This is a genomic window from Absiella sp. AM29-15 (genome assembly GCF_003434225.1).
Taxonomy (GTDB): Bacteria; Bacillota_I; Bacilli_A; order Erysipelotrichales; family Erysipelotrichaceae; genus Hoskinsella; species Hoskinsella hominis.
In genome coordinates this window covers 4,934-62,604 of the sequence record NZ_QVFL01000009.1, presented here as the reverse complement: position 1 = coordinate 62,604, position 57,671 = coordinate 4,934, and the positions used below count along the sequence as shown (strand labels likewise).

At 36.0% G+C, this 57,671-nt stretch carries 61 protein-coding genes, 1 tRNA gene, 2 pseudogenes and 1 riboswitch (1 of these 65 cut by a window edge); of the genes and pseudogenes, 39 read left to right on the top strand and 25 right to left on the bottom strand.

Annotated features, from left to right (window positions below; genetic code table 11):
* Positions 1 to 901: the 3' portion of a hypothetical protein gene (locus DW761_RS10520; protein WP_117518073.1), read on the top strand. Its footprint begins 470 nt before the window's first position; the window shows 901 of its 1,371 coding nt (coding positions 471–1,371); its start codon lies beyond the left edge, outside the window; its stop codon occupies positions 899 to 901.
* Between the two features lie 32 nt (positions 902 to 933).
* Here the strand turns inward: DW761_RS10520 and DW761_RS10515 are convergent, their stop codons facing one another.
* From DW761_RS10515 to DW761_RS10485, 7 genes are all read right to left on the bottom strand, one after another.
* A complete protein-coding gene (locus tag DW761_RS10515) occupies positions 934 to 2,304 on the bottom strand; it encodes a DUF2812 domain-containing protein (protein ID WP_158553788.1) in 1,371 nt (456 codons plus the stop codon).
* 2 nt (positions 2,305 to 2,306) lie between these two features.
* Positions 2,307 to 2,609 carry a PadR family transcriptional regulator gene (locus DW761_RS10510; RefSeq protein ID WP_117518069.1) on the bottom strand — a complete coding sequence of 101 codons (303 nt, stop codon included), beginning with the start codon at positions 2,607 to 2,609 and terminating at the stop codon, positions 2,307 to 2,309.
* 93 nt (positions 2,610 to 2,702) lie between these two features.
* Positions 2,703 to 3,164 carry an AraC family transcriptional regulator gene (locus DW761_RS10505; RefSeq protein WP_117518067.1) on the bottom strand — a complete coding sequence of 154 codons (462 nt, stop codon included), beginning with the start codon at positions 3,162 to 3,164 and terminating at the stop codon, positions 2,703 to 2,705.
* 11 nt (positions 3,165 to 3,175) lie between these two features.
* Positions 3,176 to 4,546 (bottom strand): radical SAM protein, encoded by a 1,371-nt coding sequence (locus DW761_RS10500; protein WP_117518065.1) that lies wholly within the window; start codon positions 4,544 to 4,546, stop codon positions 3,176 to 3,178.
* Entirely contained in the window at positions 4,521 to 5,282 is a 762-nt protein-coding gene (locus DW761_RS10495) for a YoaP domain-containing protein (protein WP_117518063.1), read from the bottom strand. The genes DW761_RS10500 and DW761_RS10495 overlap by 26 nt, the downstream gene beginning before the upstream one ends.
* 1 nt (position 5,283) lies before the next feature.
* The gene (locus DW761_RS10490; RefSeq protein ID WP_117518061.1) at positions 5,284 to 5,940 is read right to left on the bottom strand and encodes a GyrI-like domain-containing protein; all 657 of its coding nucleotides are present in this window, start codon (positions 5,938 to 5,940) and stop codon (positions 5,284 to 5,286) included.
* 59 nt (positions 5,941 to 5,999) lie between these two features.
* Positions 6,000 to 6,893 (bottom strand): helix-turn-helix transcriptional regulator, encoded by an 894-nt coding sequence (locus tag DW761_RS10485; RefSeq protein ID WP_117518059.1) that lies wholly within the window; start codon positions 6,891 to 6,893, stop codon positions 6,000 to 6,002.
* A 132-nt stretch (positions 6,894 to 7,025) separates the two neighbouring features.
* On the opposite strand from DW761_RS10485, the gene DW761_RS10480 reads away from it, so the two are divergent.
* Positions 7,026 to 7,328 (top strand): hypothetical protein, encoded by a 303-nt coding sequence (locus tag DW761_RS10480; RefSeq protein WP_117453813.1) that lies wholly within the window; start codon positions 7,026 to 7,028, stop codon positions 7,326 to 7,328.
* Between the two features lie 118 nt (positions 7,329 to 7,446).
* Positions 7,447 to 8,292, top strand: coding sequence for a DegV family protein (locus tag DW761_RS10475; RefSeq protein ID WP_117453814.1), 846 nt, complete (start codon positions 7,447 to 7,449; stop codon positions 8,290 to 8,292).
* A 138-nt stretch (positions 8,293 to 8,430) separates the two neighbouring features.
* Here the strand turns inward: DW761_RS10475 and DW761_RS10470 are convergent, their stop codons facing one another.
* The gene (locus DW761_RS10470) at positions 8,431 to 10,098 is read right to left on the bottom strand and encodes a plasmid pRiA4b ORF-3 family protein (protein WP_117518057.1); all 1,668 of its coding nucleotides are present in this window, start codon (positions 10,096 to 10,098) and stop codon (positions 8,431 to 8,433) included.
* Between the two features lie 120 nt (positions 10,099 to 10,218).
* Between DW761_RS10470 and DW761_RS10465 the strand changes: the two genes are divergently transcribed.
* Complete coding sequence (locus DW761_RS10465; protein ID WP_117453816.1) at positions 10,219 to 10,662, top strand: nucleoside 2-deoxyribosyltransferase; 444 nt, start codon at positions 10,219 to 10,221, stop codon at positions 10,660 to 10,662.
* A gap of 22 nt (positions 10,663 to 10,684) precedes the next feature.
* On the opposite strand, the gene DW761_RS10460 is transcribed toward DW761_RS10465, so the two are convergent.
* Positions 10,685 to 12,418 (bottom strand): GNAT family N-acetyltransferase, encoded by a 1,734-nt coding sequence (locus tag DW761_RS10460; protein ID WP_117518055.1) that lies wholly within the window; start codon positions 12,416 to 12,418, stop codon positions 10,685 to 10,687.
* Positions 12,419 to 12,714: 296 nt separating this feature from the next.
* Here DW761_RS10460 and DW761_RS10455 point away from each other — a divergent pair, with 296 nt between their 5' ends.
* The 3 genes from DW761_RS10455 (at position 12,715) to DW761_RS21420 (ending at position 14,575) form a co-directional block, all read left to right on the top strand.
* Entirely contained in the window at positions 12,715 to 13,131 is a 417-nt protein-coding gene (locus tag DW761_RS10455; protein WP_117518053.1) for a GNAT family N-acetyltransferase, read from the top strand.
* A 146-nt stretch (positions 13,132 to 13,277) separates the two neighbouring features.
* Complete coding sequence (locus DW761_RS21425; protein ID WP_233512027.1) at positions 13,278 to 14,027, top strand: ATP-binding protein; 750 nt, start codon at positions 13,278 to 13,280, stop codon at positions 14,025 to 14,027.
* Positions 13,991 to 14,575 carry a DUF4143 domain-containing protein gene (locus DW761_RS21420; RefSeq protein WP_394336555.1) on the top strand — a complete coding sequence of 195 codons (585 nt, stop codon included), beginning with the start codon at positions 13,991 to 13,993 and terminating at the stop codon, positions 14,573 to 14,575. The genes DW761_RS21425 and DW761_RS21420 overlap by 37 nt, the downstream gene beginning before the upstream one ends.
* A 35-nt stretch (positions 14,576 to 14,610) precedes the next feature.
* Here DW761_RS21420 and DW761_RS10445 read toward each other — a convergent pair whose 3' ends face one another.
* The 3 genes and pseudogenes from DW761_RS10445 to DW761_RS10435 all read right to left on the bottom strand — a co-directional run bounded on the left by DW761_RS10445 (position 14,611) and on the right by DW761_RS10435 (position 17,312).
* On the bottom strand, positions 14,611 to 14,976 hold the full coding sequence (locus tag DW761_RS10445; RefSeq protein ID WP_117518051.1) for a VOC family protein: 366 nt from the start codon (positions 14,974 to 14,976) through the stop codon (positions 14,611 to 14,613).
* A gap of 38 nt (positions 14,977 to 15,014) precedes the next feature.
* Positions 15,015 to 16,346: a hypothetical protein gene (locus tag DW761_RS10440; protein WP_158553787.1), complete on the bottom strand. Its 1,332-nt coding sequence runs from the start codon at positions 16,344 to 16,346 to the stop codon at positions 15,015 to 15,017.
* A gap of 259 nt (positions 16,347 to 16,605) precedes the next feature.
* A pseudogene (locus tag DW761_RS10435) lies at positions 16,606 to 17,312 on the bottom strand (ATP-binding cassette domain-containing protein).
* A 146-nt stretch (positions 17,313 to 17,458) separates the two neighbouring features.
* Here DW761_RS10435 and DW761_RS10430 point away from each other — a divergent pair.
* The 7 genes from DW761_RS10430 (at position 17,459) to DW761_RS10400 (ending at position 26,164) form a co-directional block, all read left to right on the top strand.
* The gene (locus tag DW761_RS10430; RefSeq protein ID WP_117518047.1) at positions 17,459 to 18,142 is read left to right on the top strand and encodes a response regulator transcription factor; all 684 of its coding nucleotides are present in this window, start codon (positions 17,459 to 17,461) and stop codon (positions 18,140 to 18,142) included.
* Positions 18,139 to 19,386 (top strand): HAMP domain-containing sensor histidine kinase, encoded by a 1,248-nt coding sequence (locus tag DW761_RS10425; protein ID WP_117518045.1) that lies wholly within the window; start codon positions 18,139 to 18,141, stop codon positions 19,384 to 19,386. The genes DW761_RS10430 and DW761_RS10425 overlap by 4 nt, the downstream gene beginning before the upstream one ends.
* 78 nt (positions 19,387 to 19,464) lie before the next feature.
* Positions 19,465 to 20,226 (top strand): ABC transporter ATP-binding protein, encoded by a 762-nt coding sequence (locus tag DW761_RS10420; RefSeq protein WP_117518043.1) that lies wholly within the window; start codon positions 19,465 to 19,467, stop codon positions 20,224 to 20,226.
* Between the two features lie 2 nt (positions 20,227 to 20,228).
* On the top strand, positions 20,229 to 22,592 hold the full coding sequence (locus DW761_RS10415) for an FtsX-like permease family protein (protein WP_158553786.1): 2,364 nt from the start codon (positions 20,229 to 20,231) through the stop codon (positions 22,590 to 22,592).
* A gap of 65 nt (positions 22,593 to 22,657) precedes the next feature.
* A riboswitch (Lysine riboswitch) is annotated at positions 22,658 to 22,829 on the top strand.
* Positions 22,830 to 22,899: 70 nt separating this feature from the next.
* A complete protein-coding gene (locus tag DW761_RS10410) occupies positions 22,900 to 24,288 on the top strand; it encodes a YfcC family protein (RefSeq protein WP_117453826.1) in 1,389 nt (462 codons plus the stop codon).
* Positions 24,289 to 24,300: 12 nt separating this feature from the next.
* Positions 24,301 to 25,461 carry a M20 family metallopeptidase gene (locus DW761_RS10405; protein ID WP_117453827.1) on the top strand — a complete coding sequence of 387 codons (1,161 nt, stop codon included), beginning with the start codon at positions 24,301 to 24,303 and terminating at the stop codon, positions 25,459 to 25,461.
* A 121-nt stretch (positions 25,462 to 25,582) separates the two neighbouring features.
* Positions 25,583 to 26,164, top strand: coding sequence for a hypothetical protein (locus tag DW761_RS10400; RefSeq protein ID WP_117518039.1), 582 nt, complete (start codon positions 25,583 to 25,585; stop codon positions 26,162 to 26,164).
* A gap of 36 nt (positions 26,165 to 26,200) precedes the next feature.
* Here DW761_RS10400 and DW761_RS10395 read toward each other — a convergent pair whose 3' ends face one another.
* Complete coding sequence (locus DW761_RS10395) at positions 26,201 to 28,159, bottom strand: penicillin-binding transpeptidase domain-containing protein (RefSeq protein ID WP_117518037.1); 1,959 nt, start codon at positions 28,157 to 28,159, stop codon at positions 26,201 to 26,203.
* A 310-nt stretch (positions 28,160 to 28,469) separates the two neighbouring features.
* Between DW761_RS10395 and DW761_RS10390 the strand changes: the two genes are divergently transcribed.
* From DW761_RS10390 to DW761_RS20925, 10 genes are all read left to right on the top strand, one after another.
* Entirely contained in the window at positions 28,470 to 29,174 is a 705-nt protein-coding gene (locus DW761_RS10390) for an ABC transporter ATP-binding protein (RefSeq protein WP_117453843.1), read from the top strand.
* The gene (locus tag DW761_RS10385) at positions 29,175 to 32,423 is read left to right on the top strand and encodes an FtsX-like permease family protein (protein WP_117518035.1); all 3,249 of its coding nucleotides are present in this window, start codon (positions 29,175 to 29,177) and stop codon (positions 32,421 to 32,423) included.
* Positions 32,424 to 32,513: 90 nt separating this feature from the next.
* Positions 32,514 to 33,062: an RNA polymerase sigma factor gene (locus DW761_RS10380; protein WP_117518033.1), complete on the top strand. Its 549-nt coding sequence runs from the start codon at positions 32,514 to 32,516 to the stop codon at positions 33,060 to 33,062.
* On the top strand, positions 33,049 to 33,747 hold the full coding sequence (locus tag DW761_RS10375; protein WP_117518031.1) for a hypothetical protein: 699 nt from the start codon (positions 33,049 to 33,051) through the stop codon (positions 33,745 to 33,747). The genes DW761_RS10380 and DW761_RS10375 overlap by 14 nt, the downstream gene beginning before the upstream one ends.
* Positions 33,738 to 34,610, top strand: a complete 873-nt coding sequence (locus DW761_RS10370; RefSeq protein WP_117518029.1) for an ATP-binding cassette domain-containing protein — start codon at positions 33,738 to 33,740, stop codon at positions 34,608 to 34,610. The genes DW761_RS10375 and DW761_RS10370 overlap by 10 nt, the downstream gene beginning before the upstream one ends.
* Positions 34,607 to 36,046 carry a hypothetical protein gene (locus DW761_RS10365; protein WP_117518027.1) on the top strand — a complete coding sequence of 480 codons (1,440 nt, stop codon included), beginning with the start codon at positions 34,607 to 34,609 and terminating at the stop codon, positions 36,044 to 36,046. The genes DW761_RS10370 and DW761_RS10365 overlap by 4 nt, the downstream gene beginning before the upstream one ends.
* Before the next feature lie 124 nt (positions 36,047 to 36,170).
* A complete protein-coding gene (locus DW761_RS10360) occupies positions 36,171 to 36,620 on the top strand; it encodes a GNAT family N-acetyltransferase (protein ID WP_233512128.1) in 450 nt (149 codons plus the stop codon).
* A 29-nt stretch (positions 36,621 to 36,649) separates the two neighbouring features.
* A complete protein-coding gene (locus DW761_RS10355) occupies positions 36,650 to 37,084 on the top strand; it encodes a hypothetical protein (protein WP_117518023.1) in 435 nt (144 codons plus the stop codon).
* A 387-nt stretch (positions 37,085 to 37,471) separates the two neighbouring features.
* Positions 37,472 to 38,119, top strand: a complete 648-nt coding sequence (locus tag DW761_RS10345) for a flavin reductase family protein (RefSeq protein WP_117518021.1) — start codon at positions 37,472 to 37,474, stop codon at positions 38,117 to 38,119.
* A gap of 184 nt (positions 38,120 to 38,303) precedes the next feature.
* Complete coding sequence (locus DW761_RS20925; RefSeq protein ID WP_147323322.1) at positions 38,304 to 38,504, top strand: hypothetical protein; 201 nt, start codon at positions 38,304 to 38,306, stop codon at positions 38,502 to 38,504.
* Positions 38,505 to 38,532: 28 nt separating this feature from the next.
* Here the strand turns inward: DW761_RS20925 and DW761_RS10335 are convergent, their stop codons facing one another.
* The 6 genes from DW761_RS10335 to DW761_RS10305 form a co-directional block, all read right to left on the bottom strand.
* Positions 38,533 to 39,993 (bottom strand): recombinase family protein, encoded by a 1,461-nt coding sequence (locus DW761_RS10335; protein WP_117518017.1) that lies wholly within the window; start codon positions 39,991 to 39,993, stop codon positions 38,533 to 38,535.
* The gene (locus DW761_RS10330; protein WP_117469794.1) at positions 39,990 to 40,346 is read right to left on the bottom strand and encodes a helix-turn-helix domain-containing protein; all 357 of its coding nucleotides are present in this window, start codon (positions 40,344 to 40,346) and stop codon (positions 39,990 to 39,992) included. The genes DW761_RS10335 and DW761_RS10330 overlap by 4 nt, the downstream gene beginning before the upstream one ends.
* 678 nt (positions 40,347 to 41,024) lie before the next feature.
* Positions 41,025 to 41,567 (bottom strand): hypothetical protein, encoded by a 543-nt coding sequence (locus DW761_RS10320; protein ID WP_199485629.1) that lies wholly within the window; start codon positions 41,565 to 41,567, stop codon positions 41,025 to 41,027.
* Between the two features lie 223 nt (positions 41,568 to 41,790).
* Complete coding sequence (locus DW761_RS10315) at positions 41,791 to 42,384, bottom strand: hypothetical protein (protein WP_117469795.1); 594 nt, start codon at positions 42,382 to 42,384, stop codon at positions 41,791 to 41,793.
* Positions 42,385 to 42,415: 31 nt separating this feature from the next.
* Positions 42,416 to 43,216 (bottom strand): helix-turn-helix domain-containing protein, encoded by an 801-nt coding sequence (locus tag DW761_RS10310; protein ID WP_117469796.1) that lies wholly within the window; start codon positions 43,214 to 43,216, stop codon positions 42,416 to 42,418.
* A gap of 34 nt (positions 43,217 to 43,250) precedes the next feature.
* A complete protein-coding gene (locus tag DW761_RS10305; RefSeq protein ID WP_025486815.1) occupies positions 43,251 to 43,538 on the bottom strand; it encodes a hypothetical protein in 288 nt (95 codons plus the stop codon).
* A 340-nt stretch (positions 43,539 to 43,878) separates the two neighbouring features.
* Here DW761_RS10305 and DW761_RS10295 point away from each other — a divergent pair.
* From DW761_RS10295 to DW761_RS21190, 4 genes and pseudogenes are all read left to right on the top strand, one after another.
* Positions 43,879 to 44,292 (top strand): annotated as a pseudogene (locus DW761_RS10295) (cysteine-rich VLP domain-containing protein).
* Between the two features lie 111 nt (positions 44,293 to 44,403).
* Positions 44,404 to 44,799, top strand: a complete 396-nt coding sequence (locus DW761_RS10290) for a replication initiator protein A (RefSeq protein ID WP_007889413.1) — start codon at positions 44,404 to 44,406, stop codon at positions 44,797 to 44,799.
* A gap of 183 nt (positions 44,800 to 44,982) precedes the next feature.
* Positions 44,983 to 45,924, top strand: a complete 942-nt coding sequence (gene mobV, locus DW761_RS10285; RefSeq protein WP_117469797.1) for a MobV family relaxase — start codon at positions 44,983 to 44,985, stop codon at positions 45,922 to 45,924.
* A 73-nt stretch (positions 45,925 to 45,997) separates the two neighbouring features.
* The gene (locus DW761_RS21190; protein WP_181968497.1) at positions 45,998 to 46,168 is read left to right on the top strand and encodes a hypothetical protein; all 171 of its coding nucleotides are present in this window, start codon (positions 45,998 to 46,000) and stop codon (positions 46,166 to 46,168) included.
* 109 nt (positions 46,169 to 46,277) lie between these two features.
* Here the strand turns inward: DW761_RS21190 and DW761_RS10280 are convergent.
* From DW761_RS10280 to DW761_RS10270, 3 genes are all read right to left on the bottom strand, one after another.
* Positions 46,278 to 46,354: transfer RNA gene (locus DW761_RS10280), tRNA-Arg, on the bottom strand.
* 41 nt (positions 46,355 to 46,395) lie between these two features.
* Complete coding sequence (locus DW761_RS10275; protein WP_117518016.1) at positions 46,396 to 47,583, bottom strand: EAL domain-containing protein; 1,188 nt, start codon at positions 47,581 to 47,583, stop codon at positions 46,396 to 46,398.
* Positions 47,584 to 47,634: 51 nt separating this feature from the next.
* A complete protein-coding gene (locus DW761_RS10270) occupies positions 47,635 to 48,411 on the bottom strand; it encodes a Cof-type HAD-IIB family hydrolase (protein ID WP_117518014.1) in 777 nt (258 codons plus the stop codon).
* Between the two features lie 117 nt (positions 48,412 to 48,528).
* On the opposite strand from DW761_RS10270, the gene DW761_RS10265 reads away from it, so the two are divergent.
* The 10 genes from DW761_RS10265 to DW761_RS10220 all read left to right on the top strand — a co-directional run bounded on the left by DW761_RS10265 (position 48,529) and on the right by DW761_RS10220 (position 55,860).
* Complete coding sequence (locus DW761_RS10265) at positions 48,529 to 48,936, top strand: rhodanese-like domain-containing protein (RefSeq protein WP_117518012.1); 408 nt, start codon at positions 48,529 to 48,531, stop codon at positions 48,934 to 48,936.
* Positions 48,929 to 49,366, top strand: coding sequence for an RrF2 family transcriptional regulator (locus DW761_RS10260; RefSeq protein WP_117518010.1), 438 nt, complete (start codon positions 48,929 to 48,931; stop codon positions 49,364 to 49,366). The genes DW761_RS10265 and DW761_RS10260 overlap by 8 nt, the downstream gene beginning before the upstream one ends.
* A 3-nt stretch (positions 49,367 to 49,369) precedes the next feature.
* The gene (locus DW761_RS10255) at positions 49,370 to 49,690 is read left to right on the top strand and encodes a thioredoxin family protein (protein ID WP_117455721.1); all 321 of its coding nucleotides are present in this window, start codon (positions 49,370 to 49,372) and stop codon (positions 49,688 to 49,690) included.
* A gap of 4 nt (positions 49,691 to 49,694) precedes the next feature.
* Positions 49,695 to 50,615: a thioredoxin-disulfide reductase gene (gene trxB / locus DW761_RS10250; RefSeq protein ID WP_117518008.1), complete on the top strand. Its 921-nt coding sequence runs from the start codon at positions 49,695 to 49,697 to the stop codon at positions 50,613 to 50,615.
* Between the two features lie 109 nt (positions 50,616 to 50,724).
* Complete coding sequence (locus DW761_RS10245) at positions 50,725 to 51,531, top strand: Cof-type HAD-IIB family hydrolase (protein WP_117518007.1); 807 nt, start codon at positions 50,725 to 50,727, stop codon at positions 51,529 to 51,531.
* Positions 51,532 to 51,614: 83 nt separating this feature from the next.
* Complete coding sequence (locus DW761_RS10240; RefSeq protein WP_117455727.1) at positions 51,615 to 52,250, top strand: ABC transporter ATP-binding protein; 636 nt, start codon at positions 51,615 to 51,617, stop codon at positions 52,248 to 52,250.
* A complete protein-coding gene (locus DW761_RS10235; RefSeq protein ID WP_117518005.1) occupies positions 52,243 to 53,025 on the top strand; it encodes an ABC transporter permease in 783 nt (260 codons plus the stop codon). The genes DW761_RS10240 and DW761_RS10235 overlap by 8 nt, the downstream gene beginning before the upstream one ends.
* A gap of 283 nt (positions 53,026 to 53,308) precedes the next feature.
* Positions 53,309 to 54,520: a helix-turn-helix transcriptional regulator gene (locus DW761_RS10230; protein ID WP_117518003.1), complete on the top strand. Its 1,212-nt coding sequence runs from the start codon at positions 53,309 to 53,311 to the stop codon at positions 54,518 to 54,520.
* 117 nt (positions 54,521 to 54,637) lie between these two features.
* Positions 54,638 to 55,072, top strand: coding sequence for a thioredoxin fold domain-containing protein (locus DW761_RS10225; RefSeq protein WP_117455733.1), 435 nt, complete (start codon positions 54,638 to 54,640; stop codon positions 55,070 to 55,072).
* A complete protein-coding gene (locus DW761_RS10220) occupies positions 55,045 to 55,860 on the top strand; it encodes an aminoglycoside N(3)-acetyltransferase (protein ID WP_117455735.1) in 816 nt (271 codons plus the stop codon). Before DW761_RS10225 ends, DW761_RS10220 begins: the two co-directional genes overlap by 28 nt.
* Here DW761_RS10220 and DW761_RS10215 read toward each other — a convergent pair.
* The 3 genes from DW761_RS10215 to DW761_RS10205 are packed head-to-tail and all read right to left on the bottom strand — an operon-like array spanning position 55,826 to position 56,832.
* Positions 55,826 to 56,296, bottom strand: coding sequence for a GAF domain-containing protein (locus tag DW761_RS10215; protein WP_117518001.1), 471 nt, complete (start codon positions 56,294 to 56,296; stop codon positions 55,826 to 55,828). The two genes, DW761_RS10220 and DW761_RS10215, sit on opposite strands and share 35 nt — an antisense overlap.
* Before the next feature lie 60 nt (positions 56,297 to 56,356).
* Positions 56,357 to 56,638, bottom strand: a complete 282-nt coding sequence (locus tag DW761_RS10210; RefSeq protein WP_117517999.1) for a spore coat protein — start codon at positions 56,636 to 56,638, stop codon at positions 56,357 to 56,359.
* Positions 56,635 to 56,832: an oxidoreductase gene (locus tag DW761_RS10205; protein WP_117455740.1), complete on the bottom strand. Its 198-nt coding sequence runs from the start codon at positions 56,830 to 56,832 to the stop codon at positions 56,635 to 56,637. The genes DW761_RS10210 and DW761_RS10205 overlap by 4 nt, the downstream gene beginning before the upstream one ends.
* A 105-nt stretch (positions 56,833 to 56,937) precedes the next feature.
* Here DW761_RS10205 and DW761_RS10200 point away from each other — a divergent pair, with 105 nt between their 5' ends.
* Positions 56,938 to 57,495: a DUF402 domain-containing protein gene (locus tag DW761_RS10200; protein WP_117455742.1), complete on the top strand. Its 558-nt coding sequence runs from the start codon at positions 56,938 to 56,940 to the stop codon at positions 57,493 to 57,495.
* Positions 57,496 to 57,671: the final 176 nt, after the last annotated feature.

The window sequence follows — 57,671 nt, the reverse complement described above, 5'->3', positions numbered from 1 at the left end:
ATGGAGTGAAGGGGAAAAGCCTAATCCACCAGTAATTAAAACAGAGGCATATAAACCAGAAGAAAGACACATATCCTATAAGAATAATGATACGGGAGAGATATCTTCAACGCCTCCAAAAGTAGCAGGATCATATTCAGTTATTGTTGATTTTTATGAAAATGATATCTATCGTGGATTAGTAATTAAAAAGAATTTTATGGTGGAAAAAGAAAAACAAAAAGAAGAAGAGCTTATTAAAATGATTATAAATTTAGGGGATAGTAGCTATTTTAAATTAAGCGATGTTAATATTGACAGCCTGACTTCAGAAAATGAAAAAGAAATCAAAGAATCCTTAAAAGGAGCAACTTATGAAAATGGGAAGTTTATATATATTAATGGAAATGTAGTTACATTCCATTATACATTGGGTAATACTATTTGTAATTATAATCTAGAGATTGTAAGAAATAGTAATCAACCAGTCATCGTAATGATGGATATTAAGGCAGAAACAGATAAAGATGGAAATATATATCTGAAAGACTTAAATTTAAAAAATTATAAAGATGAATATGCATCAAATATTAAGTCCTCTTGTGTAGGTGCGAAATTTGATAATGGAAGGTTCTATGATTTTGAGAATAATAAATTTGAATTTGCTTATAATGTTAATGATAAATTAGTATATCAGTATAGAGTTACCATCACAAAGGATAATACTGTGATAGCACCTGATGTGAAACCAGAGGAACCTGCAAAACCAGCTGATAACAAAGGCGATAAAGATAAACCTAAAGATGCAGTCGTAAAAGATACTTCAGCAACCACACAAGATCATACAGCAGGATTATTAATGGGATTCGTTACATTAGCAGGTGCAGTGATAATCACAAATAAAAAACACGAAAAAGAATAGTAAAGAAAAGAAGCTATGAATTTAGCTTCTTTTTAAATGGTTAGGAAATCTTCAAATATTTGAAGATATTGCTTTGTTAATTTTTCATCATATACAGACATTCTGATACTATATATATAATTGCCTTTTTGTACAATGAAAGCTGGATAATTATCTGATGTTAAATCGTATCCTTGATCAATATCAGTATGTTTATATTCTGGATATGCTTGATACAATGTTTGATCATCAGGAACATCCCCATAGATATATTTCATTGATCTTGTGTTAAAATGACCATGTTCAAAGGTGTAGTCATCAATTAATTTTTCTTTTAGGAAATAGGCAGTTTCGCTTTGATCTTCTATTTCCATCATCTTAATATTGAATTGATAATCATTGTCTATGGAATAATTTGCCTCAAATTGTAGTGGAACATGAGAGGAGCTATTGATATTGATGACTTCCCATGTGCCTTGATCTGGCAGATGATTGTGGAAATAATCGAAGTATACTGTTTGCTTGATACAGGAAAGTTTTTGACTTTGTAAATCAGTTGCATAGGTGATACCTGTGGCTAATGGAATGATAATTAAGAAAACAAATAGTGTGATCATTTGATTGATCTCTGTTTTGATAGAAAAGTGATTACGTAAAAACAGAAGTAAAGAACCAAGAAACATTCCAATTGCAGGATATAAGAAAGGTTGTAGATGATTATATAGGAATGCATCTTTATAAGGCGCAATCATAAGTGGAAACAGATAAACAAAAAGCAGCATTAGATAAATAGATGTTTCAAGATAGCGAGACAACATTGCATTTTGATAAGAGGTATTATGTGTGGATAGTCCGTTTTTTATACGATGCTTATTCAATAGAAGCAGATAAAAATAACGGAATAGTTCTATCGCTATGATAATAATACTATAAAGTATTACTGGTATTCCTAAACGGATAAAGTCATCATCTAAGGTTGCAAAGTGAGGATGATAGGAAAAAACATCATAAATACAGTATAAAATATAAGCAAATGCAAGAATCAATGCAATGAGGGTAGGCATGATGGATTTTTTCACAATCTTATATTGTATCATATCTTCTGTTTGAATTGGTATTAAATGATCACTTCGTTTGGCACAGAATATTTGCATTTTGTCATAACCACAGACAAATTTCCAGCCGCTTTCTTCACAAAAGGAACGATAATCTTTTGCTTCTTCGATATTTTGAGAAGAAAATAAAGTGATTTTTGGGAAGAAATCCACGCAATAAACTAAATCCTGCGGTTCTTCTTTTTGAAATTTGAAGAAATATCCTATTTTCTTTAAGATATATCCTTTTTGCGCCTTGTGTTCTAAGTATTGTTGTATTGCCTGATAGTCCATTGGATGAAAAGCATTGATTGTATATAATGTTTTCATAATCATACCTCCCCGCTATCAATTAACATTTGTTTTAAGCGTTGTTTTTCTTTTTCAAATAATTTATTTCCTTCTTTCGTGATCCGATAGATTTTCTTGCGTTGATCTTCTCCTACTTTTTTGATGAAGCCTTCTTCTTCAAAACGAGAAAGCAGAGTATACAAAGTGCCGGCACCTACTTTGATACGGCCATGGGTGATTTCATCAATCTGTTGCATGATTTCATAGCCATGATGAGGCTGTCTTAAAACAAGTAAAATATAAAACATTTGTTCTGTCAGTGTCTGAAATTCTTTTCGTGCCATGTGATCACCTCACTATATTGAATATCGATATATCTATTATCAATATAATGTATAAATAAGTGTTTGTCAATAGAAAAGCAGTAATTATAGAAATTACTGCTGGATTGCGATATATACATAACAATGAGCCTTGTTGTCTTTTGAGAATGCTTTGGGAATGCTAGCTTCATAATCTTTTGTAAAGCTGCGTTTGATAAGCTGTTTGTTTTGATCATTCCAGATTCTAATCCATGCTTGTTTTGTACAAGCTTCAATATTTCCCTCATCATTTGTTTCCTCATACAGAAGGTAAGTGCCTTGTGCAATTTTTTCTTCCATTCTTGTGAAAAAATCCAATGTTTCTGCCATAATGGTTAAATCATAGGTGCCTTTTTCATCTGATGTATAATTGCTGTAACAGGAAATGGGTGTTACATTTTCAATAGGATGATGTTCATTATCACATAACAGGGGAAGATTTCCTGTTGTGATATCGTTCCAGAGTGCCTGGATTTTTTCCATGCCTTCTATTGTGTTGTCGGTTGTTAGTGTAACGTTTGTTAGATGATAATTCATATTGTTCTCCTTTATAATAGTGACATCTGTTTGATGCCGGTTTCTTTTTTATATGCATGAATGATATCGTTCATGCGATAGAGGATACCGTATTTCTGGCATTCTTTTTGAAATAGTTTCCATAATGCTTGATGATGAAGAGATTCACAGGAATAGGTATTGTGATAATATTTTTCATATAGCTGTCGTTTTCCTGGGAAAAAGCGATCCAGTTGATAGTAAAAATAACTGCGTTGATTTAATCGCAAGGTTACACCAAAACCTGGATAGATGAATTTGGCATGATGCAAGTGTGCCTGTTCAATGATTGTTTTGATATTTTCTTCACTGTCATTGATGAAGGGAAGTATGGGCATCATTAAAATACCAGCGAAAATATTAGCCTGATGCAGCTTTTCTAATATTATAAAGCGCTTGGAACTGACACAGACATGTGGTTCAATGATACGGCATAATGTATCATCTGCGGTTGTAATGGTAATTTTTACAATGCTGGGATATTGTTTTGATATCGCTGAAATTAAATCAATATCTTTCAGGATCAAATCACTTTTGGTATCAATGCCAACACCGAATCCATAACGATAGATCAGCTCTAATGCACCATGTGTGATTTTCTCTGTTTTCTCAAATGGATGATAGGTATCAGACATGGAACCAATTCCTATAACACCTTTTCGTTTCTTGCGTTTTAGTTCCATTTCAAGAATAGATAATTCATTTTCTTTCTTACGAACGATATCAAAGTTATCTACCTGATAACACGAACTGCGGGAATCACAATAAATACAACCATGAGGACAGCCTTTGTATAAATTCATATTATAATCCATGCCAAACCAGGTATATGGCTCTGTGGGTTTACCATTGCCCTGAAGTAAAGATTTTGCGCTGATGCTGGGCATATGATCTGGTGTATCCTGTAAGATGGGAATACCGATTTCTATAACAGAATGTTCATCCTGATAAGCAAAACCTGGTCGATAGGCTTCATAATAAACAAGATCTATTTGTTTTGGTGTAAGATGTGCAGCTGGTAAATGCTGTTTCATCAGGTATTGTATGGTATCTGGTAGTTTTCGCATAGGACCAACATGTTCATAAAGAAAATAGTGGGAACGGGGCAATAGAAAGATTTCAAAGTCATCGGGATAGGTAATATCCGCAGGCAAACAACAAGCATAATACAACTTTGATTGTTCACGAAAGGTGATGCCATATTTTTCAAAGGGCTTTTTTTGTTGAAGATGATAACGCTTGATATCCTGTTGAAAACTTTGCCAAAATGATGTGATCAAAGACATGTTTTTAGAAAAAGAAGCAGTTAGAGGAATACGTTTTCCAATCAGGAAACGATTATCCTTTTGTTTTATCTTTTCCATAAGCCGCAATTATTTTATCTAGTTTCTTTTCAGATTGGATTTCATGTGTTATGAATTTTCCATCTATAAACAATGCATGAACACACCATGGGGCAGGGACTTTCATGACTTCTTCTTTACTTTGAAGTAGGTGCAGATGTACAGGAATACCAGCAGCTTCTACGCGCTGTTTTAAGATTTCCGCATATTTTAAAGCAAAAGGACATTGTGGTGTATAGTATAATACAAAACCATCTTCTTTTGTTTTCATTGTTTTAGCGGTATCGGTAAAATGTGGCATAGCTTTGTTATCGGTAAGAGGCAGATATAGTAATTGATAGACACCTGCTTCATCAACAAGTGTAAAGCCCTTATACTTTAAATAATCGCCATCACTTAGAAAGCCTAGTTTCTTTTCACTGGATATTACCGCTATGCCATCCATATTCGCATCTTTGGCATCTTGAATACATTGAGATAATAATGCATTGCTGTAGCCTTTTCCTTTATATTGTCCACTGACCCAAAAACAGTCGATCATCATCATATTCTTGCCTTCCACAGGTGCCCATGCGCAAGTAATTGGCGCATATTCAATAAATACTTTGCCTTTTGCCTGTAGACGATAAAACTGCAAGCCTTCTTTCATGCGTTGTGTTAACCATATCTTTTTCATCTGAACCTGTGCTTTATCACTTAAAGCACAACAGATATGCTCCTTTTCTATATTTTCTGGTGTAAGTTTTATAAATACCATATCATTTTCTCCTTATTGGGTGACGAATCACCGTTTTTAAATTTTCTGGTTTTGATTTATTTGGATTACTTAAATATATTTCATGATGCATTCTGGGCTGCCCTGTGCTATAGATGCCTGTAAAATCCAGTTCATAGCCTTCAGCTTCCATAAAGGCATGCATCTTTTCAATAGATGCTGGTTCATCATCGTAACAGCCTTTGTGCATGATTTGTACACATAAACCTTCTTCAAGTGTCACAAACTTTGCAAGTGATACATCAAGCTGTGGTTTTTTCTTTTGTGTCTGTGCACATGCCCATTCAAATATTTCCTGATTGACAAACTCAGGTAAGCGAATGAAAGCATACCAGTGAAAGCTGTTCTTTCGTGTAACATCAATTCCCTGTATTTCATCCATCCACCAAAAACCTTCCAGTGGTGGTACAACATAATCAAAATATCCTTTGATTTGCATAGAACTTTTTTTACTCATTTTTATGGTATAACTGATGCCATATAGAATCTGTAAAGCATTGGCATATGCGCCATCTGGCTCATTTGGATCGCCATTTCCTTTGACCATCACAAAATTCATGGATGGAACCTGAATCATCATTGGTTTTGTTTTCGGTATATATAAATCTTTATATGTTTTTTTATAATCAAATGTTTCCATACAAGTATCCCTTCTTTCATCTCTACTATATCATTGTATATATGACACCTCATGTCATGTTAAAGATAATTGTTTAATATCTTTTGTATACGTAGAATGACGCCTTCTTTGATATGGGCAGGGGATTGTACAGTTAATGCTTCGCCATAAGAAATCAAGATACCATAAGTCATTTCACAATCTGGCATTCTGCATTTAATCAGATAATGATCTTCTTTTACTTCAATGCTATCACGGGGAAATTCTTCAAATACACGATATCCCATGGATAAATCAATGCGTAAAACAACATCTATACATGTTTGCTGGTATTGTTGGTATGGATGATTTACTTCTATCAAATCACGAGTGAAATGCTGTGGCAATATTTCCAGATGCTGCATACGTTTGATTTTAAAAGTACGCTGGGCTTTTCTTTCCCTGCAATAAGCGACAAGATACCAGGCCTGTCCTTTGAATAAAAGCTGTAATGGTTCTACAGTGCGCTGTTTACTGTTGCCTTTTGCATCATGGTAGAGAAAGGTAACTACCTGATGTTTTAGAATTGCGGATTTTAAGCTAAGAAATAAATCATCATGATCTTCTTCCTGCCAATTGCGAAAATCTACCTGAATCCATGGGATTTCCGGTTTTTGAAAGATGGCACTTAGTTTAGATAATAAAGTATCAGATGCTTCTGGATCTACAATTTGTTGACTACGTAAGGCAGCTAATAATTTTGCTTGTTCATCATCACTGAAAAAGCTTCGATTCAAGATATAATCCTCATTTAAAAAGATACCGCCGTTTTTTCCTTTGTTGGTATATATAGGGATACCGGCAAGCGTCAATACATCTAAATCACGATAAATTGTACGGACACTGACTTCAAAATGTTGTGCCAGATATTTCGCAGTTGTCTTTTTGTTTTGCAGAAGGATATATAGTATTTCAAATAAACGTAATGTTTGCATTATGATCACCTGATACTATCGTAACATAAATATATGACATCGTGTGTCATATTCAAAAAAATAAATGAAAGACTTTATTAAAATAACAAATGGTGTTATGATTGCACGTGTAAAAAGTTGGGAGGAAATAAAATGTTGGAAGCTATCAGAAAAGAAACGATTTTATCTTACGTATCAGAAGCTTTTTCACAGCAGGATGTAGAAGATGCTTCTTTTATAGAAACTATTGGCGATGATCCACAAGCGGATATCTGGTTAGTGGAAATGGATACTGGAGAAGAATACTGGGTCGTAGATGATCAAAGTTCACTTCATTTATTTCATAAAAGCGGTATCTTACAAAATGCACAACGTGCATATGATACTTATCTGGAAACATTAGAAGAACAAAACAAAGAAGTGGAAGTACCTGATCGTTATCAATATCTAAAATAAATATATTAAAAATAAAAAAATTGATTTTTACTGGATAAAATTACCTTTTTGTCTAAAAAAAGAGTAAAATATCCTTGTAGGAAGCCATGTGTTAACACATGAGAAAAGAGGTACTGTTATGAAGATAGCTGTATTAACAGATACAGGAAGTGCATTAAATGTGATAGATGCACAAAAATATGGACTGTATCTTCTGCCACTTCAGGTCATTGATGAAGAAGTATCCTATCAGGATGGCGTAGACATCACGACGATGGAGTTATATGAAAGATTAAAGAAGAATCATACACCAAAAACAAGTATGCCAATCTTATCTGTGATTGAAAATCAGATTGCGCAAATCAAAGCAGATGGATATGATGCGATTCTTTCCCTTCCATTAAGCAGTGGATTATCATCAACATATAATGCAATTGAAGTATGTGGCAAAGATTTAGGCATACCGGTTGTGACAATTGAGAATTACACAACCTGTGATTTGCAGGGTTATGGCGCAATACTGGCAAAACATTATGTGGATGAAGGAAAAAGTATAGAAGAAGTAAAGGCGCTGGTAGAAGAAAAAGTAAAGACAAGTGGTACATTGATTCTGCCAAATGATTTACAGCACTTAAAACGAGGTGGGCGATTAACGCCACTTGCGGCAGCTGCGGCAGGTTTATTGAAAATCAAACCCATCTTACGTATTGATCCACAAACCAATGGAAAGATCGATGTATTTGAAAAAGTACGTACAGAGAAAAAAGCAATATCCTTTGCAGTGGATTATATCATTGATCATTTACATGGAAAACCGGGGAAAATCTTCGTTATTCACTCAGATTGTTTAGATCGTGCGCAAGAGGTTAAACATATGTTGTTGGAGAAAGATCCTACCTTAGATATAGAAACAAACTATATCAGTGCTGTGATCAGTGCACATACAGGACTTGATTGTATTGCTATTCAATACATTGAAAAATAACATTTCTGAATAAGGATCTTTACTTACAATTGGATATCTAAAATAAAAAAGAGATTTCTAAAATGACTATACATATAATCATTTAGAAATCTTTTTTCGTATATACCCTAAAGCAATAAAGAATCTGAATAAGAAATATTATGCGTCAAATTTTTTCTTTCCATGATCATCTTTCTTCAGTGCAAGACTGTCTTCAAAGATATCATTTAAATCATCTGAATCTAAATATTTTGTGATGAACTCCTGAAATGCCATCAATTCATTTTCATCCATACTTTCCATGAAATCATAAAATTCTTCACCACTTAAATGAGCCAGTGTATCTAATATTTCTATATCTTTTTCATCGATATCTGGAAGCAGCATTGTTTCAAACTGGGTACGGAAAGGTTCCATCAATAACATGATACCTAAATCTTCACAAAAAGCACTTAACATAAAACGCATATTTTCACTATTCACTTTTAATGTATCTGGAATACCGTTTTCTTTGAAAAATTGTGCAAGTGCCTGTAGTATCTGGATATTGATCTGTACCATATCACCTAATAGTTCATGCGGCAAGGTGACTTTCGCATTGACTGTATCTGATTCAATCAATAATAAAACATCATAAGCTTTGTTCATCATCATTGGACTTGGAGCACTTAAAACATCGCATAAAACCGTACCTGCATGATGTACGCCTTCACGTTCAATCTGTTCAATTTCCTTTTCATCCAAATGTACAAGATCACGTGTCGCATGTAATCGAATCTGCTGTTTAGAAATTATCCAATCTTGATGATTATGTGTCACATGCAGGCATTCATTTGTTTCATAAGAAGGCAAAGGTTTTTTCCATTGAGATAAAATCTCTTCAATACCTTGTAGAATATCTATGACCAATAAAGCATCATCATTATTTAAATCAACAGGAAAATAACCAGTACGCAGTATTTTTATCGTTGATTTTCCATCAGAGCAGTTCCACCCAAGATTTGGCAATTCCTCTTCATTGAATATCACACAAATGGTATTGGCAAAGATATTACAGGAAGCCTGAGGGGATACATAATCAACGCCTTGTAAATACGCTGTTTCATCATCATAAATCTGTAAGACGATATCATTATCCATACGATTAAAACCAATGTAATAAGTCATATCACTTTTTTCCATCTCAATTAAAGAAAGTTCGCCTATATCTTTTTTCATCAGTGTTTTACGCAAGGCAAGCATGCTTTGATCTAATTGTTTTTCTATCTCTTTATCTAAATCTTCATGAGCTTTTATGATTTCACTTAATTGTTCTTTTACATAATATTCATCAAAAGGAATATGTTGCATTTTTAACCATTGCATCAGTTCTTTCTGATCTGCATCTTTTTTATCCTTAGAACGTTTTACAATTTCTTCATAACCCTCAACATTACCAGAATCTTCCGCAAAATTGTCACCTTTCCATTTGATCAACACAGGATAATTTTCTTCCATTTCAATTTCTTTTTCGACAAGGATCGCATGATCCCACCAGTCACCGAAATCATAAATATATTGAAATCTTGTGCCTTCATTTAAAAATTCATACAGATAATGATCTTCCGCAAATATATCATCCAGATAGTTCGTTTCTACACCTGGTCCTAATATTTCTAACATTTGTGAAGCAATCCTAAACTTATATAAATGTTCATCCATCCACCCAAATAAACGTTGAATTGTTTCGTGCAATTCGTTAAAAGTTAAATCTTTTGGGACGTTGACTCTTCTCCAAACAGGGGGCTTCGCACCCTTCATTGATATTTTTAATTGGTAAGCATTCATATGATCACCTCCTGAGGTTATTGTACCATGTACCCTTCTTTGTGTATACCATAAAAAGTGTTTTTCTTCGCTTTTGTAAGGAATTATAGTATAATCGTAACAGAAAGTTGAGGGATATACATGAAAGTTTATATTGCAGGTTCGCTGTTTAATGAAGCAGAAAATGCACAAAGAAAAAAAGAAGGAAAGCTCATGAAAGAGATGTTCCCACACCTGGATATCTTTAATCCAGTCGATCAGCCTTTTAATGAAAATAAACAATCACTTCCTACGCCAATCGAAATATATGAAGCTGATACGAAGGCAGTTGAAGAATGTGATATCTTCATCGCAGACTTAACAAATGAAGATGCCGGGGTGATGGTAGAATTGGGAATTGCGATCAAAAGCAATACAAAAATCATTATAGGCATGAATAGTGATATACGTTTGATGAGCGCAAATCAATATGAGATACCAACTTATGGAATGAATCATTATGTGTTAGGCGCCATTTTGAAACACGGCTATTTTGTACATAGTTTTTCTGAGGCAATGAGTAAATTAAAAGAGCTGGGTATCTAAAAAAGAAGCTAATTTCTAGCTTCTAAAGGGTTTCATTGATATACAAATTTGAATCAGGTAAGGAAGCGCCATGTAATGATGCCATCATCATACAGGTTGCTTCTTTTTTTCTGCCTGTAATTTCAGTTTGTAAATCAGTATGTATGATAATTTTTTTATCACTTTGTGATAGGGCATATAACATGTTGTTACATGCGTTTGTATCTTCGTAGATAAATTCTAATATATCTGTTTCATCTGCATGTTCTTCCTTTACGATATAGCCAACAGCTTTTCCCTGTACTTCAAAGACTTGTATATCCTGATGCCACAAGTGCGCATTTGGCAAAAACAGATTTTCATAATAGGCAAGATCTCGGATACGATAACCATTTTTATCTTGTACATAAATTTCATATAAGGATAATAATGTCTTTATATCATACGTTGAAACAAATGCCCCTTCCCCCTGAGAATAAGCATCTTTTGATAACTTGATCTTCGCAAATTTATAACATTCTTCAAATCCAAATGAACGATAAATATCCCAATTATATGCCTGTAGAATCATATAATTCTGAGTTTTTGAAGCCTGTGCCATCGCATATTGAAGCAGCTGTTTCATATAAGCGCATCCTTCATATTCTTTATTTGTGGCAACACCCACCACAAAGGATACATCATCTTTTTTTCCATTCAGCATCAAGGAGAGTGGACGCAGCTGCAGCATAGAGATAAATTCATCCTCACTGACACATACATAACAATCCTCCATATGATAGAAGTGTTCAAAATAATAATCAGTTGATGCAGGTGTTTCATCTTCAAAGTTGGATAACCATAAGTTTTTGATGGCGGATATATCTTCAGGAACTGCTTTTCTTATGATAATTTTTTGATAACAGCTGCCAAATTTTCTAGTTTTTGATATTGGCTGCATATCTGTTTTGGCTTTCCTTAATTCTGGTAATCCCATATCATCTTCACGATTGACATATAATACCGCATCATCTAGTGTTTCCAAAAATAATTTTAAGATGGCAATATACAAACCACGAATCTGTTTATTCGCTTTTTCCACATGAATTTGTATTGTATCATGTGATACAAGGGAAGTGATATTGAATGCTTCCAGTTTTCCATCGATATAGATACAACCACCCATTATAGGTAATTCTTCCATATGTTCTAGTAGAAAATGAATGCCTTCTTCTTCTACATCGATACTGTCCATCGCTTCTTTTTGCTTTTTCCAGTATGCCAGAAACTCATATATATGAGGGATATCTTTTTTATCCAATGTTTTATAATGATAACGACCTTCGTATTCTTTTTCAAATGCATGGAAATGATTTCTTCGTTTCTGCATTTTCTTACCCGCAAGTGTTTCCTGCTGCTTACGATCATAAATATAATCACGTGCGTTATAACAGTCCCATATCAAGAATTCATTTGGATATGTTTCCTGTAGCCAGTCCTTGAATTCTTTGATCATAGAATGTATTTCAAAACTAATATGTTCCTGTTCACTTAATTCTTTTATTTTATCTACTGCTTCTTTACGATATTCTTTCTTACAATAAGGCATCAGCCAGACCGGTTCACGATGAGGCATCTTATTGTATACAAGTGCAAAATGTTCATAACAGCTGAAATAAACAGGATAGCTGCCCTGCCACATCAACATGGTTACTATGTTAGAGTTATATTCGTTATAATCAGCGTCTTTGATATATGGTTCCAGTTGCTTATAGTTTTCTATTGTTAATCGTTCCATATGACCTCTCTTTATATTTAACGTGTTCATTATAAGCGTATCATTGTAAAATTACAAGATGTTTGCTTCGCTTATATGCGCCCTATATGTTACCACGTTTTATCTTTTTTATGCACTTTTATGAATCAGGATTTGATATAATGAAGAAAGGATTGGATGTGAAGGCATATGATCGTAGATCAAAGGATAATATTAAGGAATCAGGATGTATGTAGAATTAGAAACGTAAAAAGCAGAAGATATAGATATCATCATGAAAATCAAAAAGGAAAACTACGCAGGAAACTGATTTTCTAATGCAGGCCTCAGATGAAATTGATGATAAAAAAACTTTAAAACAAATGATTTATGCATATGAAAATGATGAACGACAGGGCTTATTTCTGGCACAAGTCGGGGATGTTTACGTAGGGATGAGTCAGCTAAGTATGGTAGGGAAAAGGAAGCGTGTAGCGCATCGCTGTAATTTTGCGATTAGCATTTTAAAGGAGTATTGGGGGCAGGGAATTGGCACCAGCTTATTTGAGGCAATGTTACACATTGCGAAAGCATGTGATTATGAACAGATAGAATTAGAAGTCGTAGAAAGTAATGAACGTGGTATACAACTGTATCAGAAAATGGGCTTTCAGATATATGGAAAACGCCCATGTGCCATGCGCTATAAAGATGGAAGTTATATAAGTGAAATATTGATGTATAAAAGCCTTTAAATAAAGGAGTTTTAGAAGATATGCATATTTTATCAAGATAAAATCAGTGTAATTGCATATTTTATCAAGATAAAAACGGTAAAAATGCATATTTTTTCAAGTATATGAATAGATATCGTGATGCAATATCTTTCGAGGTGATATAGATGTATCGTAAGTTTGAAGAGGAATTAAAAGTATGGAAACAAAACAAAAGAAAAAAACCATTACTTGTGAAAGGCCCTAACCACATAGGGAAAACTTGGACAATACGTAAATTTGCAAATGAACATTATGATCATATCATCGAAATTAATTTTGAATTAGATCATGATTATATGGATCTATTTGAAAAAACTATCAAACCAGATGAAATATTGGCGTTTATAGAATTAGCAAATTTGGATAAGGATTTATCACATGGAGATACGTTATTGTTTTTGGATGAAATACAGGCCTGTCCCAGGGCGATTACTGCTTTAAAATTCTTATATGAAAAATGCCCATATGATGTGATTGCAAGTGGTTCTATGTTAGGTGTGGCAATTGCTCATACTTCATCTTTTCCTGTCGGATATGTAGATACCCGAGAACTCCATCCTATGGATTTTGAAGAATTTCTTTTAGCAATGAATGCAAAATCACAACATATCCAAATGTTAAAGGACGCCTGCCATCATAGAAAGCCTTTCATGGAAAGCATACATCAACAGTTCTTAAAGTATTTTAAAGATTATATGCTGTGTGGTGGTATGCCAGAAGTTGTACAGTGTTATGTGGAAACTAAGAATTGGAAACAAGTCATCTTGACACAACGACGGATTGTTTCTGATTATACGAATGATATGGCAAAATATGCGCCAGCAAATGATAAAATTAAATTCATGAATGTTTTTCATCTATTCCATTACAATTAGCAAAAGATAATAAGAAATTTCAATATAAAGTAGTAAAGGAAGGATATAATGCAAGATATTATGATGCAAGCCTGCGCTGGTTGTCGGATAGTGGCTTAATTATGCCTGTGCATCATTTAAAATGTATTGATTTTCCTTTAGAAGCATATGAGCAACTGTCAATATTCAAAGTGTATATGTTTGATACAGGACTATTGATTTCACTTTTCAATGAAGCTGTCATTGCGAAAATTCATACGGGAGATTTGGGAATATTTAAAGGAGCGATATATGAAAATATGGCTGCGCAAATCATGTATGCCAATCATAAGGCTATGTATTATTTTGAACCCAATACAAGTTCAGAAATAGATTTTGTGACATATTGTGGGAATGAAATTACCCCCATTGAAATTAAAAGCGGTGTAAATACACGCTCTAAAAGCTTTGATAATTTCGTGATACAATACCACAGTAAGATTGCTTATCGCTTTTCAGAAAAAAATATTGGAGAATCCGATGGTGTGATTCGTTATCTTCCAATCTATCTATTGCCGTTTATATTTTAAAAAAACGAAGGTGAGTTTCATTCATCTTCGTTTTCCTATTTATGTTGTGGTACAATCTCTAACCAGTAATCATCAGGATCATGGATGAAATAGATACCCATATCCTTATTTTCAAAACAGATACAACCCATTTCTTGATGCAAGGCATAAGCTGCATCAAAATCTTCAGTAACAAAGGCAATATGACTTTCGTTTTCACCTAAATCATAAGCCTGTGGATGATCTTTTAACCATGTTAATTCTAATTCAAATGGTGTTTTACCATCACTTAAATAACATAAGGTAAAATCCGGTGTTTCTTTTTTTGAGACCACCTTTAAACCCAAAGCTTTTTCATAGAAAGCAATACTTTTCTCAAGGTCTGTTACATTGATATTACAATGTGCAATGTGAAATTCCATAAATGAACCTCCTTCTTATGCATTCATTATACCGAAAATCATTTTAAATGGAAAGTCTTAGGCGCAAAATGCCAAACAAGTGGCAAGGCAATCATGAGATATAAGATGGTGGCAGCTAATACCCCGATAGAGAAATATAAGTTTCCTTCTAAATTGATACATAAGTAACAAAGCACATAGATGGCGCCATTTACGATATTCATCAAAGGATTTTTAATTTCCAGCTTTTCATCATAAGGCTGAGCGATATAATAGATAAACAGATAATGAACAGAAAAGAAAATGGATAATATAAACATGGTGATATGAAATAAAACGATTGTCTGAGGTGTGAAAGAAATATGATAAACAAAGCAGGTAACAGTGATCAATATACATAATAATATCGTCACAGGCAGATTGTATAAAATTAAAGCTTTTAAGCGGATACGAAAGTTTGTAAGAATAGCCTGTGGAGTACGATAGTAACCATAATGCAACAAGGATGCATCACAATTCATAAACATGGCTTTACATGTTCGCTGGGAGATGTTTAACATATACAGGAAAAATACAAAGGGTGGCATTAATTCTAAGAGGTCACTCTTATCAATAGGATCTTTTATAAAAAAGGAGGAGAGAATCACACAAACCATAATCACCAATAATATAATGAGGCGGTGTTTGATGGGCTTATAAATCAAGCGTTTATGGCGTTTAAAGAATAAGGCGTTCATAAACTGATATCCATGTTTTTTATGATGAATATTTTGTTTTAGTTCAGATTGACTATAGTCTTTTTCATTTAAGGCAACATCTAATGTTTGTACATTGGTGTCGTTGTTTAAGCCCATAGACAGATAGTCCTGTATGATTCTGCGCATGACTGCTGTGTAAGTGTTTGTTGTTTTCAAATAACGATAAGCAAATACAATACCAAGCAAAGAAAGAAGGGTGAAGATATACATACATATATATCCAAAAGATATTGTGATTTTTGAAAATAAGATACCATAAGCAAGCAATAGGCAAATCATGAGAAAGGCTGGCTTGTATGCTTTATGGAATAAAATAAAATTGTGGTAACGTTCATAAAGATACAGATAACATGCATCCATCATCAGATGAGAACAAAGATAGACAACAGCAATTAATAGTGCATATACCGGGGAAATCATTAAAATCATACATATGGGTAGGGAACTGATTCCTAAAGATATGGTATTGATGGTATATGTAAATAAGGAATGGTGCAGCATATAGCGTTTTGATTCCATATGCAGTTGCTTGATCATAATAAGTGTTTCATCATCACATGTCCACATTTTACTGTTGGTACAGGCGCCAAGTATGGTTAATATCGTAAATGTTAGAAAGAATACCTGTTGCATTTGAACCCGTGGGATTGGATCTTGTTTAATATATAGAAAAATAATGGGAAGCATATAAAAAATGAAAAGATATAAGAAGTTTTTTAGGGCGGACCCCAGTATGGAAAATATAAAAGTGATGATACTTAATATTTTTTTTAAACGGATGAATTGATAGATACGTGATGGGATTTTTTTACCAAGAAAAGGCAGTTTTTGAAGAAAATAGAATAATCCATTGACCTTTTTGGTCATGGATACATGATACATGAAAATGATATCATGCCACATGTTCTTCATCCCTTAACATTTCCACAACACGTTCTTCAAAATCCGGACTGTTTAATAAATCATGATCTAATAAAGTTAAACTGCCATTATTCAATAGAATGATCTCATCACATAAATCTGTCGCAAGCTGTAAAACATGGGTAGAAAACAATAAAATATGATCTTCCTTCATCTGTAGTAGCAAATGTTTCATTTCACTAGCAACTACAACATCAAAGGATGTCAAAGGTTCATCTAATAAGATGATATCCGGATGTGAAATAATAAAGCTTAACATCTGAAGCTTATTTTTCATTCCATGACTATAGCCTTTGATCAAACGATGACGATCATCTTCATCTATGCGCATCAAATCGAAATAATCATCAATATTGATTGTCTTTTCTAAGCGTTGTTCATTAATATCCATATAGAACTGTATAAATTCATAGCCAGTCATAAATTCTGGCAGAATTGGCAGACTGTAGGCATATCCGATATCTGATTCTATGATATTTCGCATGGTTTCTTTTTTTCAATCTGTATATTACCTGTACAATCGATTTCCTGTGCGATACAGTTGAACAGCGTTGTTTTTCCACTGCCATTGCGACCCAAAAGACCATATATTTTTCCTCTTTCAAAAGTAAAACTGCAATCTTTTAATACTTCTTTATCACCATAGGATTTTTGTACGTGATCTAATATTAGCTTCATAATAGAACCTCCTGTTTTTATAAATGATAAAGTCAATTAGATAGTTTGTCAATCAAATTATTCTTGATACAGTAAATGGGCTTGTTGACACATGTTTGGATTCAAGCTACAATACGATTATAAAATAAGGATAAGGGGAAACAATCATGGAGCATATACAATGTCTGATCGTAGATGATGAAATACCTTTGGCAGAAAGTACTGTTGAATATTTCAATCTGTTTGAGGTAAGCAGTGAGGCTGTTTTTGATGCGGAAAGCTGTTTAGCTTTTTTGCGTACACACACGGTGGATTTGATACTTTTAGACATCAATTTAGGTGGAGCTTCAGGGTTTGATTTATGTAAGGCCATACGTCTAGAGAGCGATGTGCCAATTCTGTTTATCAGCGCAAGACAAAGCGATGATGATATTATTTTAGCATTGAGTATTGGTGGAGATGATTATATACGAAAACCATATTCCCTAAGCGTACTGTTGGCAAAAGTAAAAACTGTGTTAAAACGCTATGGTAGTAAAACGGTAAAGAGGTATGATGATGGTTATTTATCTGTAGACTTTGCACTGGAAAAAGTAGAAATCATGAACAAACCGATAAAGCTAAAAGCGATGGAATATAAGCTTTTAAAATATTTGATGGAGCATGCAGGCAAACGGGTAGAAAAAGAAGCAATCTTTCGTGATGTATGGGAGGATAGTGTAACATTGGATGGTACTTTAAATGTGCATATTCGCCATATTCGTGAAAAAATTGAAAAAGATCCTAATCATCCTCAATATATCCAGACCATTTGGGGTGTTGGGTATATGTTTCAGGGAGAATCCTCATGAAGCATAAAATGATGTTTGGTTTATGTGGGGCATTGTTATTGATACAAATAGTTTCGATTTATTATCTAGGGGAAAAAGCACCTACATTAGATATGGTAAAAGTAAATGAAGTAATACAGCAGTTGATAACATCATGGGATCAACAAGAAGATGTATGTACAATCGATGCTGATTTTTCTTATGTCGTGATGAAGCCTTCGGGAAAAAGACAGTGTGGTTATGGAACGAATTTGCCAAAAGATCTTCATGAGGCAATCAAGCAGCGTACAACCATGGTGGATATTCTTGATACACAGCATGTCTATGGAAAACTTGTCATTATGAATGATCAGTTTACTATGCAAAAACAACGCCTACAGCATATCGTCATGATGATGTCTATATTAGAGCTGCTCATATTCATTCTTTATTATGTTTATTTACAGAAAACAATGATAAAACCTTTTCAGAATTTACAAACATTTGCCAAACATATCGCGCAAGGTGATTTGAATCATCCATTACCCATGGATCAAAGTCATATATTTGGGGCATTTAGTGAAAGTTTTGATATGATGCGCGATGAATTATGCAAAGCCAGAGAACAGGAACGAATTGCCGATGAGAGTAAAAAAGAGCTGGTCGCTAAACTCAGCCATGATATCAAAACACCGATTGCCTCCATTGAAGCTGTATCAGAATTAATGAGTGTAAAGAGTAAAGATGAAAAAGAAAAGCAGCAGCTGGCAGTGATACAGGCAAAAGCTACACAAATTGATGCATTAATCAATAATTTATTTTCTGCGACATTAGAGGAATTATCGCATTTAGATGTACATATAGAAGAAATGGAAAGCACCAAATTGATTGATATGATAAAGCAAGCAGATTATCTACATAAGGCATATATCGATGAAACAAAACCATGCTTAATCTATATGGATGTATTGCGATTACAACAGGTATTTGATAATCTATTTGCGAATGCTTATAAATATGCGAAAACAGATATGAAGGTATCCTTTGCATACGAGGATGATTTTTTATGTATCATGATACAGGATTATGGTCACACATTATCAAAAGATGATTTACCATTTTTATTTAAAAAATATTACCGAGGAAATAATGCATCCCATGAAAAAGGGGCAGGACTTGGATTATATATATCCCATTATCTGATGGAAAAAATGAAAGGCAGACTGGAAGTGGAATTAAATGAACAAGGTTGTTGTATGAAGCTTTATGTAAAACTTGTGAATTAAGGATTCGTTAAGGATTGGATAAAGACTGTTAAGGTTTCTCTATGATAAGATTTGTTTGTAAGAAAGGACGTAAATATTATGAATGAAAGAATCATCATCAAAAGTGAGAAGCTTTGTAAGAGTTTTTCCAATGGCGGAATACAACAACATGTTTTAAAAAATTTAGATATGCAGATATATGAAGGAGATTTTACAGTGATTATGGGACCATCTGGTGCTGGAAAATCTACATTATTATATGCTTTAAGCGGGATGGATCGTCCAACGCTGGGAACGATTGAATTTTCAGGTGAACGCATATCGGAAAAGAATCAGGATCAACTGGCACTTTTTCGCAGAAAGCATTGTGGCTTTGTATTTCAACAGATTTATTTAGTGGATGGCATGAGTATTATGGATAATATTTTAGCTGCTGGGTTATTGGTAAATAAAAATAAACAACAGGTATTAAAACAAGCGAAAGAAATGTTAAAAAGTGTTGGATTAAATGAGCAGATATGGCATAAGTTTCCTACTCAGTTATCAGGAGGTGAGGCACAACGTGCAGCGCTTATCAGAGCGATGATCAATCAGCCGGATATCGTATTTGCGGATGAACCAACAGGACAATTAAATTCACAAAGCAGTGATATGGTTTTAAATACCTTAACTCAAATGAATGAAGCTGGACAAACGATCGTTATGGTAACACATGATTTAAAATCAGCAAGACGTGCCAATCGTATTTTATATTTACAGGATGGCTTGATCCAGGGAGAGTATCATCTTGGAAAATATCAGGGCAGTGATGAAAAACGTCATGAAAAGCTGGCAGCATTTCTACTTGAAATGGGGTGGTGATGATGTCAGTGATGCTACTAGCAAAAGCTACCTTTCAAAAAAACAAATCACAGATGATAGGTTTTATGTTATTGATTATAATATCAAGCGCACTTATGAATTTAGGGCTTACTACGTTTTTGAATTATCCCCAGCTATTTGATCAATACGCCAAAGATATGCAATGTGCAGATGTCATTACCACCATACAAAACAAAGATGAAACGTATATAAAAACGTATCAACAAGAACTGCTTCATGATCCTGATACAAAACAGATGGAGCAACGAAATGTTTTGTTTTTTGCGGGTAAATGTCAATATCGAAACAGTGAAACCTTACGTCAATTTGCGGTGTTGAATAAAGATGATAAACAAGAAATTGGTAAAATATCAATCATGGAAGAAAGCAAGAAATCTGTCGAACATGGGATATATTTGCCATATTTATTTCATACAGGTGGTCAATATAATTTACTGGATGATTTTACGTTAACCATCATACAGGATGGTAAAGAGGTTGCATTCACCTATCAGATAAAAGGCTTTTATGAGGAAATGATGCTTGCGACAATTAATTCCTCCACAACCGGCTTATTATTAGATGATGAAGAATATCAAACAGTATCAAAGCGCTTGTCACATACCATTGATGCGACGATGTTTTTAATGAAAGTGAACCAGCATGATCAAAATAGTGAGTATGCGACAAGACATTTACCAACCCTCACTTCCACTAATCCATCCATTCGCTCTGATATGAATTATTATGATACGATCAAACAATCAAGAACACTGACATCTTCTATTGGCGCTACTTTGATTATCGCTTTTTCCATGATCATGATGGTTATTTTAGTGATTGTGATACGTTTTAAAATACAAAATACCATTGTGGAGGATATGAAAAATATTGGTGCTTATAAAGCTATCGGATATACAGGAATACAGATTCTATTATCGTTGATGCTTCCATATTTAATAATTGGAGGAATTGGTGGTATCCTTGGGATTGGATTATCCAATCTGTTATTACCATTTCTATCTTATATGTTTGCCATTCAAACAGGACTCACATGGCATCAGGGACTTGATGCGCTTTGTGTAAGTATGACTTTGCTTTTTTTAATGCTGATTATTTCCCTCATCACAATGGTAACATCTATGAAGGCCAAAAAGCTGACACCAATTGTGGCGTTGCGAAGTGGATTTTATACACATAATTTTAAACGAAATCATGTTCCATTAGACAAACATAAAGCAACGTTAACGGTTTTGTTGGCAATGAAAGTCTTGATTCAAAATCTGAAAGCAAACGTTATGGTAAGCATTGTAATTAGTGCCATTGCATTCGCCAGTGTTTTTGCGGGTGTTTTATTCTATAATATTTCGTATCAGTTTGATAACTTTTTATTTGCCAGTTCAGGAGATATTGCAGATATTATTGTAGAATCAAAAACCCATGAGGATCATTTACGTCTGAAAACGGATTTAGAAAAAATATCCGGCGTTGATCATAGCGTGGATTTTTATACAGATAATGCTTTTCAATGTGGGCATGAGGTAGTCATCTGTTATACTAGTGAAAACTTCCTGCATTTACGTTCTCAACAAGTCTTATATCAGGGAAGATTTCCAAAATATGCAAATGAAGTAGCAATCGGTGGATTATTAGCTTCTAAATTACACAAAGAGCCGGGAGAAATGATTACCTTAAAAAAGGGGGATAAGGAACAGGAGTATTTGATTACCGGCTTGATTCAGGGGGCAAATTATATGGGGCATGATGTTGCCATCACAGAAGAAGGGTATCGATTATTTGTCAAAGACTATGAAGCTAGAACATTAAATATCTATACCAAAGATAAACAAGAAATTGAGGATACCATACAATATATCAAACAACATTATTCCTCAAATATTATCGGTATACAAAATAATCGCAAAGTGGTAGAGGCGTCAATGGGGTCTTATCGAGATATTGTCAGTGCGTTGGTATGTGTGATTGCGGGTATCACCTTATTTATTATCATATTGATTATGTATCTTGTACAAAAGACATCCATCCTGCAACGGAAACAAGAGTTTGGTATTTTAAAGGCCATTGGCTACACATCGAAACAATTGATTCATCAAATTGCATTAACATCACTTATGGTTTTTGTGATTGGCGCTATGACAGGAGCAATCCTTGGATACTATCTCATCAATCCATTATTAAGTATGTTGTTATCCTATATTGGTATGATGAAGGTTCAATTTGAAATACCATGGATGATGTTGATTACCATTATTTTACTTATTTGTTTAACTGGGAGTGCTTTAGCTATGTGGATTGCAAGAAGAATCAAAAAAATATCACCGTATTTATTAGTTAATGAAAATTAAACTATGAAAAAAGTGGTGTCTGTCTTGCAAATGTAGACAAATAATGCTAAAATGTCAACGTCTTGTGTTTAAGAAGAGGCGCGTTGATTATGAGTATGATATCGGAGATCGAAAGTCTGTGAAGATATCAGAAAGGATGATACGCCGAAGCAGATAGGTCAAAGTATCTGCTGGGGGTATGTTGAAGAAGCATGCCACTGTCTTTATGTTAAAACATAAAGGAGCGCTATCTTAAAACATCAAAGTTATCTTCCAAAAGGTCTTTGCATGTTTTAGGGTGCAAGGACTTTTTTATTGGAGGAAAATTATGGAAAAGAAAAAGAAAAAGTTTCAAATGCCGCATGCATATGTCATCATCTTTTTAATGACTATGTTAACGGCAGTGCTGGCAAACATCGTACCTGCAGGAGAATTTGAGAGAATTGTAGATGCAGCAGGCAACACAATTGTTGTTCCTGACAGCTATCATGCGGTAGAAAAGGTAGGATGTTCAATTTTTGATATGTTTAAATCCATTCAGCTGGGATTTGTGGATGGTGCACAGATTATCTTCTTTATCATCTTTGCATATGCATTTGTTTATATTTTGATTAAGAATGGAACCTTTGATGCAGTCGTAGGATTTATCTTAAGAAAAATCGGTGATCGCATTGAATTGATTATCCCTGTATGTATGATTACCTTTGGTTTACTTGGTAGTACCATGGGAATGTTTGAAGAAACGTATGGATTGATTCCGGTATTTATTTCCATTGCGGCAGTCCTTGGCTATGATGCAATCGTTGGTGGAAGCATCATCTATCTTGGTGTTGCGATAGGTTTTGCGGCAGCAACCATCAATCCATTTACCGTAGGAATTGCTCAGGAAGTAGCGGGTGTGACAATGTTTTCCGGGCTTGGATATCGTATTGTCTGCTTTGCTGTATTTATGGGAATTAGTATCTGGTATGTATGGCGTTATGCACATCGTGTAAAAAAAGATCCAACAAAATCAGTATTATATGGCGCAAAAGTTGAAATGCTGGAAGTTGGCTCAAAAGATGAATTAATGAAATCAAAGTTCACATGGACACATAAAATCAGCTGCTTGATGTTTGTATTTACAATTGCGATGCTGTTGATTGGTACCATCAAGTTTGGATGGTATATTGATGAAATAGCGACATTATTCATTATTATGACAGTTGTGACAGGCTTTATTTCTCGTTTTACCGCAAGTCAGATTGCAGAATTCTTTATTGAAGCAAGTAAGGAAATGATGTATGGTGCATTGTTAGTTGGTGTCAGCCGCAGTATTCCTGTGATCATGGATAATGCACATATCATTGATACAATTGTTTACTGGCTGGCTAACCTTTTATCAAACTTCCAGGGAATGTTAAGCGCAATGGGTATGTTGTTTGTTCAAAATATCATCAATTTCTTTATCCCAAGTGGGGCAGGACAGGCACTTGTGACGATGCCGATTTTAGCTCCAGTAGGAGAGATGGTAGGTGTATCCCGTCAGGTAAGTGTACTGGCATTTCAGTTTGGTGATGGATTCTCTAATATCTTCTGGCCAACCAGTGTATTCATGATGTGTGGCATCATGCGTTTGCCAATTGATCGCTGGTATAAATTTGTGACACCTTTATTTGGCTTACTATTTATCGCATCTATGGTTTTACTTGGTGTGGCAGTTGTCATTGGATATTAAGGAGAAAACGATATGGAATTAAAAACACGTTTATATACGATAGAAGATGAATGTGCATCATTGATTGAAGAAGTCAGTGAATACATTTATGAACACGCAGAACTTGGAAATGAAGAATATAAATCAAGTGCTTATTTGGTGGAGCAATTAGAAAAACAAGGATTCACGATTACTTATCCTTATCTGGATATCCCTACAGCATTTCGTGCAGAGCTTGTTTGTGGAGAAGGTCCTAAGGTAGCATTTCTTGCGGAATATGATGCACTTCCAGGATATGGGGAAGATAAATGCCAAGTAGCACATGCTTGTGGACACAATTGGATTGCGGCATCTACATTTGGCGCAGCAATATCCCTTGCACATATGAAAGATGTTATTTCAGGTAGTATTGTGGTCATTGGAACCCCAGCGGAAGAAACAACGGGTGGCAAATATGATTTGGTTGAACGTGGTGCTTTTGATGATATTGATGCGGCAATACAAATGCATTTAGGTGCTGAAAATAATATCCATGTGGTCACATTGGCGATGGATTCCTTAGAATTTAATTTTAAAGGAGTTGCGGCACATGCGGCTGCTTATCCTGAAAAAGGCATCAATGCACTAGATGGTGTACAGCTGATGTTTGCGGGAGTGAATGCTCTTCGTCAGCATATGCGAAGTGATGCCAGAGTTGCAGGTATCATTACAGATGGCGGTGTCGCATGTAATACCGTACCAGATAAAGCCGGCTGTCGTTTCTATATCCGTGCAAAAGATCGTGCATATTTAGAAGAACTTACAAAACGTATCATCAACTGTGCAAAGGGTGCAGCATTGATGAGTGGCGCAAAACTGGAATATCATAACTTTGAAAATTCTTATGATGACCTTGTTTATCATGAAGGATTGCGTCAGCTATTGAAGGAAAATCTGATGGCGCTTGGTGTGAATGATTTTGTGGAAGCGGATGAAGAAGCCAGTGGCTCCAGTGACATTGGAAATGTATCCCATGTTTGTCCTTGTGTATATTGTGAAATTGATACAGGCGCAAATCCTAAAGTATTTGCCCATCATGAAGATTTCTTGGCATATGTACATGGGGATAACGCAAAACATAGTTTACATACAGCCACAAAAGCAATGGCATATACAGCTTTACAAGTATTTTTGAAGCCAGAAATTGTAAAATAAGCAAAGAGATAGAAATCCAGCATGTAAAGAAAGGATTTCTATCTTTTTTCTATTGAACTTTTATAAACAGGTGGTATATTATAAGTAACATTGAAACAGTGAAATATCTGGGAGGTATTTTATGAATATCGTCGTAGGAAAGAAATTAAATCGAAAAAACGTTGGAAAGGAAATGGTACCTGTCGCATTAATTGCCTTATTACTTGCATCATTATTCTTTGGATTGATGAAGTTAGAAGTATGGATGTTTTTTGCTATGTGGATCATCTTCTTTTGTTTATTATGTTTGGCAATGCTGCCTGGGGCATTTAAACAGTATTGGTGTATCAGTGAAGATAAAATCATTCTTCAAAATGATACCGTGATCAATAACGCAAAGATTATAAAAGCTTTATTTCAAAATGAAAGTGTGGATTGTTACTATGTATTGAAAAAACAAGATATTGAAAAAATCGAAATTCGTTATATCAAAAATACGATCGCAGGCCCGGCAAAACGAACACCGGATACATTCTATTTCAATCTGTATTCTGTCTATGGGAAGAAACGTTTCAATCTTACGAATTTATCAGAAGAAGAAGTCAATCAGATCATGCTGATGTTGCCAAAGCTTTGTGATCATATCATTGATGAACAACAGGTATTGTATGCTGTCGAACATCATTTAAATTTATATGATTTTATATATCAAAATAAAGCGTAAAAAAAGTCTAATCCTAATCGATTAGACTTTTTATCATTATTGAAGTGTACGCCACAAAGCTTTCATTAATGGTGTAACGTATAAACTGCCGTTACGATCTTCTGCATTATCCACCATTAAGGTAATTGCATAATCTTTATTGGCACTGCACAGCCATCCGATTTCTTTTTCATTGACCTGTGCGGTTCCGGTTTTACCTAATGCTTTTGTAGGATTTTCTGAATCATAACTGCTATAGGTGTTTGTTAAAGCTTTCTTTAATGTTTCTACTGTTCCAGATGAGATAGCATCTTTCTTCCATGTTTCTGCTTTTCCATCCTGATAAATCAAATAAGGTTTAGGAATACTTCCATTATTTTCAAAGGATGCATAAAATGCGGTTAAATGAAGTGGAGATATTTGAAGTTTTCCCTGTCCATAACCTGTATCCGCTAATGTGATATCTTTCTTTAAATCACTTTCTTCACCATAACTGCTTGCGGGAATCGTAAATGGGAAATCCATTTGATCGTTAAAACCATAACTGTTTAATTTATCTGTATAGGTTTTGATGCCCATCTTTAACGCTACTTTTGCGAAATAGGTATTATCAGAATAAATCAGGGCATTTTGCAGATCAGCTTTGCCATCATATGCAGCAGTTGTCTTTACAAAATAATCACCCCAACTATTATCTTTCTGCCATTTTTTATCTTTTGCCTGTCCCATATCCTCATCCGCTGTAATGGTTTTAGAATCTAGTGCAGCTGCCGCAGTGAATGCTTTAAAGGTAGAACCAGGGGTATATAAACCTGTGAAACGATTTTCTAATGGTCGGTTCTTATCATTATTCAAAGAATCCCATTTGGCAGTTGTCATACCTAGTGCAAAATCATTTGGATCATAACTTGGAGTAGATACAAGGGCTAAGACTTCTCCGGTTTTTGGCTGCATCACCACACCAGCCCCCTGATCATTTTTTAATTGTTCATATACTTTTTTCTGTACGTCAACATCAATTGTCGTTTTGATATCTTTACCGTTTTTTACATCACGTTTCGCAATGGTATCCACAACATTACCATCTCTTACCACAAGGATGCTTACCCCGTTTTGTCCACGCAAATCTTTTTCATAGATACTTTCCAATCCGGTTTTTCCAATCAGTGAATTGCTGTCATAACCTTCGCCTTTATGTTTTTCTAATTCTTCCGCATTAATCGTCTGTACATAACCGCTTAAGTGGGAGCATATTTCTTTATAAGGATATATACGGGCACTTGTTGTTTGTGTTGTAACCCCGGATAAATCATCAATTTTGATATCTGTATCTTTGGATATCGTTTTTACAGGTACAAATAAATCATCTTTTACCCAGCTTGCTTGCATAGCATTTTTGATACTGTCAACATTAATATCCAAACGTTTCGCTAAAGTAGAAAGATCTTCCTCGTCCTTTATTTTACCTGGCACTACGCCGACAACGATTGCTTGATCATCACCTGCAATAACTTTTCCATTGCGATCAAGAATACTGCCACGTTTTGCTTCTTCACTGGATATCTGAATGCCATCGCCATTTTGCATCTGTGGGAATATCTGGGCATAACTCCAGCTGATTTTGTAGGTGTCATCTTCTTTGACAATCTGTACAGACTGATCAAAACTAACATTTCCAGCAAGGGTATCTGCGCTGAAATGATAGGCAGCTGTTTTACCGCCATCACCATCTACAATATCCTTGGTTTCAATCTTAAGCTGGTCTGCTTCTATTCCATTATAAATGTTTGTATATTTATTAACGAATGTATCGTGATCAGTTTCTGACTTTGATTTACTGTCTAATAAATTGTACATGGCTTCATAATCTTTTTTCTCCCATGCTTTGCTGTATTCATCCCATGCTGTTTTCGCAGATGGACCTGAATTCAACAAGAAGAATGCGCCAATGCCTGCCGCAATGATCAAAATGGCCGCAATCGATGTAATTGTGATTTGTTTCTTTGTAAAGTTCATAAAATACCTCCTTTTCTTTCTTGTATTGTAACATTTTATAGAAGCAAGTAAAAGAAAAAAATCTCATAATATTCTATGAGATCCTCATTGGAATTATAACTAAATGATAATGCTGATATATGTGGGTAAATTATTTAGATAATATACCGGCAATAATTGTCGCAGGATACGGAATATCAACCCTGTTTGAAAGAGAAAATAGATTATGTAGGAAAAAAGTGAAAAAAAGAAAATAGGGGGAAAGACTATCAAAGTTTTTTCAATTTTAGTATAATATAGGAAAACGTATATGTTAGAAAGGTCGATGTATATGAGTGCCTATATTGAATTTCAAAATGTAAAAAAAATATATAAAATGGGAGAAGTAGAAATTGAAGCACTAAGTGGTGTGGATTTTTCTATTGATCAGGGAGAATTTGTGGTCATTGCGGGCGCCAGTGGTGCTGGAAAAAGTACAATACTGAATATTCTAGGTGGAATGGATAGTTGTACAAGCGGCAATATCTATGTAGATGGTAAAGAAATCAGTAAATATAATGCCAAACAATTAACGACATATCGTCGTTATGATATTGGATTTGTATTCCAGTTTTATAATCTGGTACAGAATTTAACCGTTAAGGAAAATGTAGAGCTGGCAGCACAAATCTGTAAAGAACCTTTGGATATTGATGAAACAATTGAAGCAGTCGGATTAAAAGATCGAAGTGGAAATTTCCCTGCACAATTATCCGGTGGGGAACAACAGCGTGTGGCCATTGCCCGTGCATTAGCTAAAAATCCCAAGCTTTTATTATGTGATGAGCCAACCGGTGCCCTTGATTATAATACCGGTAAACAAATCTTAAAATTACTTCAGGATACCTGTCGACAACGTGGGGTAAGTGTCATCGTTATTACTCATAACTTGGCACTTACGGCGATGGGGGATAAAGTTATTAAAGTACGTAATGGAAAGATTGAAAGTGTAACCATCAACGAAAACCCACTGCCAGTAGAAAGGATCGAATACTAAATGAAATTTAAAGCACTGAGAAAGGACATTACACGAGAAATGCGAAAATCGCTGGGGCGGTTTTTATCTATATTTTCTATCGTTGCCATCGGAGTAGCGTTTTTTGCGGGTGTCAAAGCAAGTGTTCCTGTCATGAAAAACAGTGCCGATCATTATTTTGATGAGTACAATTTCATGGATTTTAAAGTAATGTCTACCATTGGCATGACAAAAGAGGATGCATCCGCCATTCGTAAAATTGATGGTGTGGAGGGTGTTTATCCCAGTTATTCCATCGATACCTTAAATACAGTAGATAATAAACAAAAGGTTATTAAAGTGATGTCATATCCAATGAAGGATACCAAAGATAATCCGGATTATATCAATCAGATGCGAATCATCAATGGCCGTCTGCCTGAAAAAGAAAATGAATGTGTCATTGAACATGATAGTATCAAAGGTGCATCCAGTAAAGTTGGAGATCACATCACATTAACTAGTGGGAGTGATGATGAATTAAAGGATACGTTGAAAAATACAACGTATACAATCGTTGGAGAAGTCACAACGCCTTATTATTTATCATATGAAAAAGGTAGTTCTGCTATCGGCAGTGGTACGATTGACAATTATATCATCATACCCGACAGCAACTTTAAAATGGATTACTATACAGAAATATATGTAACAGTAAAAAATGCGAAAAAATATAATTCTTATGATGATGCTTATTTTGATGTGATAAAAAAAGTAGAAACAAAACTTACTTCACTTGGAGAAGAAAGAGCTGATTTACGCTTTGAGAAAATCAAAAAAGATGCTTTGGAAAAGGTAGAGGATGGGCGTAAAGAATATGAAGCCAATAAAAAGAAATTTGATGAAGAAATCAAAAAGGCTAAACAACAGTTATCTGATGCACATGATCAGGCACTTGTTGGACAGGCAACATTAAATGCCAACCAGTTGACCAGCCAGCAAATGCTTGCGTCAAAAAAACAGGAGCTTGAACAAAGTGAAGCCCAGATGAACAGCTTGGTTGCCCAATATGATGCAGCAAAAGCAAAATTGAATGAGGAAAAAACAAAAGTAGATACTCAAATAGCGGATTTAAATAAACAGATTGAAACACAAAAGGGTAAAGTCGATGAAATTGATCAACAGATCAAAGATGTGGAAGAACAGTTGAAACAGCCTGATTTGACAGACTTGGAAAAACAGCTGCTGGAGGAAAAAAAGAAAGCTTTAGAGGCTTCTAAAACGTATATGGTGCCATCTCTTGAACTTCTACAAAAACAGATGGAAACCCTGCAAAGCAATTTAGAAACCGGTATGAATCAATTAGCTGTATTAGATGAACAAATCTCTAATGCCAAAAATCAAATAGAGCTTGGAAAACAGCAACTAGCTGAAGCTGAAACAAGTACTCAAAAACAATTTGAAGAAGCACAGAAACAAATTGATGATGGCAATACACAGGTCATAAAAGGTACTTTGGAATTAGAAGAGAAAGAAAAAGATGGTGCCGCAAAACTTGCGGAAGCGAAAGAAAAACTTGATAAAAGTGAAGAAGAAATCAAAGCAATGAAAACACCACAATGGTATGTGCTAGATCGTAATTCCCATTATTCCTATCGAGATTATGGAAGTGCAGCCGATCGTATGGGTGGAATTGCGAAAGTATTCCCATTATTCTTCTTTGTGGTCGCAGCTCTTGTATGTTTAACAACCATGACGCGTATGGTGGATGAACAACGTCAGGAAATCGGTACTTTAAAAGCACTTGGATATTCAAAAACAGCAATTGCGATGAAATACATTATGTATGCGGGTGTTGCCAGTATCTTTGGCGGTATCTTTGGCTCCATCATTGGTATGGTGGTATTCCCAACTGTGATATATAATGCATGGAATATCATGTATACCCTGCCTGAAGTACAGCTTCAATTCCAATTTGGACTAGCCTTTACTGCGATAGGTATCGTTTCTTTGATTACCGTAGCAGCAGCCATTTCGGCAGTATATAAGGAATTAATGGATGTACCAAGTCAGCTGATGCGCCCAAAAGCACCAAAGAATGGCAAGAAAATTTTATTAGAGCGGGTTCCATTTATATGGAAACGATTTAACTTTATTCATAAAGTAACCGCTAGAAATATCTTCCGTTATAAAAAACGTTTCCTAATGACTGTCATTGGTATCAGCGGATGTAGTGCCTTGCTTGTGGCTGGTTTCGGTATTCAAGATTCTATTGGAGAAATTGTTGTTTTACAGTATGAAGAATTAAATAAATACGATGTAAGCATGACATTTTCAACAGATGCCACAGCTTCTCAGCGTGATAAAGCATTAGATGAATTAAAAGCCAATAAAGATATATCCGATGCAATGGGTGTAGCGATATACCATGGATTCTATGCTGATGAAGGTGAAGATAAAGGTGTTGATATCTATGTACCAGCAAATGTCAATGAATATCAGAAGTTTACAGTATTGCGAACAAGGAAAGGTCATGACCCGTTAGATTTAGAAAGTGATGGTGCCATCATCACAGAAAAACTTGCGAAAGCAAAAGGCATTTCAGTTGGTGACAGCATCCCAATTGATAATGGTGATGGGGTAAAGAAAGATATCAAGATAACTGGAATCAGTGAAAACTATGTAGGCCATGCCATCTATATGACACCATCTTATTATAAGAGTGTATATCATACGACCCCTAAGAACACAACACTGTTAGGCATTATGAAAACCGTAAACAGTGATCAGGAAGAAGCGTTGGGAAATGCATTTATGAAACAGGCAGGAATTGAGTCTGTGACATTCTATAGTGGTATTGCGTCAAGCTTTGAAGATACCATTTCCTCTTTATCGTTTATCGTTGTCGTATTGATCATATCTGCGGGAATGCTGGCATTTGTGGTTTTATATAATCTGACAAATGTAAATATCAGTGAACGATTACGGGAAATTGCGACAATCAAGGTGCTTGGCTTCTATGATAATGAAGTTTCCGCATATGTCTATCGTGAAAATATCATCCTAACATTGATTGGTGCTCTGGTAGGTTTAGGCTTGGGAATCATATTGCATTCTTTGATTATGAGCCTTGCGGAATTAGATACTGTCATGTTCGGCAGAAATATCTATCCAATCTCCTTTGTTTACTCAGTATTGATCACGATGGGATTCTCTATTATTGTAAATCTTGTTATGTATCGTAAATTAAAGAAGATTCCGATGGTAGAATCTTTAAAATCAGTGGAATAGTGAATAACTGTTCCACTTTTTTTCAATAAAAAGCAATATTTATAAGACCAAATGCTGAAAAAAGAAGTTATACAAGTGAGGAGGTAGAACATGAATGAATCCAATCTGATCAGAAAAATAAAAAAAGGCGATGAAGATGCTATGGATATCCTGATTCAATCCTACTATCCTTTCATATATGCGTATGTATCAAGAAAAATGTTGATGGATGATTGTGCAAAAGATATTACACAAGAAGTTTTTTTACGGTTTTTGCGATATCTTCCCACCTATCGACAAGAAGGGAAACTGTTGCATTATTTATATCGGATAGCTTCCAACGTTTGTAAAGACTACTACAGAAAAATGCAGTATCATGAAGATATCAGTGAATTAGATTATATGATTGAGGATGATACAAATGTCCATGAAAGTATTTTAAATCAACTGAAATATGAAGAACTGATGCTGTGGATTAGTAAACTAAACGATATCCAGCAGGATGTGATCATTTTAAAGTACTTTCATCAATTGACCTTTAAAGAAATTGCGGATATCCATCATATTCCGGTTTCTACCGTAAAATCTAGACATACACAAGCATTGATCAAATTAAGAAAACTTATGAAAGAAGGTGGATTTCAACATGAAAAAATTTGATGTGAATATCCCAGAACAAGAAATAGAGCATATGCACTGGCTGTGTGAACAAGAATGGCAACTGGTAAGTGCTAGACAGGAAACAAATGATTTACGTCGTTTAAAACGTTTTTTATATTTTGATCTACATCGATTTACCGCCATTGCATTTCTAAGTCTGATGCTAACGATATTGATTTTATGGTGTATGCAAATCAATATAAATGAAAGTATGACGATTTATTTTATATCATTGGGATTTTTCAGTATTTTTGAAATGTTCAAAGACATGTATTACCACACAAGTGAATTATGCTCACCAGTATATCTACATGCGGGCAGGCGGTTTTTAATGAAAAATATCGCCATTAGTATCATAATGCTAGGAATGCTGTTATTAATTTCTTTGATTCATTTGATATTATCAGATTTTATGATTTCCTTCATTATTCTATATGCCTATATTCCTTTATTTTTGATTCAGTGCATGTATTTGATCTTTCTTCCTTATATTCACAGCTATATACAGGCAATGATTATTTATATTATGACATTTGCCATTTATGAATATATTGTATGTTATTTTGATCTGTATGACCCTTTTATAATTATTCTGTTTTTCATCATTCTGTTATGCTTTTATTTCTTTAACAGCATTTATCAATATTTCAAAATAAGAAAGGCAGGGAATATGATATGGAATTAGTCTTGGAACATCTTAATAAATCATTTAAAAATAAAAAAGCAGTCATTGATGTAAATATCACCTTTCATGAAGGCGTACATGGATTGTTAGGTGCGAACGGCAGTGGTAAAACGACCCTCATGCGTATTATTTGCGGTTTGATTCCCAGTGAAACAGGGAGTATTAGTTTTAATGAAATTGGCTTAAAAACACAATACGACAGTTATGCCGCCAATCTGGGTTATCTGCCACAACAATTTGGTTATTATCCTAATTATAGCGTACAATCATTTTTAGAATATATGTCAATTATCAAAAATATGACAGCATCTTATGCAAATGATCGGATTCAGAAGCTATTGCAAGATCTACATTTGGAAGAAAAACGTAAAACAAAAATGAAACATCTCTCAGGTGGAATGCTTCGTCGGGTTGGTATTGCTGTCGCTTTACTCAATGAACCAAAAATTTTGATTTTAGATGAGCCTACTGCTGGACTTGATCCTAAAGAGCGTATTGTTTTTCGTAATCTGATTGCGTCTTTATCCGAAAACACGATTATCCTTTTATCTACACATATCGTCAGTGATATAGAAACAATTGCAGACGATATTATGATAATGAAAGAAGGAAATATCATCTTACATGACACAAGCGAAGAATTACTTTCCACCATGAATGAAAAAGTATGGGAATTGTGCATTGATAAAAAGGAAGCCTTAAAGTTGATGAGTCAACATATCATTGTGAAGAGTCATCATAAAGATAGTAAGATAGAACTACGTATTGTATGTGATAAACAGCCACATCCTTTAGCAACACCTGTGATACCTGATTTAGATGACTTATATTTATATCATTTCAAAGAAGGTGAAACATTATGATGCGACTTGTAAAGGCAGAGTGTAAAAAGATTTTAAGAAGCAAATTCAATATCTTCATGATCCTTATATTATTCAGCTATACAGGATATCAGGCATATAGTGAGTATCAGTTTAAATTTCAAAATACAGTAGCGCAAGAATGGACAATGAAAACAACAGAAGGCAAAGATTTAAATAATGGCGCTGATTATTTTATGTACGCAGATAAAATCCTTCATCAATATGAGGGAGAAGCTTCCCCTAAATTGTATGAAAAGTTTATGTCTGATTATGAAAAAATATTAGAAGCATACCCTTTAAAAGATTATGATGTAAACTATATGATTTCTCTATATGGTACAGAATATGAAAAATTTCTACAAGATTGTGTAGATGGAAAATATAGTGAACAGAAAAGAATAGAGTATCTGGAAAATGTTCAAAAAAATTTTTATCCTTTTAACTATTATAAAGACGATGATAATGATAATCTATTATATCCTATGGTGTTTTATGAGAATGATCATGTAAGATTACTATATCAAAATATTTATAAGAATACGATGGAATATAACTATTATCTAAAACCGACAAAAGATATTCCTGATTTAGGCAACTTTAAAGCTTATTGTTTGGCATCAAATGCAGAAATAATGGAAGGATTAGATTTAAGTGATCCTTTGAATAAAGCAATGAAAGAGCATTTCGTCAATCAAGAACAAAATCAACATTTTAACAGTGTTGTGGGTAATAATCTGTTTGTGAATGCATTAGGGTGTATTGATTTTGTGACCTTACTTATGATTGCATTGATATTATCAAATACCTTTGCGATGGAAAACTACTATAAAACCGATCAGATTCTGATACCAAGTGAAACAGCAATGAAGAAACTTTCCTTGGCAAAATTACTAGCTGGTATTTTGGTAAGCGTAGGAATATTATTATTAGAATATCTTATGCTCTATATGTTTACGATGATCTATGTGCCACTTCGTGATTTAAATATGGAAACTATTTCCATGGCAGGAACAAGTGTAAAGAGTATCACAAATGGCATTTTTACATATAAAGAAATCATTGGCACAGGGTTATTTTTGAATTTGTTGGCAGTAATATCAACTGCATTAATTACGATGTTGGCATCATTTATATCTAAAAACCGATTTATCACAATTATTTTATTGATCACTTTTATTCTTATCACAACCTTTAGTTATCCTTTTGATACGATTTTTCATAATTTTGGAGATCATCTGTTTTTAGGAAACATGTTGCATACGAATGATTTTTTCTTGATATTTAGATATGGAAATTCTCCAGAACCATATGGTTTATGGAATGGAATTTTCTATTCATGGAAAACCATAATCGTACTGTTTTGGATGATTGTGGATATCATGATTACACTTATTGTATGGAAGATATCAAAGAAACATGTTGTGAAAAATCATTAATGAAGTGGAGAAATCCACTTTTTTAAGTATCTATTATTAGAATAAGATTGGTTGTTATTGGTGTTAAATTATAATATAATGTTTTTATAAATCAAGACGTGTGGAGGGATGAAAATTGAAAATTGTGAATGGAATTGATTATATAGAACAAGTCAAAATCAAAATAATAGAATACACAACACGTCTAGGGCGTGACTTATCTTTTCAAAATATTGATGAAGAACTTAGCAATCCTGCGATAAAGTATGCAGCACCGCAAGGTGAACTTCTCGTTGCTTTAGATGATCATGAAAAAGTGATAGGAATGGTTGCCTATCATAAACATAGCGATGAACGATGTGAAATGAAAAGATTATATGTTTCTCCAGAATGCCGAGGAATGAAGTTAGGTGAAAAACTTGTCGATGAAATTATTCAGCATGCAAAAAATGCTGGATTTAAAGAAATGGTTTTAGATACCATTGTGCCATTACAAGCAGCCATACATTTATATAAGAAAATGGGTTTTGAAGAATGTGAACCATATTATCATAATCCAATGGATGATGTGATTTATATGAAGCGCTTGTTGTAACATATAATAATAGTAAAGGAAGGAAAGATATGATATATAAACGCTATAATGAAAAAGATAGATTGGTATTAGATGTTGAAAAATTGAAAATGGATAATGATTTTTGTGTACAAATATATCAAGGAGAAGGTTTTTTAGAGAATGATTGCTTAGATAAAACTTACATAGATGATGTTTGTATTGATCTTGAGGAATGTGAGAAAACTTTTGAGGAACTAAAATCTTATATCGTATTCATTGCGGCTAATTTAAGTAATCTAGATGGAATCGTACAGAAATATAGCGAATTTCTTGGCGAGGATAACTTTTGGAAGGATTTTTATATATCATATATATGTATAAAAGAAAATGATAACATAAGAATCATATATAATGGCAATCATGTAAACACTGTATTGGAAGTTTGTTTTGATTATAAAGATAAAGACTTTGTTTTGAGAAAATATGGCTCAAAAATCATTTGAATGTTTTGAGGTCGTTGAAGTACTATAGAGAAGACTTATAGTGGCAAGGTAGGATAAGCCTATGAATATAGAAGAAACAAAAGAATAATTATCATTTCATTCAACAAGAAACAGCGATATAGATAACCCAAAATGGGAAAATGGATTTTTAGGAAGTTAACACCCTTTTAAAGGAGAACTGCATAAAGAGAATTTTTTTGAGGTGATGGAATATTGGAAGGCAATAATCTGGTGTCCCAGAAATCAAGCATTTGTTGACATAGGTTGATATTATTGAAAGCTGTTTTATGTTTTTGTTAGAGAAAGATAAACAGGAAGCATTCACTGCTTATGAAGATTATTCATTGGGTGGTTGTATAATGTTTTAGAATTCATGGAGGCTGCGTTATGAAAATTGAGATTAAGAAAGATTTTCCACAGTATTTTAAATCGTTATATCCAGAAGAATTTGATTTGTTTTCGCATTTTGAAACAACAGCAGGAATTCCATCCGTACTATTCGCCATTACCACATGGAAAGAAAATGGGCAGCCAAATGTATGTTTTCACGCATGGAGTTGTTTTCATGGTGATAAAACATCTTTCTTTGTTGTTATGGGGAATTTATATCAACATACACATACATATGAAAATATCCAAAGAGAAAAATGTTTTTGTATTAATTTTCTGCCTATCCATTATTATGACGATTTACTTAAAACAATCAAACATAATGAATATGATAGTGATGAATTTAGTACAGGTAGCTTTACTCTTTCTTTGGCAAAGACAATCCATGCGCCAATGATAAATGAAGCGTTTATAAATATGGAATGTACTTTAAAAGATGTGCAGGATCTAAGTGGTGCAGGTATTACTTCCATGATTATTGGACAAGTTCAACATATTTCTGTAGAAGAAACATATGCCCAGGGTTATGAACAAAGATATGGAAAAGATGGATTTATGATGTTGATTCCAGGACCTCAAGACCTTATGACAGGAGAGGCAAATCGATCTGCAATTGCAACTGTAAAGATAGAAAAATATGATTGATGATAATGCATAGAATAAAGTTTTACAGATATATATGATAAGAGGGAAGTGATATAGATGGAAGATAGGTTCTCCATAAATCAAATAGATGATGATACATATATCACAAGTGAATGGAAACAGGAGTTTTTTCATATGATACTTTTTCAATTCATTTGTAGGGAAAAGCAAGGAGGTTTAGACAATGAAAAAGGAAGATTTTGGAAAAGAGTTGAAATCATGCTTCATCAATATGATATTGGTGATGATTTTAGGTTTTATTTTGATATTGCTTTTGACAAGTGATGATAGTTTTCTCGTATATAGTATTATGTTTAACAGCATTTGTATCTGTGGTACGATATTACGTGCAATCTATTTATTGTATGTTTATCTAAAAAAATAAAAAACATCTTTATTCAAGATGTTTTTGTTTAATATGGTGCACCGAGTACGGATAAATCCGAACCCTCAACCTCCGCCAGCGTGATGGTCTTAGAACCGTCCTTATAGTTGAAAGTAAGGATTATCTTGTCCTCATAAAGATACACCGCATTTACAAAACTGTCAATCAGTCTTTGCCGCTGTTCCCGCTTTGTCACATCAAATTTGCGGAAACGGTAAATGAAAAATGCTATCTGTTCTCTTGTAAGCAGGGGCTTGTGCATTTCTTCCTGCAAAATGCTGACTTCAAGCTGGCTCTTAGTTTCCTCCAACTCGTCCAGCCTTTGCTTGGTAGACGGGGTAAAAATCCCTGCTTGAATGGCGTTGAGCATATTGTTAATACCTTTTTCCGTTTCTGCAAGCTGCTTTTTCAAAAGGGGCAAATCGGTGCTTTCTTTCTTCTGCAATTCCATTAGCGTATCAATCAGCCGTTCCATAACTTCATCATTCATAATTGCTTTCATGGTATAGTTGACAACCAAATCTTCAATCCAATCTTTCTTGACCGCTTTCTTGTCGCAGAGCTTCTTTTTCTTGGTATTTACACAGCGATAATAACGGTGTACTTTCATTGTATGGCTTGTGCCGCTTTCTCCCACCATAAAGGAGCCGCATTTCCCACAGTACAACTTCGTTGTCAAAAGGTAATCGTCCTCGGCTTTGTGACGGGCAGGAGCCTTTTTGTTCTTCGCCAGCCGTTCCTGTACCCGTTCAAATAATTCTTTTGGGACAATCGTCGGAATACCGTCCTCCTTGACTACATCACGATAACTGTACTCGCCCATATAGCGACGGTTCTTCAAAAGGTGGTTCATAATATTCAGCGTAATTTTCCCGCCACGAATGGAACGCATACCCCGACTGTTCAATAGATTAACAAGCTCCTGCATAGTTGCGCCCTCGCTGTACTTTGTAAACATTTCCAGCACTACCGGGGCAGTCTTGGGGTCGATTTGATAATACTGTTGTTCGTCAATATAATATCCCATCGGAACAGTACCGCCGTTGTACTTACATTTCAGCGCATTGTCGGTCAGTCCCCGGATAACCTTTTCAGAAAGCTCCGCAGAATAGTATTCCGCATATCCCTCCAACATGGCTTCCAGAATAATTCCCTCGCTACCCTCGGAGATATTTTCCCTTGCGGAAATGACTTTCACACCATTCTTTTTCAAAATGTTTTTATATCGTGCACTGTCGTAACGGTTTCGGGCAAAGCGGTCTAATTTCCACACAAGGACAACATCAAACAAGCCTTTTGCGCTGTCTTTAATCATGTGCTGAAATTCGGGGCGGTTATCTGTTTTTGCTGACAATGCCCGGTCAATATAAGTCCCTAAAATTGTTATATCGTTGCGCTCTGCATACTCCTTACATTCCCGCAACTGTCCCTCAATACTTTCTTCTCTTTGATTATCGGAAGAATAACGGGCATAAATCACACCTTTCATTTTCTTTCCACCTCCATCATTTCAAGAAGCGTCTGTTTTAATTTTTCATTCAGCGGGGATTGCGGGTCAAAACACATTTCAATAAACTGTTTCATTTCCTCGCTTCCCGGCACAATCTTCGGATGGTGTTCATATAGCTTGCCTTGCGGATTGTCTGTCCGGGCAAGCAGGTAATCCAATGATACATCAAAATAATCCGCATACCTTACAAGCGTTTCCAAAGAGGGGGCTGACTGCCCCTGCTCATAACGGTTGATACTGGACTGCTTCACTCCCAAAAGTTCCGCCATCTTTACCTGTGACAGCTTCACACTTTCTCTTAATCTCCGCAGGCGTTCTCCTAATTCTTTCATGGACTGTAACCTCCTTGTTTCCTCTATGCTTAGTATATCACTTTTGCGGTTTTCTTTCAACCCGTATTGAGCATATTTTCGATAAACATATTCGTAAATCGGATAGAGAAAACGGGGAGGGCTATAACAAAATAAGCGGTCAATCCGGCTGTGGTTTTACAGCAGATTGCAACCGCTTATTTTGCATTTTGGAGGAAGTGTGGCTACACACGACCACAAAATAGGGTTTCCAAAGGGTACCCCTTTGGCACACGACTTTGCTTGCAAAGTGTAGTGTGTTATACGCTCTGTCGGCGTTGCTGTGAAAATGAGGTTGCCGCCGGGTCGGGCAAGCACATTTGAAGCAGCAGGAAAACAGGGCTGTGATTGCGTGGCGTGGAGCCGCAAGCGCAGGACTGCTTTCATCAGCAGACAGGGCGTATATGAAAGCCCCCGTCCCTCGTCCCACGCCGGACTTCGGGACAAAGTGTCCCAAACTTGTGGGCGCACTCACGCAAAGCAGACAGATTTTTCTCTCAAAATTGAAATGGGCGGGAAGCCATTTTAGGGCTTTCCCGCCTTGATTGCCCATCAGCAAAGGCGGGTGGGACTGTCAACGGCGGCGCATTTGTGCGCCGTTCATCTTGACCGTTGACTGGCTCGGCTGACTTTGCTATTTATCCCCGATAAACTTGGAAGCTAGGCTTCTCCTCTTTGCTCTAACAAATCGAAAACTTCATCCATGTCCATTTCAAACATTACGCTATCTGCCTGTATCGGTGCAAAATAATAAGCCACCTTTTCTGAGCCAAATTCTTGTTCTAACTGCTCCCATTGTGAAGTAAGTCCAATGCAGAAAGCGAGCGTATCACTGCCGAGCGAATCCATATACCAACGCACTTGATACTTCGGAGATATATACTCTTGAATACTTTTCAAGGTTGTATCTCTATCGGTACAATCTTCTGCATAAGGAATTGTTGTTTTAACACCATTCTTGCACAAGAAAATATCAATTTCTCTCTCTTTTTCTATTTCCACACACTCGAACTGAATTTTATCTTCATCAGGAAGTTTATCATTGAAATATTTGATAATAGAGTCATCGAAATCTCGCCAGTCCACCCAGATAAGAAAATCACTTTCCCAAAAATCATCTTTGTTTTCATCTGGTGCCAATAAGAATTCCTTTACCTTCTCCATTTTGAGTTCCCTCCAATTCTGATTTGTTAATTTTTTCATTTCCTCTCCCTCTGTGGGAATGGATTTTTCAGCAAGTCAGACTTCTCCGAAATCCCTTTAATCCAGCTCTTAGAACTGGGCAGGAAGCCATTTTAGGGCTTTCCCGCCTTGATTGCCCATCAGCAAAGACAGGCGGGACTGTCAACGGCGGCACATTTATGTGCCGTTCATCTTGACCGTTGACTGGCTTGGCTGACTTTGCTATCTCCTCAACAGATGGTAATCATAGTTTACTCATAAGTATATCTATCTTAGGTACAAATTCTTTTGAAGCTAATTGTTCTAATGAACTTTGATAGGCTAAAACCGCTTGCCACGAATAATAATAGAAACTATAAAATAAATTGTCGGGAAATACATCTTCTTCCTCATACCGCATTTCATCTTCTTCCTCGTCATATTCCTCCGACCACAAATATTCTTCTTTTAATAAATCGGAGAATAGCGGAAGCGGTGCAGCGTGTTCCATTTCATTCCCATCATTGTAACATTGAAGAATACAGGTAAAAAAGTCCAAAAGTTCCCCAACTAAAAAATAAGCAACAGAGTTCCTCTCACTTTCAGCCAGAGCCTTTTCTAAAATACGGCTTAGGAACACCATACCAAAAGGCGTGGCGTGCCATAAAGTACTCTGATGTTCCATGTTTGTAGTCAACTCATAGAGGGCACTTTTGACCTGCTCTAAATCGTTCATCTTCATAAGTATTTCAAAGTGAGCTGGAAAAGCTGTCCCTCGACCATAGGCAGTAGTAAGGCGGTGCCATGGTATGTCATGAATATCCAAAGTGCTGATATATGCTTGATTTTCTTTTGTCATTTTATTTTTCCTCCTACTCCAATTTGTCTTTTTACTTCCGCCCCCGCTGTGGGTTTGGATTTTTCAGCAAGTCCGACTTCTGTGCAATCTTTTTCAGCCACTTCTTTTCTTCCTCGGACAGCTTTTTCAAATTCAGCTTGAGCCGCTTACAGATAAACGCCAAAGCCGCTTGCTCCGGGTCGCTGTCCGGGTTGGCAGTTTCGTCAACAGTCTGCAAGAAATCTTCCAGTGGGTTATCCTCTGGGACGCTGAAAAAATCGTCCTTATGAGCTTCTCGCAAGTCGAGGGCTATCTTGTTTATGTCCTGCTGTATCACATAGCGGCAAAAACTGTCATCGTCAATATGAGCGGCGATAAGCTGTCTTAACTGCGGGTCGGACAAGCCGGGATTGTGCTGCTTCATAATCGTTGCACTCACAGCGTCCACTATGGCATTTGCACTCTGCACCTGTTTGCCAGCGATACCGTTCACATAGATTTCGAGGTCAGCCATGAGTTGGGGGAAATCCGGGTGTGTCGCCAACTCACACAAGAGAGAATTATCCACCAGCCCACTTTTCAATAGTTCAATCATATCATCACTCAAACGCAGGTCTGCAAGATCGGCGTTTGGGTGATTTCTTGTTTGGGACAGCCCCAACAGATAATCGGCGGTCACGCCGTAAAACTTCGCCAGCTTGATAATGGCATAGTGGCTGATGTCCTTGAAGTCCTTTGCTTCATAACTTCCCAGCGCAGACTTGGAGAGATTTACCTGTTCTTCAAGCTGCTCCAGCGTCAGCCCACGCTCCACACGCAGGTCTTTCAATCGTTCTTGTATGGATAGTTCCATGCTCTCCCTCCTTGTCTACTTAATATATGACGACTTAACTTCCTAAACAGTTTATAATTTCTTCTATTTCCATACAAGCATCCTCAACCCTGATTGCTGTTTCCTCGCTAAAGAAGCGGCTTCCTCCCGCTAATTGGTCAATCAAGCTAATTAACACTTCAACATCACAATTCAAAATAAATCCCTGTGTTCTCCACTTTGGCATTTCAATAAGGATTTGATTTTTAATTTCTAAATATTTCGTTTCGTCAAAAGTATTTTCACATCTTAATTTTACCAGAAAACTATCTTCCGCATTTATTAAATCACTTAATTTTGACATAGAGCCCTCCCTAAACGAAAATGGCATTCTGTTTTTTCCATTTTACCACAATTCCGAGAGCGTGGAAATAGAGAGTTTTCTGGGCTGATTTCCGACCTTATGGATATACGGGGTGGGCGGTCATTTAGGTGTAGACTTAGGGTAGTTCATCGATGAGCTGCACCTTGAAAACAGAATGACCGTCCGAAAAGGAATACCCCGGCAGGGGAAGCACCGCAACGAGCCACTTCGGGACAAAATGTCCCGAAGTCCGGGGAGCGTGCCAACGCTGGAACACGCCGCAGAAATGGGGCAGGAAACCTTTTCAGGGAGAACGGCTAAGGAAAAATGGAGGGAACACATGAGAGAGAACCCATATAAACGACTGCCGCCCATAGAGCGCAAGCTGGACAGTTCCCTTTACCGCATGACACCAGCACAGAGGAAACAGGCAAACGCCCTGATCCGCCGGGAGTGCTGCTGTTATGAGGACGGTAACTGTATGCTCCTTGACGATGGGGACACCCACACCTGTCCCCAGACCATTTCTTTCTCGGTCTGCTGCAAGTGGTTCCGCTGATCGGTCTTACCGCAAATCGGAACGCTGGAAGCAGAGATTTTCCGGGATAAGGAGCTAAAACGCTGTGCGGTCTGCGGCAGAGTGTTCGTCCCAAAGTCCAACCGGGCGAAATACTGTCCCGGCTGTGCCGCCAGAGTTCACAGGCGGCAGAAAACAGAAAGTGAACGGAAAAGGAGGTCTTGTGTGGACAGTTAGGGGCTGAAAAGTCCTTGATTTACAAGGCTTTGCAAGCACAGAACAGGGACAGGCAATAGAAACTACCGTCTGCCCCAGAAAACGGGGTTCTAACCGTCCACAAAACACGATATGACAAACACCATTTATATCCATCAGCCAGAAAAGGCGGTCAGCTTTACCCGGCTTCCCAATTTTCTTTTTGAAGCCCCCACATTCACGCCACTGTCCAACGAAGCAAAGGTATTGTATGCCTTTATCCTACGCCGGACAGACCTGTCCCGGAAAAACGGCTGGGCGGACGAATATGGGCGCATTTACCTCTACTATCCCATCAATGAGGTAGTGGAGCTGCTCCACTGCGGGCGGCAGAAAGCGGTCAACACCCTGCGGGAGCTGCAATATGCCGGACTGGTGGAAATCCAGAAACAGGGCTGTGGAAAACCCAACCGCATTTACCCGAAATCCTATGAAGCGGTTCCAAACACCGACTTCAAGAAATCCGGTTATGGAACTCCGGAGGACTAAAAACCGCACTCCACAAGTACGATAATCAATCCTCTTGAAGTACGAAAACCAGACGGTATATAGAAATACAGAGATAAAAATATTGATTTATATTCTATCCATTCCCTTCCTATCCGAGATATTTTCTGCGGGATTTTCCTGTGGAAAAGTCCCGGAAAGGAACGGAATGGGGAAAGGAGTTTCATGGCACAACATGCAATTTTGCGATTTGAAAAACACAAGGGCAATCCGGCAAGACCACTGGAAGCCCATCACGAACGGCAAAAGGAACAGTACGCCAGCAATCCCGACATTGACACCAGCCGGAGCAAGTACAATTTCCACATCGTCAAGCCAGAGGGACGATATTACCACTTCATTCAAAACCGCATTGAACAGGCTGGCTGCCGTACCCGTAAGGACAGCACCCGGTTTGTGGATACGCTGATTACCGCCAGCCCGGAGTTTTTCAAGAAGAAGTCCCCAAAGGAGATACAGGAATTTTTCCAGAGGGCGGCTGATTTCTTAATCGGGCGGGTAGGGAAAGAAAATATCGTATCGGCGGTAGTACACATGGACGAGAAAACACCCCACCTGCATTTGGTCTTTGTCCCGCTGACAGAGGACAACCGCCTGTGTGCAAAGGAGATTATCGGGAACAGAGCCAACCTCACAAAATGGCAGGACGACTTTCACGCCTATATGGTGGAGAAATATCCAGATTTGGAGCGTGGGGAAAGTGCCAGCAAGACAGGCAGGAAGCATATCCCCACCCGTCTGTTCAAGCAGGCGGTCAATCTCTCCAAACAGGCAAGAGCCATTGAAGCCACACTGGACGGTATTACCCCGTTCAACGCCGGAAAGAAGAAAGAGGAAGCCCTCTCCCTGCTGAAAAAGTGGTTTCCGCAGATGGAGAACTTCTCCGGGCAGCTCAAAAAATACAAGGTCACGATAAACGACCTTTTAGCAGAAAATGAACAGTTGGAAGCCAGAGCCAAAGCCAGCGAAAAAGGCAAAATGAAAGATACGATGGAACGGGCAAAGCTGGAAAGCGAGCTGAAAGATATTCAGCGGTTGGTAGACCGTATCCCGCCGGAGGTACTGGCAGAACTGAAACGCCAACAGCGGCACACAAAGGAAAGGTGATTGATGACAGAAAACATTTCACGCCGCACAGCGGCATTGTACCTTGAAAACTGAATACAGAGAAAGGCAATATATGGCAAAAAAGCAACCGGACACAAATATCCCCCAGCATGAGATAGAAGCCCTTGCCCGGTGCTTACTTCCCGAAATCCAAAAATTCTTTGAAAGCCCGGAGGGTAAAAAAGAATTTGAAGAATGGAAAGCACAGAGGGCAAAGGAAACGGAAAAGGAAAGAAGCGTATGACAAAAGCGGCGGTATCACTCACGATACCGCCGCTTTTGCTTTAGCACTAAAGATATACTAAAAATCCGAAGCCGTCCCCGATTGGAACCGGGTTCGGATTATCATTATCTGGTGCGCCCGACAGGAGTCGAACCTGCGACCTACAGAGTCGGAGTCTGTTACTCTATCCAGCTGAGCTACGGGCGCTTAAATACAGGTGATATTATACCATAAATAACCTGCATATGCTATGCATTTTTCTGATTTTCTAGGAGGTTGTTGAATTCCTTGATGGATAATGCTGGATAAAAATAGTATCCTTGAATGATAGAAATATGATGATTAAGACAATACTGGTACATGGCTTCCTGTTCCACGCCTTCCGCAATAATTTCATAATGATTAGCATGGAGAAATTGAATGATATGATCTAATAAGCTTTTTTTTCTGGGTGTAAATGTTGTCTTAAAAAAGCTTTGATCCAGTTTGATTGTAGAAATGGGCAGATCGCTTAATACAGATAAAGAAGAATATCCACTGCCAAAATCATCTAAGGAAAGCTTGTGACCAGATTGTATCAGATCATTCATAAAGCTTAGATGTGCTGGGGTAGTGGTCAATACGATATCTTCATGTAATTCAAAATTAATAAGATGAGGATCAATATCATAAGATTGTATGATAGAGTGCAGCGCTTTTAGATAATACTTGCCATCGGAAAATGAAGCAGGAGAGATGTTGATACTGATTGGAAGTAAAGGCAATTGTTTTTGTGCAGTTTGAACAAGATATTCACAGACTTTTTTTACAACAAATAAATCTAGGGTGCGAATAAATGTGTTTTCGTTTACTAGAGATATAAAAGAAGATAAAGGTATCTCTTTGTGATGATAAAATAAACGTAACAAAGCTTCTGCGCCAACGATTTGTTTACGATAAGTATCTACTTTTGGCTGAAGGAAGATTTGAAAGCAGTTTTGATGAAAGGCATAAGAAAGATCATGGCTTAGATGTTCTTTCTTTTTTCTTTGTTCATATAGATCTTTTGTATAGAATTCATATGTGGTTGTGTATTTGTGATGGTCATGACCATTAGATAATGCAAAATTTGCTTTTTGAAGGCTTGTTTGAAAGTCATCTTTTATATCTATGATGTTTATACCACAGGCAAAATGAAAGGCATATGCTTTTTGGATTTCATCATCTAGGTCATGAATCCATTGGATATAATTGCGGTGTAAAAGAAAAATCAGAAAGTCATCCTCTTTCTCAAATAACATTTCATTTGAAAGAAGTGTTGATTGAATTAAAGACTGGATATGTTTTCTGATTTGATAATATTGATCCCATACAAGTGGTGTAAAGTTTTTGATATGAAAGGATACCATCGTGTATTTGGATACATCAATTTGATAATAGAATTGTTCTGCCTGCATCTTGATTCCTCCCTTTTTCTTTAGGATGGAATCAAATTTATAAATTATGTATTAAATCAGGTGGAAATGTTTTAATGCCTCATAGATGCCTGGTTCATTACTTGGTGCGCATACATAATTTGCATATGCTTTTAATTCTGGTGTACAATTTCCCATTGCGATGCCAATTTCAGCTTCCTGCAGCATTTCTTTATCATTTAAGTTATCGCCAAAAGCCATATAATTGCCCTGAGGAATGTCAAAGTGCTGTAATAGACGGGAAATTCCTTTTGCCTTGTTTCCATTTGCGATAACCAGATCCATGATTTCATCACAGCTTGGCTGTAGTAAAGTGTTTTCAATATGGTCAAAAGGGGAATAATCATAATCTTTTCCACCTAATAAAGACATCATATGAACAGCTTCACCATGCCATTCATGTACATGTGGTGTGTGTAGATGGAAGATATCCAATAATGCTTGTTCCTTTTTGGTTAATTCACGGGTAATGAAATTATCTTCACCAGTTGCATAGATTACCAAATCTAAAGCTTTCGCAATCGTAAATACCTGTGCAAGCTGCTCTTTGGTAAATGCATTTTCCCAGATACAGTGAAAATCTTCATCATAGACGAAGTTTCCGCCTCCACCAATAAATCCATCCCATTTTATGCCATCAAAAACCGGCACTTTTCTGGCCATACTCAATGCCCGGCCACTGCAAAGAACAACTTTATATCCATTTTCTTTTAATGCTTTAACGGCTTCTATGGATTCTGGCAATACCTTATTTGTTGTATGATCAAAATAAGTACCGTCGATGTCAAAAAATACTGCTTGTATACTCATAAAAACATTCCTCCTCATGTACGTAAACATTGTAGATGATTTTTTGAGAAAAAGAAAGCATGAAAGTTGCAAAAAATAACTGTAACATATATCATTACAGTATAAAGAGGTGATGACATGAAATGGAAGCAGGCTGCTGCTATAGTTTTTACGGGTATTTTGTTGTTGAGTGGGTGCAGCTTTCAACAACAGCCGAAAGATAATACAGCCTATCATAAGATAGATGCGAAAGAAGCAAAACAAATGATGGAGAATCAGGATGTGATCATTGTGGATGTCAGGCGGGAAGATGAGTATGCAAAGGGACATATTCCCCATGCGGTTCTAGTACCAAATGAAACAATCAAAGAAGAAGCACAAGAAAAACTGCCGGATAAAAATGCAACGTATCTTGTTTATTGTCGAAGCGGCAATCGTAGTGCACAGGCGAGTAAAACACTGATTGAAGCAGGTTATCAAAATATTTATGATTTTGGCGGTATTCAGGACTGGCCATATGAAATTGAAGGTGAGCAGAATGAATAGTGAATTTGTTATTGCGGTGCATGCATTAGCATATATGGGACACAAACAGGATAAAGTATCCAGTGAAGAGCTGGCAGAGAATATCTGTACAAATCCAGCCAAGATACGAAAAGTGATGTCAGCGTTAAGAAAGCAGGAGATTATTGCCACAAAAGAAGGAAAATACGGAGGTTATGTTTTGAATAAAAAACCAGAAGATATTTATCTGGACCAGTTGATCAAAGCATTAAATCGGGATATCATTCAGGCACCATGGAAAAGTGGCAGTTTGGATATGCCATGTATTGTAGCCAGTGGCATGAAGTTTGTGATGGATGGTATGGCAGCAGAAATGAATGAGCAGGTAATGGCTTATTTACATGATCAAAGTATTCAGGATGTGATTCAACAATTGGAAGTTATTGCACAACAGGTGCACAAGGAGGAATAAGTTATGGCATTATTAACAGCAACAAAGGACAATTTTGAAGAGATGATCGCTCAGGAAAATGCAGTTGTGGAATTTTGGGCACCATGGTGTGGATATTGTAAACGCCTTGGACCAGTGATGAAGGCACTGGGAAATGAACTAAGTGATGTCACGATTTTACAAGTCAATATTGATGATTTAGAAGAAATCTCTGATCGTTATGGAATTGAAACAATTCCAAGTATCATTGTATTCCATAAAAAAGAAGCATCCCTTCCTTTGGTAGCTCCACAATCAAAATCAGCAATCATTGATTTTTTGAAACAAGAGCATGTGATAGGATAAGCTTATGGAAAAAATTTATGATACCATCATTATTGGTGGAGGACCAGCAGGTTATAGTGCTGCGTTATATTGTGCAAGAAATGCACGTTCCACGCTGGTAATTGAAAAATTAAGCGCTGGTGGACAAATGGCAACCAGTCCCCATATTGAAAATTATCCCGGGTTTGATGAAGCCGTGGATGGCTTTGTTTTAGCAGAGAAAATGCAGCATGGCGCAGAACATTTTGGCGCAGAAACAATGTATGAAACAGTCACAAAACTAGAGCTTTCAGGTGATATTAAAACAGTTGAAACAACAGGTGGAATTTTAAAAAGTAAAACGGTACTTTGTGCGATGGGGGCTTATCCAAGAGAGCTTGGCTTGAAAAAAGAAGCACAGTTAAGAGGAAAAGGCATTGCTTATTGTGCGACTTGTGATGGCATGTTGTTTAAAAATAAAGATGTCATTGTTGTTGGCGGAGGAAATAGTGCGATTGCGGATGCATTATATCTTTCTAAAATATGTCATCATGTTTATCTTGTTCATCGACGTGACAGTCTTCGTGCCAGCAAAGTATATGAAGATCAGTTAAAAGACAGTGGTATTGATATCGTATGGAACAGCAGAGTTGTGGATATCAAAGAAGATGGGGTTGTACGTGGTGCGGTTTTAGAAGATGTACATACCAACAAGCTTCATGAAATTGCGTGTGATGGTATATTTGTGGCAGTTGGTCGGGTTGCGGATACCGCACTTGTGAAAGATCAGCTGACACTTGATGATCATGGATATATTTTGGCAGATGAAACCACAAGAACCAATCTGGATGGAGTGTTTGCGATTGGCGATATTAGAAGTAAACCGCTTCGTCAAATCGTGACAGCCGCAAGTGATGGCGCAACCGCTTCAAAATTTGTGGAAGAATACCTCATGCGTCTAAAATAATAACGATAAGGCAGATAGTGTAACAGCTATTTGCCTTATTTTTACAATATACTTGCTTTTCCTGTATGAATTTTTTATAATCTTAAGAGGAAAGAATGAGGAATATGGTATGAAATATAAATGGATTGTAATGGATATGGATGGTACACTTACCAATAGTGAAAAGAAGATAACACCAAGAACAAGAGAAGCTTTGATTCAAGCACAAAAACAGGGCGCAACACTGATTCTGGCAAGTGGACGACCAACCCATGGATTATATAAGGAAGCAAAAGAACTGATGATGGATACCTATGGTGGTATTTTAATGTCATTCAATGGTGCTAGAATGGTGGAATACCCTAGTGAGAAAGTCTTATATAATCATGTCGTACTTCCAAAATGTAAACGTCCGATTATCAATAATGCAAGAGCATTGAATCTTTCTGTGATGATACATGATGGAGAATACGTGATTACAGATGTAGAAGATTGTTATAAGGCAGATTATGAAGCAAGTATCTGCAATATGAAAGTCAAGGTTGTAGATGATTTAAATGAATACGTAGAAAATTTTGACCCTAATAAATTTTTGATCAGTGCACCTGCGGATTATCTAAAAACCCAGTTTGAAGATTTCCGTCTGCCATTTGGTGATATGCTGACGATTTGTACATCTGCGCCTTTCTATATTGAAGTTGTGGATAATGGTATCGATAAAGGTAGTGCACTTCGCGATCTATCTGAACAAATGCATGTTTCAAAAGATGAAATTATCGCATTTGGCGATGAGATGAATGATTTGACCATGCTGCAGTTTGCAGGATGTGGAGTAGCCATGGGAAATGCGGTAAAGCCCATTCGTTTGATAGCAGACCAGATTACAGCTAGCAATGATGATGACGGTATTGCGGTTACATTAGAAAAATATTTATAAAAAAGACGATTTGTCTTTTTTTTCATTCTAGTCGAAACGTTTAGGAATATATGATACAATGCCATTGAAAGAAGGGATGACGCATGTTTGAAATAGAAAACTTAACATTTAAACATATTTTACATATGGATCATTTATGTATTGATCGTCAAATTACCTGTATTACAGGACCAAGCGGTTCAGGAAAAACTACATTTCTTAGAATGCTGAATCGATTAAACGATCCCGATGATGGGAGAATTCTCTGGAATGGCAATGATATTGCGCAAATGGATGCCACAAAACTTCGCCGTAAGGTGGTAATGTTAAAACAGACACCCGTGGTATATACAGGAACCATTGAAGATAACTTGCAGATTGGTTTACAATTCAGTAAACGTCCATTGGCTAAACAGGAGAAATTAAAAGAATACTTGAAGAAAGTACAGCTGGATAAACAACTAAATGATTCTGTAGCAAAACTCAGCGGTGGAGAAAAACAGCGGTTATGTTTAGCAAGGATTATGCTGATGGATGCAGATGTTTATTTATTAGATGAACCAAGCAGTGCTTTAGATAAAGAAACAGAAAACTTTGTAATCGAAAATATGGTACAGTTTGTGAAAGAAAATAATAAAATGCTGATCATGGTGACTCACTCACCAGCAATCGCAGAATTATACCCAGAAAGTATATTAGAAATAAAAGATGGAAACTGTGAGGGATATGCATATGAATAATCAGACAGTAATGGATCTATCGATTCTGCATTTAGCAATCGCGTATATTTTTGTACTTGTTTTATTGGTAATATTTAAATCAAGAGGCATTCGCAGAGAAAAGATGATTTTGATTGCGACAACGAGAATGACCATTCAGCTGACTGTGATGGGTTATATATTAATGGTGGTATTTCAGCATCCTAAATGGTATATTTCTTTGCTGATGCTGGCAGTGATGTTAAGCTTTGCCATGTATAATGCAATGAAACGTGTACGTTATGAGATGTCAAAAGAATTAAAACATCTGATGATAATTTCTATGGCAGTCGGTTATCTGGTAACAGCAGTTGTATTTATCTTGTTTGTTTTACAGGTGGATCCATGGTTTGATCCACAATACGTAATTCCTATTAGTGGTATGATCATTGGGAATGCCATGACAGGTATTGCACTTGGCGCAAATCGTTTATGTACCAATATGCAGGATCATCATGAAGAAATTGAAAATTCCCTCATGCTTGGTGCCACAAGTAAAGATGCCTCTTATGAATATGTAAATGATGCCTTTGACAGTGCAATTCTTCCAACGATGAACAATATGCTTACCATGGGAATCGTTTCTTTGCCTGGCATGATGACCGGACAGATTTTATCAGGAACCTTTCCTTTGACCGCAATAAAATATCAAATTGGGATCATGCTTGCCATTCTTGGATGTACAGCTATCACGGTTGTATTGTTTGTGACGCTGGGTTATCGTACATTTTTCAACGAAAGTGATGCGTTGAAATGAAAGCAAAATGTAAGGCTTTCACGTTTTTGTAATAAATTGGGCATATTTTACGCAATATACTTGTAAACGGAAAAGGTTTGTGATATATGTTAAAAGGTGTCTGATTACTTATAGATATCTGGCAATGACTACCTGTACAAAAATTTGTGGTAACCCAAAGGAGGAGAGGCAAAATATGAAAACGAAATTGTTGATAAAACCAGTTAGGCTGACTGGCAGGAAAACAAGGCTTTCATGCTGTATGAGGAGTACACATGATTATCGTGGATAACGAGAATAAATAGTGAAATTTGTAGAGTTTACAGGCCCCATTATTCGTTATTATAGAGAAAAGCAAGGGATTGATATTGGGACCATATGCATTCAAACGGGAATACAAAAACCACAATATTTAGAAATTGAAACAGGGAAAAAAGAAGTTTTTCTAAACACTTGGAAGAAAATCTGTGATGTTATTGGAATTGAATTTATCAGTTTATTCAAGAATGAAGATGTTTATGAAGAATTGTATGATGCAGGATTGCATGCTTTGCTATATGATGATATAGATGAACAAAAACGGCTTTTTGAAAATGTAAATGAACAACACATCAGAAAGTCAATACTATTTCCTAAATTTGCATTGCTGCGATTTATCTATGATACAATGAATGAAGACAAACCACCGCTTGATATGATAAAAACATTAGAATGTTTTAAAGATGCCTATACGCTGCCAGAACAATGTCTTTACTATGATTATAGTGGCTTTTGTTATCAGAAAGTCAGACAGTACGAAAAAGCAAAAACATTATATGAAACCGCTGAACATCTGGCAACAATGGAAAATAAAGATATGCTGTATTACCATATGGGCATTATGCATTATCGTATGAATGAACAGTTGACAGCATTATTCTATTTCCGAAAGGCATATACCATGTTTGAAAAAGCATGGAATACCAACCGACTGCTCTATACCCATGGCAGTATTGGCATCTGCTATTCGCGGATGTCAGAATTTGAAATGGCAAAGAAACAGTTTGAAGAAACGATTCGTCTAGCAATACAATATAAAAATCGCTATGTCATGTGCACGACTTATGATAATATCGCGTTTAACTGTTTTAAGATGCATGATTACAAAGAATGCATCAAATATTGTTACAAAGCAATTGATATGGACTATCACTGGCCGTTTCTGTTTGCCTATTTGGCATTTTCCTTTTATAAACTGGAGGATGAAGAAAAAGCATGGGAATGGATACATCGTGGAAAAGAAACTGTAAAAGATGAAGCTGCCCTTGATCTCATCGAATACGTGGTTTTACTGATTGAAAAAGCAGATTGCGTGGATTTCTTAGAAAAGATGTATCACAAATTTGTGGAAGAAGAATATTATGAGCTTCAAAAATTTGTATTGATGGAACTCTCTAATATCTTCCATCAGCGTCAGTTGTATGAACATGAAGCAGAATGTTTAAGAGAATTATTAAAGCTGCATGGTGAACGATAAGGAAGAAAAATGACTTTTCTTCCTTTATTTTGTCACATAAATGCAAAACCATGTTACGGAAGATTTCCTAAAGCTCAAAAATATGCTAAAATAAAAAATAATGGGAGGTTTTGCGATATGAAAAAAATGATGTGTGCGATTCTGACAACACTGATGCTATCAGGATGTTTTGGATCAAGTCAAACAAAAGGCGAACCAATCGAAGTCAGTGCCCGTGAAGTTGTTGATCGTTTACAGAATCAAAAAAAGGATAGCTTTTTATTATATATCACTACTGATAATTGCTATTCTTGTGATGAATATAAAAAAGTAATAGAAGAACTGCAGGATATAAAACCATTTGATATATACGAATTACATATCAATTTAAAAGAAGAAGATGAAGATGTAAAAGAAGCATTAAGTGAATTAGAAGTTGTCATTGGCGATTATACAGCATTTCCAATGACGTACTATTTCTACAAAGGTAATCTGCAGCCTGAAAATATCAAAGCAGGCTATATAGAAAAAGGGGATTATGAAAAATGGCTGAAAGATCTGCGTATTTTATAGAAAACGAGCGTACCGTGATTCATAAACAGGACATCAAAATCCAATTAGAACAATTAGGCATTCAAAAAGGAATGCTATTGATTGTGAATGCTGATACCCTGCATATGGGATATCTAAATGGAGGATGTCAGGCAGTCATTGAAGCATTGATGGAGTGTGTCGGTTATGAAGGAACGATTGTAGTCCCAACGTTTACACCACAATATAAAGACCCTGCATGTCAAAAAGACAAACCACCCCGTCAGCAATGGCAGGAAATCAGAAAACAAGCCCTGCCGTTTGATCGAAAACTCAGTGAACCCATGGGGGCAGATCCTTTTGTATATCAGTTTTTAAGAAATGATGCGGTTTTAAGAAGCAATCATCCATTATACAGCTTTGCAGCCTGGGGAAAATATGCCAAATTGATTTGTGATAAACATCCATTACATTTCGCATTGGGAAAAGATTCTCCATTAGGTAAAATTTATGAGATGAATGGCTATTGTATCCTGCTAGGATGTGAGTATGAGGCATGTACCATGTTTCATATGGCAGAATACCAGGAGGATATCTTTCCTGTAAAATTAGTATCTGCACCCATAGAAAGCAATCATCGTATCCTATGGAAAGATCTGTTGGATATTGAACAACATAATGAAAACTTCTCCGAAATTGGAGAAGTCATGGAAGATCGCAAGATTGTAAAAACTGCATATATTGCGAATAGCAAATGTCATTTCTTTTCCGCAAGGGAAGCGGTCAATCTGGCTTCTACTTATTTTCACATGTATTATGATGAAATATAATATCTAATAATTGCGTTAAATATATTATATCAGTTTCATCAAAGTTACCATAACGATCAGAATCAATATCTAGGACACCAAGCAAGGTGTCTTTTTCTATGATAGGTAAAACGATTTCAGATTTACTATCTACATCACAAGCGATATGACCAGGAAATTCATGAACATTTTGTACACATTGAACCTTTCTTGTGATTGCACAAGTACCACATACACCTTTACCAAATAATATAGGATTACATGCAGGCTTTCCCTGAAAAGGACCCAGGATCAATTTATCATGTATATTCCGATAAAACCCTGCCCAGTTGACATGTGGTAAATGTATATACAATAAAGCAGAAAGATTTGCCATACGTGCAATTAAATCATCCTCTTCACCAAATAAAGCAGCTGCCTGTTGAATCAATTCCTTATAACGCTCTTCTTTTTCCATATGTACCTCCTCTTTTCTATTATGATAGCATTCTTATCAAAAAAGAAAAAGCGAATTATCTTAAGATAACTCACTTTCACTGTTACTGAATTTCGTATAAGCTTTTGAAATGTTTTTCTCACTATCTGCAGTCATTTTATACCAGCCCTGAGCGCACATCATATCAAAAACATTTCTTTGCTGTCTGGAAATACAATCATATAACGCATCGATTTCTTTAAATAATTCCTCATTGCTTGCTTCCTGTGTAAATGTGTTGTATTCATATTTCATATGTTTTAAAGTGACTAAAAGATTGGTCGCAATATCTTTTTCACTATATTCATTTTTAGATTTACTCATGAATTCTTTACCTCCTTTTCAAGAATCTGTAACAATGTCTGATAATGCTCTTTCAGATTTTTGTTGACGTCCTCAAAGCAAGTGACAACTTCCTCAGTAGAAAGCATGGTAATGTCATTGGTAATACGTTTGTTTAATACCAGCGTCTGATCCAATAGATCTTCCAGGTATAATACATCTTTTGGTGTTAACATTTTAACAACTCCTTTCACATCTAGTATGAGAAAATAGAAAAACTTTATTCTAACAATCAGAAAAAAGAAAGTATGATATAATAGATACTCGTCAGGAGGTATACTATGCAGCCCCAAGAAAGAGAATATGTTTATATACAAAGCTTTAAACATGATGGAAGTCTGCATCGAACGTGGGCACAAGGATATGTTATTGAATCAAATGATAAAAGAATTGTGGCAGTAACAAATAAAACACTTGTCAGTGAAGCAGATGGAAGAAAGTGGATTACAAGAGAACCAGCAATTTGTTTCTTTTATCCAGATAAATGGTATAACGTGATTTGTATGATACGTAAAACCGGAATTCATTATTATTGTAATTTAGCAAGTCCTTCTCTATATGATGGAGAAGCGATTAAGAATATTGATTATGATTTAGATGTAAAGGTGAACCCAGTAGGGAAGACAACCTTATTAGATGAAGATGAATACGAAGAACATAAACAACAGATGAACTATGGTGAAGATTTAGAAAAAGCAATTCACAGAGGACTTGATCGCTTAATGGTAGATATTCGTTTACGTAATTCGCCATTTGATCATTTTGAAATATCTAAGTTATATGATCGGTATTTAACATTTATTGAAGAAGATAAGAAACGCAGGGAAATCACTGTATAAAAGGTTTTTAAGAAAAAAACGAAAAAAAGATAAAAAAAGCGTTGACAGGAGAAAGGATGTTTGGTATTATATACGAGCGCTGAACGAGGCGCAGGAAACGAAAAACATTTCGGTCTTTGAAAACTAAACAGGAAACGTCAATTTCGAAAGAAATAAAACGAACCAGAAAAACAAAA

What these genes read in the sequence shown, in the direction of transcription:
- DW761_RS10515 (WP_158553788.1), bottom strand. Translation starts at nt 2,304, where the DNA reads ATGAAAACATTATATACAATCAATGCTTTTCATCCAATGGACTATCAG.
- DW761_RS10510 (WP_117518069.1), bottom strand. Translation starts at nt 2,609, where the DNA reads ATGGCACGAAAAGAATTTCAGACACTGACAGAACAAATGTTTTATATT.
- DW761_RS10505 (WP_117518067.1), bottom strand. Translation starts at nt 3,164, where the DNA reads ATGAATTATCATCTAACAAACGTTACACTAACAACCGACAACACAATA.
- DW761_RS10500 (WP_117518065.1), bottom strand. Translation starts at nt 4,546, where the DNA reads ATGGAAAAGATAAAACAAAAGGATAATCGTTTCCTGATTGGAAAACGT.
- DW761_RS10495 (WP_117518063.1), bottom strand. Translation starts at nt 5,282, where the DNA reads ATGGTATTTATAAAACTTACACCAGAAAATATAGAAAAGGAGCATATC.
- DW761_RS10490 (WP_117518061.1), bottom strand. Translation starts at nt 5,940, where the DNA reads ATGGAAACATTTGATTATAAAAAAACATATAAAGATTTATATATACCG.
- DW761_RS10485 (WP_117518059.1), bottom strand. Translation starts at nt 6,893, where the DNA reads ATGCAAACATTACGTTTATTTGAAATACTATATATCCTTCTGCAAAAC.
- DW761_RS10480 (WP_117453813.1), top strand. Translation starts at nt 7,026, where the DNA reads ATGTTGGAAGCTATCAGAAAAGAAACGATTTTATCTTACGTATCAGAA.
- DW761_RS10475 (WP_117453814.1), top strand. Translation starts at nt 7,447, where the DNA reads ATGAAGATAGCTGTATTAACAGATACAGGAAGTGCATTAAATGTGATA.
- DW761_RS10470 (WP_117518057.1), bottom strand. Translation starts at nt 10,098, where the DNA reads ATGAATGCTTACCAATTAAAAATATCAATGAAGGGTGCGAAGCCCCCT.
- DW761_RS10465 (WP_117453816.1), top strand. Translation starts at nt 10,219, where the DNA reads ATGAAAGTTTATATTGCAGGTTCGCTGTTTAATGAAGCAGAAAATGCA.
- DW761_RS10460 (WP_117518055.1), bottom strand. Translation starts at nt 12,418, where the DNA reads ATGGAACGATTAACAATAGAAAACTATAAGCAACTGGAACCATATATC.
- DW761_RS10455 (WP_117518053.1), top strand. Translation starts at nt 12,715, where the DNA reads ATGCAGGCCTCAGATGAAATTGATGATAAAAAAACTTTAAAACAAATG.
- DW761_RS21425 (WP_233512027.1), top strand. Translation starts at nt 13,278, where the DNA reads ATGTATCGTAAGTTTGAAGAGGAATTAAAAGTATGGAAACAAAACAAA.
- DW761_RS10445 (WP_117518051.1), bottom strand. Translation starts at nt 14,976, where the DNA reads ATGGAATTTCACATTGCACATTGTAATATCAATGTAACAGACCTTGAG.
- DW761_RS10440 (WP_158553787.1), bottom strand. Translation starts at nt 16,346, where the DNA reads ATGCAACAGGTATTCTTTCTAACATTTACGATATTAACCATACTTGGC.
- DW761_RS10430 (WP_117518047.1), top strand. Translation starts at nt 17,459, where the DNA reads ATGGAGCATATACAATGTCTGATCGTAGATGATGAAATACCTTTGGCA.
- DW761_RS10425 (WP_117518045.1), top strand. Translation starts at nt 18,139, where the DNA reads ATGAAGCATAAAATGATGTTTGGTTTATGTGGGGCATTGTTATTGATA.
- DW761_RS10420 (WP_117518043.1), top strand. Translation starts at nt 19,465, where the DNA reads ATGAATGAAAGAATCATCATCAAAAGTGAGAAGCTTTGTAAGAGTTTT.
- DW761_RS10415 (WP_158553786.1), top strand. Translation starts at nt 20,229, where the DNA reads ATGTCAGTGATGCTACTAGCAAAAGCTACCTTTCAAAAAAACAAATCA.
- DW761_RS10410 (WP_117453826.1), top strand. Translation starts at nt 22,900, where the DNA reads ATGGAAAAGAAAAAGAAAAAGTTTCAAATGCCGCATGCATATGTCATC.
- DW761_RS10405 (WP_117453827.1), top strand. Translation starts at nt 24,301, where the DNA reads ATGGAATTAAAAACACGTTTATATACGATAGAAGATGAATGTGCATCA.
- DW761_RS10400 (WP_117518039.1), top strand. Translation starts at nt 25,583, where the DNA reads ATGAATATCGTCGTAGGAAAGAAATTAAATCGAAAAAACGTTGGAAAG.
- DW761_RS10395 (WP_117518037.1), bottom strand. Translation starts at nt 28,159, where the DNA reads ATGAACTTTACAAAGAAACAAATCACAATTACATCGATTGCGGCCATT.
- DW761_RS10390 (WP_117453843.1), top strand. Translation starts at nt 28,470, where the DNA reads ATGAGTGCCTATATTGAATTTCAAAATGTAAAAAAAATATATAAAATG.
- DW761_RS10385 (WP_117518035.1), top strand. Translation starts at nt 29,175, where the DNA reads ATGAAATTTAAAGCACTGAGAAAGGACATTACACGAGAAATGCGAAAA.
- DW761_RS10380 (WP_117518033.1), top strand. Translation starts at nt 32,514, where the DNA reads ATGAATGAATCCAATCTGATCAGAAAAATAAAAAAAGGCGATGAAGAT.
- DW761_RS10375 (WP_117518031.1), top strand. Translation starts at nt 33,049, where the DNA reads ATGAAAAAATTTGATGTGAATATCCCAGAACAAGAAATAGAGCATATG.
- DW761_RS10370 (WP_117518029.1), top strand. Translation starts at nt 33,738, where the DNA reads ATGGAATTAGTCTTGGAACATCTTAATAAATCATTTAAAAATAAAAAA.
- DW761_RS10365 (WP_117518027.1), top strand. Translation starts at nt 34,607, where the DNA reads ATGATGCGACTTGTAAAGGCAGAGTGTAAAAAGATTTTAAGAAGCAAA.
- DW761_RS10355 (WP_117518023.1), top strand. Translation starts at nt 36,650, where the DNA reads ATGATATATAAACGCTATAATGAAAAAGATAGATTGGTATTAGATGTT.
- DW761_RS10345 (WP_117518021.1), top strand. Translation starts at nt 37,472, where the DNA reads ATGAAAATTGAGATTAAGAAAGATTTTCCACAGTATTTTAAATCGTTA.
- DW761_RS20925 (WP_147323322.1), top strand. Translation starts at nt 38,304, where the DNA reads ATGAAAAAGGAAGATTTTGGAAAAGAGTTGAAATCATGCTTCATCAAT.
- DW761_RS10335 (WP_117518017.1), bottom strand. Translation starts at nt 39,993, where the DNA reads ATGAAAGGTGTGATTTATGCCCGTTATTCTTCCGATAATCAAAGAGAA.
- DW761_RS10330 (WP_117469794.1), bottom strand. Translation starts at nt 40,346, where the DNA reads ATGAAAGAATTAGGAGAACGCCTGCGGAGATTAAGAGAAAGTGTGAAG.
- DW761_RS10320 (WP_199485629.1), bottom strand. Translation starts at nt 41,567, where the DNA reads ATGAAAAAATTAACAAATCAGAATTGGAGGGAACTCAAAATGGAGAAG.
- DW761_RS10315 (WP_117469795.1), bottom strand. Translation starts at nt 42,384, where the DNA reads ATGACAAAAGAAAATCAAGCATATATCAGCACTTTGGATATTCATGAC.
- DW761_RS10310 (WP_117469796.1), bottom strand. Translation starts at nt 43,216, where the DNA reads ATGGAACTATCCATACAAGAACGATTGAAAGACCTGCGTGTGGAGCGT.
- DW761_RS10305 (WP_025486815.1), bottom strand. Translation starts at nt 43,538, where the DNA reads ATGTCAAAATTAAGTGATTTAATAAATGCGGAAGATAGTTTTCTGGTA.
- DW761_RS10290 (WP_007889413.1), top strand. Translation starts at nt 44,404, where the DNA reads ATGACAAACACCATTTATATCCATCAGCCAGAAAAGGCGGTCAGCTTT.
- mobV (WP_117469797.1), top strand. Translation starts at nt 44,983, where the DNA reads ATGGCACAACATGCAATTTTGCGATTTGAAAAACACAAGGGCAATCCG.
- DW761_RS21190 (WP_181968497.1), top strand. Translation starts at nt 45,998, where the DNA reads ATGGCAAAAAAGCAACCGGACACAAATATCCCCCAGCATGAGATAGAA.
- DW761_RS10275 (WP_117518016.1), bottom strand. Translation starts at nt 47,583, where the DNA reads ATGCAGGCAGAACAATTCTATTATCAAATTGATGTATCCAAATACACG.
- DW761_RS10270 (WP_117518014.1), bottom strand. Translation starts at nt 48,411, where the DNA reads ATGAGTATACAAGCAGTATTTTTTGACATCGACGGTACTTATTTTGAT.
- DW761_RS10265 (WP_117518012.1), top strand. Translation starts at nt 48,529, where the DNA reads ATGAAATGGAAGCAGGCTGCTGCTATAGTTTTTACGGGTATTTTGTTG.
- DW761_RS10260 (WP_117518010.1), top strand. Translation starts at nt 48,929, where the DNA reads ATGAATAGTGAATTTGTTATTGCGGTGCATGCATTAGCATATATGGGA.
- DW761_RS10255 (WP_117455721.1), top strand. Translation starts at nt 49,370, where the DNA reads ATGGCATTATTAACAGCAACAAAGGACAATTTTGAAGAGATGATCGCT.
- trxB (WP_117518008.1), top strand. Translation starts at nt 49,695, where the DNA reads ATGGAAAAAATTTATGATACCATCATTATTGGTGGAGGACCAGCAGGT.
- DW761_RS10245 (WP_117518007.1), top strand. Translation starts at nt 50,725, where the DNA reads ATGAAATATAAATGGATTGTAATGGATATGGATGGTACACTTACCAAT.
- DW761_RS10240 (WP_117455727.1), top strand. Translation starts at nt 51,615, where the DNA reads ATGTTTGAAATAGAAAACTTAACATTTAAACATATTTTACATATGGAT.
- DW761_RS10235 (WP_117518005.1), top strand. Translation starts at nt 52,243, where the DNA reads ATGAATAATCAGACAGTAATGGATCTATCGATTCTGCATTTAGCAATC.
- DW761_RS10225 (WP_117455733.1), top strand. Translation starts at nt 54,638, where the DNA reads ATGAAAAAAATGATGTGTGCGATTCTGACAACACTGATGCTATCAGGA.
- DW761_RS10220 (WP_117455735.1), top strand. Translation starts at nt 55,045, where the DNA reads ATGGCTGAAAGATCTGCGTATTTTATAGAAAACGAGCGTACCGTGATT.
- DW761_RS10215 (WP_117518001.1), bottom strand. Translation starts at nt 56,296, where the DNA reads ATGGAAAAAGAAGAGCGTTATAAGGAATTGATTCAACAGGCAGCTGCT.
- DW761_RS10210 (WP_117517999.1), bottom strand. Translation starts at nt 56,638, where the DNA reads ATGAGTAAATCTAAAAATGAATATAGTGAAAAAGATATTGCGACCAAT.
- DW761_RS10205 (WP_117455740.1), bottom strand. Translation starts at nt 56,832, where the DNA reads ATGTTAACACCAAAAGATGTATTATACCTGGAAGATCTATTGGATCAG.
- DW761_RS10200 (WP_117455742.1), top strand. Translation starts at nt 56,938, where the DNA reads ATGCAGCCCCAAGAAAGAGAATATGTTTATATACAAAGCTTTAAACAT.